This window comes from Roseobacter sp. HKCCD7870 (genome assembly GCF_037830315.1).
In the GTDB taxonomy this organism is placed as follows: Bacteria; Pseudomonadota; Alphaproteobacteria; order Rhodobacterales; family Rhodobacteraceae; genus M30B80.
Genome location: NZ_JBBLYO010000001.1, coordinates 55,955 through 111,915 on the forward strand (window position 1 = coordinate 55,955; position 55,961 = coordinate 111,915).

Below are 55,961 nucleotides of genomic sequence, written 5' to 3' on the forward strand. Positions count from 1 at the left end.
TAGAGCCGTTCAGGACGGAAGCTGCTTGGGCCAATGCGGTTGCTGCGATTGAACGGAATGACCCGCGGACGCGTGGGATTGTCGTACTGGGTCTCGATGCGTCAGAGGCAGAGCTTTCTGCCAGCTTCGCGCTGGCTGCTAAACAGCCGCTGGTGAAGGGATTTGCGGTAGGTCGAACGATCTTCGGTAATGCTGCGCGACGCTGGATGGCGGGCGAGTTGTCCAATGATGAGGCCATCATAGAAATGAAGGATAAGTATGCCCGCCTTTGTGGGATTTGGGACAAAGCCCGCAACTTAGCGAAGGAGGTCGCAACATGACATCCACGATCCGATTGACCGCTGCACAGGCTTTGGTTCGCTATCTTACGGCCCAACTGACGGAAGACGGTGAACCGTTCATCGCTGGTGTCTGGGCGATATTCGGTCATGGCAATGTGGCTGGGCTGGGCGAGGCGCTATATGCCTCCCGCGATGCGATCCCGACGTATCGAGGCCATAATGAGCAGACGATGGCTCATGCTGCGATTGCTTATTCAAAGCAGTTGAGCCGTAGACGAGCGATGGCAGTTACATCGTCTATTGGCCCGGGAGCGACTAATATGGTGACGGCCGCTGCGCTGGCGCATGTGAACCGTTTACCAGTCTTGTTGATCCCAGGCGACGTGTTTGCAAACCGTGGCCCCGATCCGGTATTGCAGCAGGTAGAGGACTTCGGCGATGGGACGATCAATGCCAATGACGTCTTCAAGCCGGTCAGCCGCTATTTTGACCGGATCACTCGCCCCGAACAATTGCTGACGGCCTTGCCGCGGGCTTTTCGTACCATGACTGATCCAGCAGATTGCGGCCCAGTGACTTTGGCCTTCTGTCAGGATGTTCAGGCTGAAGCCTACGATTATCCCGTCAGCTTTTTCGAGCCTGTTACTTGGTATCAACGCCGCGTGCGGCCTGATGCCGAGGAGCTTGCACGCGCAGTGAAAGCGATCAAGGCAGCCAAGAAGCTGGTGATCGTAGCGGGTGGAGGCGTGCATTATTCTGGTGCGACTGAGGCGCTTGCTGCTTTCGCCGAGTCCCACAACATTCCCGTTGCCGAGACCCAGGCAGGCAAGTCTGCTCTGCCCTGGGATCATTCATTGAATTTGGGGCCCATTGGTGTGACAGGGGGCGAGCCTGCGAACGATGTTTGCGCTGAGGCTGACCTGGTTCTTGGGATTGGTACGCGGTTCCAGGATTTCACGACTGGTTCTTGGGGGCTTTTTGCCAATCCTGCGCGCCGTATTATAAGCCTGAACGTGCAGGCCTATGACGCCATGAAGCATGGTGCGATGCCGGTGCTGGCGGATGCCCGTGTTGGGCTTAAGGAATTGGGAGTGGCACTTGGCAATATGCGCTTTGGTTGGGACGTCAAGCCCTTAAAGACCAACTGGTTTGCCAAGGTTGATCCAATCACTGAGGCTCCCGGCGACGGCAATTCGCTACCAACCGACATGCAAGTGATCGGTGCGGTCCAACGTGCCGCGGGTGACAACACAGTCGCTATGTGTGCGGCCGGCACTATGCCGGGCGAGTTGCACAAGCTATGGAAGGCAGGGCGGCCGGGATCGTACCACATGGAATATGGGTTCAGCTGTATGGGTTATGAGATTGCGGGCGCCATGGGCATCAAGATGGCCGATCCTGAGCGCGACGTGATCTGCTTCACTGGCGACGGCACCTACATGATGGCGAATTCTGAGATGGCGACTGCGGCAATGCTCGGGATTTCTTTCACAGTGGTAGTGACTGATAACCGCGGTTACGGCTGTATTAACCGGCTGCAGATGGGCACCGGCGGTGCCGAGTTTAACAATCTCCTGGACCATGCAATCGGGGGTGAAAATTCAAATATAGATTTTGCCAAACACGCCGAAGCAATGGGCGCGACTTCGATTAAGGTTGCATCTGTTTCCGAACTGGAAGTGGCGCTTTCTAAGCGGAGCAGTATTAAGGGTCCTTTTGTAGTCGTCATTGACACCGATCCTTATCCGTCCACAGAGCCTGGTGGGACGTGGTGGGATGTTGGAGTTCCAGAAGTATCAGAACGGGCCCAAGTGAAAGCCGCCTACGCGAGTTATGTTGAGAACAAGAAGTCTCAACGAATGGACTAGGTCGAAAAGGAACAACACCATGACTAACCTTCTGAAAAAACCCTTCGGCAACCGTGGAAAAGTTCACCAGATTACGCCGGAAAGTGCTGGTTGGCGTTACGTTGGCTTCTCGCTTTACCGGCTCAACGCAGGAGATACTGCTGCCGAGGCAACCGATGATCGAGAGGTAATTCTTGTAATGGTTGAAGGTAAAGCCAGGATCCATGGTATGGGACAGGATTGGGGTATACTGGGGGAGCGGATGAACGTTTTTGAGAAAACCCCGCCGCATTGTCTCTATTTACCAAATGGCACTGATTGGGAGGCCAAAGCCGAGACTGACTGCGTGATCGCCGTCTGCTCCGCTCCCGGTAAAGGTGGTCATGAGGCGCGCCGCATTGGCCCGGATGGCATAACTTTGACTGAACGCGGCAAGGGTACCAACACTCGCTATATCAACAATATCGCAATGGAGAACGAAGCCTTCTGTGATAGCTTGTTGGTGACGGAGGTGTTTACGCCTGCAGGGCATTGGTCATCCTATCCCAGCCACCGCCACGATGAAGATGATTTTCCGCGCATCACGTATCTAGAAGAGACATACTATCACCGGCTTAACCCGGCCTCAGGTTTTGGGATCCAGCGCGTTTACACAGATGACGGATGCCTGGATGAAACGATGGCGGTAACCGATGGCGACGTTGTCCTTGTCCCGCGCGGCCACCACCCCTGCGGCGCGCCCTATGGCTTCGAGATGTACTACCTAAATGTTATGGCTGGACCATTGCGGAAATGGCGCTTTGTTCCTGCTCCAGAGGTCGAGTGGATCATGGATCGGGACGCATAATGGCGCTTAGCGCCCCAGGTGTGCACGACTTGCATATTTGTTGCCGTGCATATCTCATGATTATTGGGGTCGAGTGCTTCTATGCCTTGACACATTTTAGTTAGGATGATTGCCTTTCTCGAATGCAACACTTCTTGGCAACCGTACTGATCGCCGCAGCGCTCGCTTCGCCTTTAGGGGCAGAGGTCACCTCGATAGAATGTGCATGGCCTGATGGGGAACTGGCCACGTTTCAGCTTGATTTAGAGAAAGAAACCGTCTCTGACACCAGTTCTCAAGGTGATTGGAGCACAACTATTTTAATTTGGAACAATCGGTTCATAGGATGGGCTGATGTTCAAGGCCCGAGGTATGGGAGCAATACCATTAAAAGTTTTCTTTTAGACCGTCAGTTTTTGTCTTTGCAAACAAGGGTCATGAGCACTGGCTTTCGTGACCTTTCGTCGCTTGATACAACGCTTCAATGCATAAGGTCATAATAAAATACGTTTTAATAGGCGTGTTAGCAGCCACCGCACTGACCTCACCGGTGAGGGCGGAAGCCGTTGTACCGTTAACTGTACAGCAGTTTTTTGAAGTCTGTCAGCCCACTCGAGTAACGGACTTTGTTGACGACAATGATTATATACAGTTTGGTCTTTGCATGGGTGTGATTGTAGGTTTGTCCAGTTTGATGGATTTAAACTGTCAGCTGGATCGCAACGATACTCCCAATCATTTAAAGGCGGACCTATCAGGCGGAAACACTTCACTTACCGCCTACAGACAAACAATGTGGAATTACTCTAACGACAATCCAAGTCTTCGTAGCTTTCCCGTCGGCATGCTAGCCGCGTCGCTTGCTGAGGAGTGGCCGTGTATTGAACCGCTATGAACCCACCATTAAAACCCTGTTAACAAGCGTGCGCTACGTCATCATTTGGCTCTTAACTTTTGTATTTTCGACCGCTTTTGTTCTGGATGATGTGAAAATATCTGATGCAAACGCATGGCAAGTGGCAGCGTTGATCATTTTGCCGACAGCAGCCTGCTTGTGTAGCTGGTTTTTTTACAGTGCGAAAAAATAACTGCGCCTAAAATTAGAATTATTAGTGAGCATACAGTGTTGGCATAAGCTACTCCTTGCCTGGAGTTTTATAACTTGATTTTACTGCTTTAATTGCCGCTAGACCCTTATCCAGGTCAAATTCTGGCAACATTACCATATCTTCCCAAGCGCCGGAGTCGGTCACTGCTTTCAGTAATCCACTGGCCGCTTCAAGGCTTGGTAATTCCATAAGTGCAGCCATATCGTAATCTCCTTGGAGATACATCAAATCAAGGAGCTCTCCTCCCGCCGCTTTTGCGATTGATGCCGCGGCGTCTTTGCGGTTTGCGAAGTTGCTGTTCTCTAAACCTTCGAGCCCCTCTTCGCTGTACATTCCAATATACAAAACTCTCATTTTCATATCTCCTATGTTGCAATTTCAGAATTGCATGAAAATTTAAAAATAACAATAATTACGGATTACGAGCATGTTTTCCTTAGCTAATACCATGTCGGCTTGTACTCACTAATTGAAGTATTGTTTGGGTCTGAAACTGGAAATTTCCCCCGACAATCATGGTTTTTTGACTTTAGTGCCGTGATATATTCAACTGGTTGTGTTGCCACTGGTACGTTGAAAATCGTTATTTTGGCTTGACGTGAACCTGACCCAGTGCGCTGATTGTCGTCGTATCAATGACGTTATGCGTGGATTTTTTTGAGGTAAAAAATTGAGTATTTACTCCGGCATTTGGCCCGTTGCTCCCACACCTTTCAACGAAGATGGGAGCTTAGATCTTCATGGTATGAAGCGTGTTTTAGACTGTTTGATTGATCAAGGCGCCGATGGCATTTGTATTCTTGCCAATTTTTCGGAGCAATTTCTGATCTCTGACGCAGAGCGCGAGGAGTTAGCTCGACTTAGTGTCGAGCACGTCGCTGGACGTGTGCCCGTGATAGTGACGATTAGTCATTATGCAACTCAGATAGCTGTCCAGAGAGCACAGTTTGCGAAGGATCTGGGAGCAGATGTGGTCATGATGATGCCGCCATATCACGGGGCACTACTAAAAGGCACTCCTGAGCAAAGCTTTGAGCAATTTGCGGCTGTAGGCGAAGTGGGTATCGATATTATGGTGCAAGATGCGCCTTTGTCTGGCGTTGAACTCTCTGTCCCGCTCTTGGTTAAAATGGCAAAAGAAATAGAAGCAGTTAAGCTTTTCAAAATTGAATGCCCAAGAGCAGCAAACAAAATTCGAAGTTTGATTGAGCATGGTGGCGACGCAATAGAGGCCCCCTTCGATGGAGAAGAGGGTATTACGTTGTTAGCTGACCTTGATGCTGGTGCGACTGGTTCGATGACGAGTGGTATGATCGTTGACCAAATCAAGCCCGTTATTGTTAAGCATCTAGCCGGAGAAATTAAATCAGCTACAGACTGTTATGAACGCATTGCAATGGCAATAAATCATGAAAATCGCCAATGTGGCTGGCAAGCATGTAAAGTCGCGATGGTAGAAGGTGGTGTCATCAAATCGGATTTTTGTCGTCATCCAATCCCTCAACTTCACTCTAAGATTAAATCTCGATTGATAGATCTATTAAAGCCGTTAGATCCAGTAGTATTGCGATGGGGACGTTGAATATATCCAAGTAGTTTGCCGAGCTGCGAAGGCTTTATGCTTTTAAAATAGAGATGGGCATTACCGTCAGTGCGTGACCTAAAAAACGCCGTATTTTTTATAAGCGTCGACAGGGTCCATCCCGCTCATTAGAGCGGCCCGCATTTCTGTTTCTGTACTTGCTTTCTCTTCTGTTGCTTTGACGACATCTTCAGCAATCATGCGGGGGATAATAACTACTCCGTCAAGATCAGCGATTACGTAATCTCCCGAATTTATTGAGACACCACCGATCTCAATCGGTTCGCCCATAGTTTTTGCCACCCACCTTCCGACGATGTCCTTTGGCGTGTTGAAGCGACAAAAAGTCGGAAACTTATTTTCAAGTATGAAAGATACGTCTCTTGTGGCCCCATCTACGATATATCCCTTAACACCTTTGTTCTTAAGCACCTCAGAAGATAGCTCTCCCATTAATGCAACTTCGTAAGTGTTAGGTTGGCAGATTAGGACCTTTCCAGACGGTGCTTTTGATAGAACAGTCGACCAACTCAGTAGTGTTGAATGAGGATCCTGACCTACTTCGTAATGCCCATCGATTGTGAAAATTTCGCCGGCTAGTTTCTGCCCAGGTATCAGGGCGCTGATACCATGGGGCAAAACACAATTGTCGTGCCCTAGCGCACGCAAAGCATCATAAACTGCGCTTGAGTACAGTCGCTCCAAACGTGTTGTTAAGTCATGCATGCGTCGTTTCCTTTATCACTATATTCCGTTCCCAACACACGCGATAAACCTCAATCATGTCAATATAGCTAACAGGGTAAAAGAGATTGCGCGGTTTGGCGCCCCTAGATTGGGCGATGTACGTTATGTTGCAGCTTTGATCGGCAAGGGGGGGGAGAAATGGATATAATACTACGACCCTGAATGTTGCATTGCTCACGAAGACTGTAACTGCTCATATGCGTTTCCCTGGCTTAGATATCGGCCAGGAGAACGGGTTTACCCGTTTTCGCGGACTTTGTTGCCGCCTCGGCCATTGCGAGGGCCAGAACCCCATCTGACAAGGTGACGGGCAGGGCGGCTCCTTCAGTGATCGCTGAAACAAAGGCAGACCACTCAGCCTTGTAGGCCTGCATGTAGCGCTCAAGGAAGAAATAGGTAGGCTTGGCCCCCGTTACGCCATGGATGCCCGATTTAACGACGGTATTTTCGAGCATATTTTGCGCTTGCAAAAGGCCTTTTGATCCAAGGAGTTCCACACGTTGATCATAGCCATAAACTGCACGGCGTGAGTTTTTGATGACGGCCAATTCGCCACCTTCATAGCGCAAAGTAACAATCGCCGTATCAAAATCACCTGCAACACCAATCTCTGGATCTACGATTGAGGAAGCCGTTGCAGTGATCGAAACAGGTGCAGAGCCCATAACAAAATTTGCCATATCAAAATCATGGATCATCATATCGCGGAAAATCCCGCCAGAAACTTTGATATATGCGACAGGCGGTGGAGCGGGGTCAAAAGAGGTGATCGACAGCAATTCCGCCTTGCCAATCTCGCCTGCCGTAAGCGCTTGTTTGAGCGCGCCAAAATTGGTGTCAAAGCGGCGGTTGAACCCGATCATCACAGGGCGGCCCGTAGCATCGACCACATTTTGGCAGGCGCGCGCGCTCAAGGCTCAGGTCAACGGGCTTTTCGCACAGTACGGCCTTGCCGGCGCGGGTAGCTGCCTCCATTAAATCGGAATGGGTATCGGTCGAGGTTGCAATCAGTACCGCTTCAATCTCGGGATCTGCGATAATCTCATCCGTGCTGCGCGCCACGGCGCCATATTGCGCCGCCAATTTTTCAGCTGCCTCAGGATAGAAATCCGATACAGCGGACAATTCGCTTTGGGGGTGTGAGGTGATGGCCGTGGCATGAACGCCCGCGATGCGGCCTGCGCCGAGAAGTCCAACTTTCAACATTCTCTATACCTTTTCTTCGGGCCAAAACCCGTGGGGATGTGTCTCTTAACTGTTAGCGCCAAATGTGAGTATGCCTGCGCCCGCGTCAAGCGCCGAAGTGACAGATCATCTCATCGGCATCCGCCATGATGGCATTGATGGCAGAGCGTTTCATGTCAGATCCTTTTCCAAGGGGGTGAGCGTCCATGTGTCAGTCGAAAGGCGCATCATACGGTGCAGGGCCCCCTGTCCATAGCGGAGGCCGATGAGTGCTGCGGGTATCGAGGTTGCGGCGCGCAGGGCCTCAACAAGGGAGATGCCGACATCTTCAACCATCACCTGAACCGCGCGCGTTAGGTCTAACTCCGCGCCTGCAAGCGTGCCATCGGCCAAGGTCAAAACCCCGTTCTTTCGGGTGATGCACCGACCGCCGAGGTCAAATTCTGTGATGTCGCTACCTGCCACCGCCATTGCATCGGTGACAAGGAATAGCCCACATGGCCCCTTTTTTGCGTCCCATGCCGCGCGCAAGGATTGTGGATGCACATGCACCCCATCCGCGATCACGCCTGCGCTAACGCTGCCCGTGCCCAAGGTCGCCCCGACTAAGCCAGGCGCACGGCTGTTGAGCTGGCTCATGGCATTGAACAAATGCGTTGTGGCCCGCACCCCCGCCTTAAAATAGCGCAGGCAGGTATCGTAATCTGCATCCGTGTGGCCCAAGGATAAAATGACGCCTGCGCGCGCCAATTGGGCCACTTGGTTTTCTGTGACGTTTTCAGGGGCGATCGTCAGTTTCAAACAGGGCAGGGATGCCGCCGCGTCAAGATAGAGTGCCAGATCCTGCTCGGTCATTGGGCGTATCAGGCCGCCCGCATGCGCCCCTTTGCGCGCCAGTGACAGATGCGGCCCCTCAAGGTGCAAGCCCGCAATCCCATCGACCTGTGCCGCGACAGCATCTTGGGTGGCGGCGATGGCCGCATGGGTGACTTCGGGGGTATCGGTGATGAGGGTCGGCAAGAAGGCAGTGGTGCCCAAGCGGCGATGCGCCTTGGCCATGCGCCGCAAGCCGTCACAGTGAGGGGCAGAATTGAACAAGATCCCATCTCCGCCATTGACCTGCAAATCCACATAGCCCGCAAATAAAATATCGCCGCCCAGATCAATCTCTGTGGCCCCTTGCAGGTGGTGATCCGTGCCAAACGCCCCTGCAAGATCATCGCCGTCAAACTGCGCTGTGGCGGGGCCCGTCAGGGTGGCGCCATCAAAATAGCGGGCGTTGCGGATCAGGTGGTGTCGCGCGCTCATGCAACCCCCTCGCACGCAAAATCCGAGGCAAGGGCGAGGGCACCTATAATGGGTGCGGCCGCAGGCGCGGTGATGCGGGCCTGTAAGGCAGGTGGCAAATAGGGGCGATACTGGCCCCCAAGCCCCCCTGTGAGGCAAAGATCTAGCCCCTCATGCCACCCCAAGGCCGTTAGGCTTTGCGTGATTTCTTGCGCCCCTGCCTGCATCAGGGCGAGGGCGAGAGGGTCATCTTGGGCGGCGGCGCTGCATACCAAGGGCGCAAGTGCCGCGATCTCATCAGGGCGGGCATGGGTGGCAAAGCGCAAAATCCCTGCCGCCCCACCATATTGGGCGAGCAGGGATTGCGAAAAATCAGTGGCGCGCCGCCGCCCGTCCACGGTTTCTAGCGTGGCGCTGAGGGCCGCGCGCCCCAACCAATGGCCCGAGGCCTCATCCCCCAAAACATAACCCCAACCGCCTGCGAATTTTTGCGTGCCGTCCAGTTGAACCCCCCAAAATGACCCTGTGCCACAATGGGCAATCGCGCCATCTTTTGCCCCAAGAGCGCCGCGCAGAGCAGGGGGGCGGTCATCGGTCACTTGGACATAAGAAAAGGGCAGCGCCTTGCGCAGGCGCGCGGCCATCTGTGGCCCAGTCACCCCTGCAACCCCGATATAACAGGGGCAAGCGATAAGATCCGCAACGGGCATCTGCAATTTGGCACAAAGCGCCTCAACCCCGCCAAGGATCGTGTTCAATGCGCCCTCAAAATCACTCGACACATTGGCCGCGCCCATATCTACCAAGCTGTGATTTTCACAGCTGCCATAGGCGATACGGCAATGCGTGCCGCCACCATCAATGGCCAGAACATTCGCGTCAGGGGCATTTTTCATAGCCTCTGCGATAGCATAGGATTTGTCGCTCAAGAAAGCTTATTCCTGTTTCTACGTCAGTTTGATGGGCTAGCTGAAAGAAGTAGCCCGGCCGCAATGGCCCACATGATGCTGCCAATGAAGGCCTCAAGAATGCGCCATGCTTTGGCGGACTGAAACAAGGGCCGCGCAAGCCGTGCGCCAAAGCCAAGGCTGAAGAAAAAGCAAAAAGAGGCCAGAACGGCCCCCGCTGCAAAAATGGGTTTCTGCCCGATAAATTGGGCAGAAACCGCGCCCAAAAGAACCATGGTGTCGAGATAGACATGCGGGTTGAGCCATGTGATGGCCAAACAGGCGGTCAGACTTGCCCAAAGGCGTTTTGGCGGGGCGGCCTTGCTCAGGTCGATTGCGTCCGTGCCTGCAAATGCAGCGCGAAATCGCAACGCGCCATAGGTGAACAGAAAGAGCGCCCCGCCATAGGTCAGGGCAGGCGCAATCCAAGGCACTGCCGCGGTCGCCCGTTCAAAGCCTGCAACCCCAAGGCTGATCAAAATCGCGTCTGACAGCGCACAGGTGAGACAAATCCAAAACACATGACGCCCCAACAGCCCTGTGCGCAGCACAAAGGCATTTTGCGCCCCAATGGCCAAAATCAAGGTCAGGCTGGTGAAAAATCCTGTGATGAAGGCGGTCATAATCTGCGCATGGGTGAATTGGTGTCGGATTGAAATGTTTTCATAATGCGGGACTTTTTCAATTTAGCCTTTTTGGTTTTTCAACGTCTCAAATTTATACTTAGTGTTTGGAGGCACTTATTTTTCTTGAATATGTCCCTTATGTTAATGGGGTGAGTGTAATGAGTATGAAAGGGGTTTGTGATGGCACGCAAGGGTATAGTGACGATTTCTGTGTTGGCTTCAATCGGGTGCTCTCTCGGGGCTGTTCAAGCGCAGGAAGTCGCGCCAGAGATTGAGGCATTGGTCAGTGATCTCGCCACAGAAGGGTATACTGAGTTTACGCTCGAAGACTCGATCTTCACCCCGCCGACTTTGGTCGCAGAGCAAGACGGCATTCTTCTTGAGCTAGAGTTGGATCCTGAAACCTTTGAGGTGACCGAGACGGTTGTCGCCTTGGATGAAGATGGGGATGGCACGGTTTCGCGCGCCGAGCGTAGGAACGGTATCGTTGCAGAAGACTTACCCGCCCAAGCATCTGATCGCGCGCGCGAGGCAGTCGCACAGGCCCGTGCGCGTCAGCAGGAACGCGTGGAAACCCGCGCCGCAAATGGCGGCAATATGGGCAATGCTGCGGCATCTGCCCCCCGCGCTGATGGCCCGTCCAACAGCAATGCGGGCGGCAATAGCGGTGGCAATGGAAATGGCAATGCGGGCGGCAATGGCGGCGGCAACGGAAATGGGAACGGCGGCGGCAATGGCCGCGGCCGCAACTAGGCTTTCGCTACTGATGTGCTGATCGAGAGGGGGGGCGTTGTCACGCCCCCTCGAACCGATACCCCTGATTGGCGCGGGTGACGCGGCCAATCCCGCCATTGGGCAGGTGATAGCCGATGATGGTGATCTCGTCAGCGGCGCATTGATCCATCAGCGCGGCACGGGTTTCTGCTCCTAAGGCCTCATCCTGATCTGATCCCGATGTCCACTCGGGCCGTGCAAAGCCAACATGGTCATTGGTCACGACATCACCAATGATCATCAATTGTTGTGAACCTGACGCAATTTCAAAGGCCATATGGCCCGGGCTATGGCCGGGCGTTAATTTCGCGCGGAGGCCAGAAACGATTTCGGCACCATCACCGATCCTCGTGATCTGGTCGCCCAAACTGTCAAGGCGGCGCGAGGCCCCTGCGGCAAAGGCCGCGCGGGCCTCGCCAATTGAATTGATAGTGTTTGGGTCCATCCAATAGTCATATTCTATTTCGCCCATGATATGCTCGGCATTGAAGAATGTCGCCTCGTCAAAATCATCCAACACGCCCCAAAGATGGTCAGGGTGGCCATGGGTAAAGAGAACATGGGTGATGTCATCTGCCGCAATGCCCGCCGCGTTGAGTGCATCAAGCAATTGCCCCGCGCTGTCTTGAAAAGCAAAACCTGCGCCTGTGTCGATCAGGATTGTTGCACCGCCCTTTCGCAGAAGCGTGACATTGCAGGGCGGCGTCAGCGGCGCGTTTCGATCTACGCCCGCCTCGGCCAAAATGGGGGCAAGGGCCGCGTCATCCATTGGGCCGAAGATGAAATCTGCGGGCAAGGTGAGGCTGCCATCTGAGAGGGTCATCACCTCAAAATCACCCATATTTAGCGTGGTCTGCGCCCATAATTTGCGCGGCAGGGCAAGGCCTGACAGGGTGGCTGCAGCACTTGATAAGATCAAATTGCGTCTGGTGATTTGCATGGTCATTCCTCCCAAATTCCGGGGGAAGGATAGCCAAGCAAAACATATTCGAAAAGTCTAATATTTACGACTCGGCCTCGAATCCAAGGATCAGCTGGCGCAGCCCCACCCATGCCCCAAGCCAGATCGCCGCCGCGACAAGGGGGGCGGTGATGGAGAGGCTGGACATCGCAGATAGACCCTGGCCAATGCTGCACCCCGCGGCCAAGACAGCCCCAAAGCCCATCAAAACCGCCCCAAACAATTGGCGTTTCAATTCCCGCGGGTCTTCGCAGGCCTCCCACCGAAAGCCCCCTTTGATCAAGCTGCCTAAAAAACCGCCCGAGATCACGCCGATGACGGAGCCAATTCCAAATTTCGCGGCAAGCCCTGAGGAGAACATCGCGTAATGGATGGTCTCACCGATAGAGGCAGCAAAGGTTTGTGAGACAACAGTCCAAGCCTGCCATCCGTTTTGTCCCACCCAGTAGGTGCCGAAAAAGCCCCATGTCACCGCGCCCCCAACCGCCATGCCCCAGAATGTGTTGCGCAAGAGCCGCGCCTTTGGGGTTTTGACCAAGGCGATTAAAAACACAGTCAATCCAAGAGCCATTCCTAAAACCGAGGGGGCCACCAAATCGCCTGCAAGAAAGGCAAGGCTTGTTGGAGTGTCATGCGCAGGGGTGGCGTCAAAGAACAAGACCCGCAGCGGGGCCAGAATGCCAGATAGGGCGATCAGGGCTGCAACGCCCATAACCAAAGCAATGACCATCGCGCGCAAATCGCCGCCACCAAAGCGGGCCAAGGCCGTAAAGCCGCAATTGCCCGCCTGCGCCATGCCATAGCCAAAAATCAGTCCGCCGATAATGGCGCCCGCGATTGTATAGCTGTTTTGCAGGTAAACCACGCGGCCCAAATCAAGATAGCCCAAATGATGCAACGCGTGATTGAGGAAAATGGCGATGCCAAGCGCCGCAAGCCACAGATAAACGCGGCCCGTGTTTTCACCGTAATGGACATCTTCAATCATGCCTAAAGTGCAAAGTCCCGCCAAACGTGCGGCGAGGCCCAAGACCAAACCACCTGTTAGGCCGATCAGCACAATGGCCAATGGCTCACCCAATACTTCGAGCACGTCCCCTCCCTTCCGCCGGAACAGGGGTGACCGATTTGCCCGATCTTACCCTTTGGCGCAGAACAACTCGTAAACCAGTTCGATGATCCGCGCTGCGCGGTCATCTGTCAAACGATAATATATTTGCTTGCCATCGCGCCGTGCGGTCACCAACCCCTCAAGGCGCAGGCGCGCAAGCTGCTGAGACACGGCCGCCTGACGTTGCGACAGGAGTGTTTCAATCTCGGTCACGGATTTTTCGCCGCGTGTCAGGGCGCACAAGATCATCAAGCGGCCCTCATGGCTAAAGGCCTTGAGGACATCGCTGGCGGCCTGTGCGTCACAGCGCAGTTTTTCCCAACTGGCCTCGTCCATCGGCGCGGTGAGGTCAGGCAATATTGTTGGCCTGTCTTCGTTAAGCATGGTTCATCCTGCCAAGATCGGGTGGCACGTCCCAAATTGTGACTGGCTTTAGCTTAACCTGCTGCATCAATCAACTGGCCGAGCAAAAACCAAAAGAATTCTTCGCCCGGATAGCCTTCGATACGGCCTGTTTCTGCACCGTCTTTGAGCACAACAAAGGTTGGCGTATAGACCGCCCGCCGCGCAAGGGTCACGCCATCGGGCAAGGGATCATCAATATCGGTCTGGCGCAAAGGGGCTGTTTGCCCCTCTGGGGTGATTGGAAATTCAGGGCCAATCTCGGCATGCCACTGCGCGCAATACACACATCCCTCATCTTCAACCATCAGCAATTCCAAATTTTGCGCCGAGGCCGCAGTGGCCGCGCACAACCCAAGCGTAAAAAACAGCGTTGCAACACGCGCAAAGATTGACTTGCCCAAATTTGTGAATGCAATATGAATATTTGAATATGAAACGGTAGGAGGCGTCATGTTCGATGTAACCTTGGGCGGTGCCTTTGTTGCGGGACTGTTGTCGTTTCTATCGCCATGCATTTTGCCGATGGTGCCCTTCTACCTCAGTTACCTAGCCGGCGTAAGCCTAAATCAGGTTGCCGAGGGCGGTGGCATTACCCGTGAAATCCGTCTGCGTGCGGTTCTTGCGGCGATATTCTTTGCTGCGGGCATCATGACGGTCTTTGTTGGGCTAGGGGCTTCGGCCTCGGTATTTGGGCAATTGCTGCGTGATTGGTTCGACATCCTGCGTTGGATTGCAGCCGCGCTGATTATTGCGATGGGCCTCCATTTCCTTGGTGTGATCCGAATTGGCATCTTGTATCGCCAGTTCCGCGCAGAGGCGGGATCGGTCAGCAATATGTCATATGGCGGGGCTTATGTGATCGGTCTTGCCTTTGCCTTTGGGTGGACACCCTGCGTGGGCCCTGTTTTGGCTGCGATTTTGTTCACCGCTGCAGGCACTGACACCGCCAGTCAAGGGGCCACATTGCTGTTGGCCTATGGTCTGGGCATGACCTTGCCCTTTGTTTTGGCCGCAGGATTTGTGGGGCCGTTTATGCGCATGATGGGGCGGTTCCGCCGTCATCTAGGGCTGGTCGAAAAAATCATGGGCGCGCTTTTGATCATCTTTGGTGTGCTGATTGCGACCAATGCCCTCAATTACATCGGCCAATGGCTGATCGAGAATTTCGAGATTTTCCGCCAATTGGGTTAAGGCGGCAAAAGGGGAGGATGCGATATGAACCTAAGAACCATGATCATTGCCGCAGGTCTTGCGCTGCTACCAATGTCGGCTGTGGCGGTGGAATTGGATGGCGATGGGCTGCACCGCGCCGATTGGATTATGGATACGTTCCGTGATCTGCGCGAGGATTTGGACGAGGCCAATGCGATGGGCAAGCGTCTGGTCGTGATGATCGAACAGCGCGGCTGCATCTACTGCACACAGATGCATGAAGAGGTCTATGTGATCCCCGAAATTGAACAGATGCTCACCGATGATTTCTTTGTGGTGCGCGTCAATATGTATGGCAGCACCGAGATGGTTGATTTTGACGGCACCACGTTGTTGGAGGGCGATATGGTGCGGCGGTGGCGGGTGATGTTTACGCCCACAATCTTCTTCTTCCCCGAGGATGTGCCAGAAGATGCCACCGCGCCTGATGCTGCGGTTGCGATGATCCCCGGCGCTTTTGGGCGTTGGACGACCTTTAACATGCTAAATTGGGTGTTGGAAAAGGGCTATGAGGGCGAGGAGGGCTTTCAGGCCTATCATGCCCGCATGCTGCGTGATCAGCTGCCGCAATAAGCAACCTTTGGCTTTGCAACAGTATTAAGTGCAAGTGATTTCAGTGACTTGCATTGCAACCTATTCAAAAAAGTAAATATGTTCTTGCAATCTAAGGGTGCACTTGTTTACCGTTGTATACAGAGGCGCATGAATCGCCCTAGGGAGGAAAAATGTTTACACGCCATATAATTTTGGCGGCTCTCTTAGGAGTGTCCGCAGGTGCAACACAAGCTGAGGTTGTGTCACCCTCGGCCGTTGTGGCCAATGAATACGGAGAAATTGCCCAGTCATTGACCGGAATTGCGGGGGACCCTGCTCGCGGCCAAGAGGTTATGACCACTCGTGGACTTGGGAACTGCATTGCATGCCATCAGGTAACAGCGTTGCAAGAATATCCATTCCACGGTGAAGTTGGCCCATCTCTGGATGGTGTTGGCGCACGCTGGGATGAGGCCGGGTTGCGAGGGATCGTAGCCAACGCCAAGGCGATGTTCCCTGGTTCAGTGATGCCAAGCTTTTATAAGGTTGATGGCTACACTCGGCCGGGAAATGCTTACACAGGAAAGGCTGCAGAAGGGGCTCTTGACCCTCTATTGACGGCGCAAGATATCGAAGATGTGGTGGCCTATCTTTTGACCCTCACTGAATACTAAATTGAGCGTTTATGGGAGATAAATTCATGTCACTTACGCGCAGAAAGTTTGTTGGTACAACTGTTACCTCCGCTGCCGCTTTGACAATGTTGCCTAGTTTGTCATTAGCAGAAGGAGCTGGTGAAGCTATTTCCGCTTACACTGGCGGTGCAGCTACATCAGATACTGGCCTCACGCTTATAGCGCCTGAGATCGCCGAGAACGGTAATACGGTTCAAATCGAAGTGAGCGCACCTGGCGCTGAGGAGATCGTAATATTTGCCGATGGAAATCCAAACCCGAACGTAGCAACTTTTAAGTTTGGCCCGGCCGCAGGCTCGCAAGCTGCCACAACCCGTATTCGTCTTGCGGGTGAGCAAGACGTCATAGCCATCGCTAAGATGTCTGATGGGACCTTCGCGAAGGCTGTGTCTAACGTAAAGGTTACAATCGGCGGCTGCGGCGGCTGAGAAACGGAGATTAAAATGGCAGAGAATGTAACTGCACGTGTTCGTGCACCTCGTGAGGCCTCGGTAGGCGAGGTTGTATCTGTACGCACGCTTATTAGCCATCCGATGGAAAGCGGCATGCGTCGAAATGGCGATGGTGAAGTGATACCACGCTCAATCATCAATCGATTTGTATGCACCCTAAATGATGAAGTGGTCATCGATATTACTTTGGAACCATCGATATCCACAAATCCTTACCTCCAATTCGAAGCAAAGGTTACTGAGTCTGGAACCTTTAACTTCACTTGGTATGACGACGATGGATCGGTTTATGAAGAGAGTTCTGAGATTTCAGTAAGCTGATTATTGTCAGCACGAGGGAGGAAGCAACGAATGAACACTAAGTCCAAAATCGCGACTATCGCCGTTGCATTAGGGATGGCAACATCATCGAGCATTTTGCATGCTGACGAAGATGCAGATCTCGTAGTGAATGGTGAAATCGAAATGGTGGTGCGAACCGCAGCGCCTGCTCATTTGGAGGGAGCAGTTTCCACCATTTACTCCGGCTGGGTATTCCGTGCTGATGAAACCCAAGCAATGCAAGCGGATGATTTTGACAACCCTGGGATGTTGTTTGTTGAAAACGGCGAACAGCTTTTCAACACGGCTATGGGTGCTGATGGGCAGAGCTGTGCTTCATGTCATCAATCTTCCGATTTGACGAATGTTCGTGCCACATATCCTAAATGGGATGCAGAACACGGTGCAGTCCAAACAGTAGAAATGCAAGTCCGGGAATGCCAAACTGAGCAAATGGGTATGGAAGAGCCTTGGGGCATTAATTCTGGTGATATGCTTGATATCACTGCGTTCATTGCATCCGTTGGACGCGGTCAAATAGTCGACGTGGCAATCGATGGCCCTGCCCATGAAACTTGGGAGTTGGGACGTGAAATATACTACACACGGTACGGGCAGCTCGAATTAAGTTGTGCTAGTTGCCATGAAGAAAATTATGGGAATCGCATTCGTGCAGATCACCTAAGTCAGGGCCAGATTAACGGGTTTCCGACATATCGTTTGAAGAATGCGAGACTTAATGGTGTTCAAAACCGTTTCCGTGGGTGTGTACGTGATACACGCGCAGAAACCTTTGCCATCGGTAGCGATGAATTTGTTGCGCTGGAACTTTATGTTGCCTCGCGCGGCAATGGTCTGACGGTCGAAGGGCCTTCGGTTCGAAACTGATTTGCTGCTTGCCCGCCTTGGGGATCCTGAGGCGGGCATTTTGCATCTAAACATATGCAATTTATAGAATGTGAGTGACAAAATATGATCGCACGCCGCCATTTCCTTCAGGCTGCTTTGGCCACGACCGCGCTTTATGGCGCATCGGGCTTTGGCAATTGGGCCAAACTTGCCGCGCAACAAACCCTGACGCAGGAAGATCTGATTGGCACAGGTGGGGCAGGGAATGTCACCTTGGTGCATATCACTGACATTCACGCCCAAACCCAACCAATCTATTTCCGCGAGCCCGAGTTTAACTTAGGCGTAGGGTCTGCCTTGGGGCAGGTGCCGCATTTGACGGGTGCCGATTTTCGCGCGGCTTATGGCATCTCTCGGGGCAGTCATCTCGATTATGCGCTGACCTATAGTGATTTCGTATCCCTTGCACAAGGTTATGGCCGCATGGGTGGGCTTGATCGTATTGCGACTGTGGTCAACGCCATTCGCTCCGAACGGCCCGATGCCATTGTCTTGGATGGGGGCGACACATGGCAGGGGTCTTTGCCCGCTTTGCGCACCAATGGCCAAGATATGGTGGATCTTTTCAACGCGCTTGGCGTGGATGCCATGACCTCACATTGGGAATTCACGCTGGGCTCTGACCGCGTGCATGAGATTGTCGAGAATTCGCTGCAACCTGCCTTCTTGGGCGCGAATATTTTTGACGCTGAATGGGATGAACCCGTTTTTGACGATTACAAATTGTTCGAGCGCGGCGGCACCATGGTTGCGGTGATTGGGCAAGCTTTCCCTTATATGCCAATCGCCAATCCAGGTTGGATGTTTCCTGAATATAGTTTCGGGCTGCGCCGTGAACGCATCGCCGAAGTGGTCGAGGAGGTGCGCGGCCTTGGTGCTGAGGTGGTCGTTCTACTGTCGCACAATGGCTTTGACACGGACCGCCAATTCGCCCGTGATATACTCGGAATTGATGTGATCCTCACAGGTCACACCCACGATGCGCTGCCTGACGCGGTTCAGGTGGGCAATACATTCCTCATCGCCTCGGGCAGTCACGGCAAATTCGTCAGCCGTGTTGATTTGGACGTGCGCAATGGCGCGCTGCAAGGCTTGACTCATCGGTTGATCCCGATTTTCTCAGATGTGATTGCACCTGATCCTAACATGGCGGCCTTGATTACGCAGACCCGCGCGCCCTTTGAGGCCGAGATGGGCGAGGTGATCGGGACAGCGGGGTCGCTATTGTATCGCCGCGGTAACTTTAACGGCACATGGGATGATGTGATCTGTAACGCCCTGATCAGCCAGCGGGACGCACAGATTGCCCTATCCCCCGGTTTCCGTTGGGGGCCAAGCGTGCTGCCAGGTCAAGAGATCAAGCGCGAGGATATCTATAACGGGACCGCCATGAGCTATCCGCAGGCCTATCGCACTGAGATGACCGGCGAATTCTTAAAAGTCGTGATGGAAGATGTGGCTGATAATATCTTTAACCCTGACCCATATTATCAACAGGGTGGCGATATGGTTCGCGTGGGCGGCATGGGATATCGGATTGATGTCAACGCGCCAGCGGGTAGCCGGATTTCTGAGATGACCCTGCTAGAAACAGGCGACCGCATTGACCCTGCCGCCTCTTATGTCGTGGCGGGTTGGGCCAGCGTGAATGAAGGAACCGAAGGGCCTGCGATTTGGGATGTGGTCGAAGACCATATCCGTGCGCAAGGCACCGTCACAGTTAACCCTAACACCAGCGTGGATGTTGTTGCGGGCTAAGCCTCGCCGCATTGATTATTGAAGGAGCTGACATGGCTAAAGACGATGGTTTCACCCCTTCGCGGCGGCAATTCCTAAAAGGGGCCGCAGTTACAGGTGGCGCTCTTGCCGCAGGCAAGGTTTACGCGCAGGCGGCCCCCGATCCTTTGATCACGGAAATGCAGCCTTGGACACAGTATCTAGGGCCCGGCGTGGATGCCGCGCCCTATGGTATGCCATCCCCGCATGAGGCCCATGTGGTGCGCCGCAACGTGCCATGGCTGACCGCCGATAGCGTGTCATCGGTCAATTTCACGCCGCTGCACGAGCTTGATGGGATCATCACCCCCAATGGTCTGTGCTTTGAGCGCCATCACGGCGGGGTGGCCGAAATCGCCCCCGAAGATCATCGCCTGATGATCAACGGCTTGGTCGATAATCCGCTTGTCTTTACCATGCAGGACATCATGCGCTTCCCGCGTGAGAACCGCGTTTATTTCCTCGAATGCGCGGCCAATTCAGGGATGGAATGGCGTGGCGCGCAGTTGAACGGGTGCCAATTCACCCATGGGATGATCCATAACGTGGTCTATACAGGCGTGCCCTTGCGCCTGCTACTTGAAGAGGCAGGGGTGAAAACAAATGGCACATGGATCTTGCCAGAAGGGGCGGATGCCTCGGGCATGACCCGTTCCATCCCTATGGAAAAGGCGCTTGATGATTGTCTTGTCGCCTTCAAGATGAACGGTGAGGCACTGCGCCCTGAACAGGGTTATCCGCTGCGTCTTGTTGTGCCGGGTTGGGAAGGAAATATGTGGGTGAAATGGTTGCGCCGCATCGAAGTGGGCGATCAACCATGGCATCACCGAGAGGAAACATCAAAATATACCGACCTTCTCGAAAATGGTCAGGCGCGGCGCTTTACATGGGAGATGGATGCAAAATCCGTGATCACCAATCCAAGCCCGCAAGCCCCCATCACCCATGGGCCTGGCCCAACTGTTTTGACAGGGGTGGCTTGGTCGGGCCGCGGCACAATTCCGCGTGTTGATGTGACACTGGATGGTGGTATCAATTGGCACCAAGCGCGCATGTCTGGGCCATCCTTAGACAAGTCGATGCATCGCTTCTATTTCGAATTTGATTGGGATGGGCGGCCCTTGCTGTTGCAAAGCCGCGCCCATGACAGCACGGGCTATGTGCAGCCGACCAAGGAAATGCTGCGCCATGTGCGCGGCGAGAACTCCATCTACCACAATAATGGGATCCAGACTTGGGCGGTAGATGAAAACGGCAATGCGGAAAATGTGGAGGTTGGATAAGATGAATAAGGTAATCAGTCTTTCCGCAGCCCTGTTGATGGGGGGCGCAACCTTTGCGCTTGCTGAGAATGCGGCCCCGTCTCGGGATGGCGGCTATGGTTTGGGTCGCGCCGCTTTGCCCGAAGAAATCGCGGCATGGGATATTGATGTGCGCCCCGATGGCCAAGGTCTGCCAGTAGGCTCTGGCGATGTATGGACGGGTGAAGAACTTTGGGTCGATAATTGTTCAGCGTGTCATGGAGACTTTGGTGAGGCGAGAGGCCGTTGGCCTGTGATAGCGGGAGGTTTTGGAACTCTGGAGGGAGAAGATCCCGTTAAAACGGTGGGCTCGTACTGGCCTTACCTGTCAACTGTTTGGGATTATGTGCATCGTGCAATGCCATACGGTTCCGCTCAAAGCCTAAGTGATGATGATGTCTATGCGATTGTAGCCTACATCATGTATTCCAACGATCTCGTGGATGACGATTTCGAATTATCGAATGAGAATTTCCTCGAGGTGCGTTTGCCCAATGAAGAGAATTTCTTCATGGATGACCGCGCCGAAGTGGAATTACCCGTGTTCAGCGAGGCCGTCTGCATGGAGAACTGCGCCGAGAGTGTCGAGATCACGGCACGCGCGGCGGTTTTGGATGTGACGCCAGAGACTGAAACTGAGGGTGATGCTTCCGCAGCCGAAGTGGTTGAGGTTGCAGACACCGAAGAGGCCGCGCCCGTAGAAACAGGCCCAAGCCCAGAATTGGTTGCAGCGGGAGAGGAAGCCTTTAGAGCATGTCGATCATGTCATCAGGTTGGTGATGGTGCTCGTAATGGTGCGGGACCGATGCTCAATGGTATCTATGGATCCGCTGCTGGCCATGCAGAGGGCTTCCGCTATTCTCCCGCCTTGGTTGAGGCGCGCGACGCTGGTCTTGTTTGGAATGATGAAACATTGACGGCCTTCTTGTTGGATCCGCGTGGTTATTTGTCCGGAACACGCATGGCTTATCGTGGATTGCGTGATCCTGAGGATGCTGAGGCTATAATCGCCTATTTACGTGCTGAAGGAGGGGAGTAAGAAATGGGCAAACAAGGGCTATTTGCCTTTGCTTTGATCTGTTGGGCAATGCAATCCTCCCCCGCATTGTCCGAGGGTGACCCGGTGGCGGGGCAGGCGGCGTTTCGCCCCTGCGCCGCATGTCACATGATTGGTGATGGCGCGATCAATCGCGTGGGCCCGCATCTTAACGGTTTGATGGGCCGCCCTGTTGGGGGGCTTTCGGATTATCGCTATTCTGATACGCTGACCGAGGCGGGCAATGAGGGCGAGCTTTGGACAGAAGACCGCCTCAACCGCTTTCTTGAAGATCCTAAAGGCTACTATCGTGGCACTCGTATGGTGTTTCGTGGAATTAGCGACCCTGACAGCCGTGCAGATTTGGTGGCCTATATCTTAGCGGAGGCGGGTAATTATGACAGTGCCGCCACTCCAACAAGCACAGAGGATGTACCCCCAGAAATCGCAGCGATTTTGGCGATTGAGGGCGATTACGCCTATGGTGAGTATCTGTCATCAGAATGCACCGCCTGTCATGCGGCGCAATCGGGCGGCGATATTCCCTCAATTGTTGGACTTGCGCCGTCAACATTCGTACATTCGCTAATGAGCTACAAAATTGGCCAGCGTGATCATCAAGTAATGACCATGATTGCCAATAGGTTGGGGGATGAAGAGATTGCTGCTTTGGCAGCATATTTTACGGCCGTTGAATAGTAATATTCAGTGTAACAAGTGACCAAAAGGGAGGAATTTGGGATGCCACTTGATAGAAGACAGTTTTTAACCAGTGCAGCTGCGGTCTCTGCTACTTTGGCCGCTCCAATGATTGCTAGAGCACAGACAGCACCTAACGTTGTCGTGATTGGTGGCGGCGCAGGTGGTGCTACAGCTGCTCGCTACATTGCGAATGGCAGCCAGGGCGCCATTAACGTGACATTGGTTGAACCAACTCGCAGTTACTACACCTGCTTTTTCTCGAATTTGTACTTAGGTGGGTTCAGGGAAATTGATAGTCTTGGCCACAGCTATGGCACTTTGGCTGCCGAGTATGGTATTAATGTTGCGCATGATTGGGCAGTAGATGTAGATCGACAGGCGAAAACAGTGACACTTGCCGGTGGCGCATCGCTTAGTTACGATCGTTTAGTGTTGAGCCCTGGCATTGATTTCATTGAAGACAGTGTCCCAGGTTGGTCTTTAGCTTCCCAAAACGCTATGCCTCATGCTTACAAAGCGGGCAGCCAAACTGAGCTATTGAAGGCCCAACTGGCCAACATGCGCGAAGGGGGCGTGTTTGCCATGGTAGCGCCACCCAACCCATACCGCTGCCCTCCAGGGCCATACGAGCGTGTTTCAATGGTCGCTCATATGCTGAAGGAAACAAATCCAACAGCTAAGATCTTGATCGTCGACCCAAAAGACAAGTTTTCAAAGCAGGGTTTGTTCGAAGACGGTTGGCAACGCCACTACAGTGGCATGATCGAACGGATTGGCCCAGATTTTGGGGGAGCAAATGTAGCCGTCGATCCAAGCGCGATGACTGTTTCAATTGATGGCCAAGTGGAACAAGTTGACGTTTGCAACGTGATACCTGCGATGCGTGCGGGCCGTATCGCGGAAATAGCTGGTGTTACTGATGGTAACTGGGCACCTGTCTCAGCATATAATCTAGCATCTAGAATTGATGACAATGTTCATGTTCTGGGCGATGCTGCTGCACAGGGTGATATGCCCAAGTCAGGTTTTTCTGCCAACAGCCAGGCAAAAGTTTGTGCCAATTCTATTGTCGCGGATCTTGCAGGCGGCCGAGCGTTCCCCGCACGTTTTGCGAATACCTGCTGGTCTCTGATTGATACAAATGATGGTATCAAAGTTGGTGCAACCTACGAAGCGACTGATGAAAAAATCGCAAAAATTGACGGGTTCGTTAGCCAAGTGGATGAGGACGCTGCCACCCGCGAGGCTACCTATCGGGAAAGCCTTGGTTGGTATGACGCGATTACTGAAGACATGTTTGGCACTGCCTGACATAACATTACCAGAAGGGCAGGGGCGTAGATCGCTCCTGCCTTTCGTTGTAAAAAGGTCTGCCCTTATGTCGTGCTGCACCGCCCCCCGTCACTTTGTTGGTCTTATGACTGGCCTTGTTGCAGCTCTGGCTGCACAAGAGGCCTGCGCGCAAGAAGCGGTATTTTTCGATTATTACGGCAGTTTCGAAGATGCTACCTTTGCGGTGGAGAACACCATTATCGGGCGCGGCTTGGTCATTGATTATCGCTCATATACGGGCGATATGCTGAACCGTACCGCCGCTGATATCGGCAGCGAAGTGGTGATTTTTGATAAAGCAGATATTTTCTTATTTTGCTCCGCTGCTGTGTCGCGCCGCGTGATGGAGGCCGATCCCGCGAATATCGCGCATTGCCCCTATAATATCTTTGTCACCTCAAAGGATGGTGTCGTGCAAATTGGTCACCGCACCTATCCCGATGGGCCAATGCAAGAGGTCGAGGCATTGTTGGACGCAATCATCCTAGAGGCGCGTGACCAATGAGCGCCTATGATTACGAGGGTTTTTTCGCCGCCAAAATTGATACGCTGCGCAGCGAAGGCAATTACCGCTATTTCGCGGATATTGAACGCAAGCGGGGCGCATTTCCCCATGCCCGAAATCACCATAAGGGCGGCACGCGGGACATTACTGTATGGTGTTCCAATGATTACTTAGGGATGGGGCAACACCCCGATGTGATTGCCGCGATGGAAGACGCGATTGAGCGCACAGGCGCGGGCGCGGGCGGCACGCGCAATATCTCGGGTACAACCCACGGCCATGTCGCGCTTGAGGCGGAATTGGCCGATCTGCACGGCAAAGAGGCCGCGCTGTTATTTACCTCAGGCTATGTGTCAAATTGGGCGGCTCTTGGAACATTGGCTGCGCAGATCCCTGATTGTGTTGTTCTGTCAGATGCAGGCAATCATGCCTCGATGATTGAAGGCATCCGTCATTCGCGCGCGCAAAAGATCATTTGGGCGCATAATGATTTGGCGGATCTCGAGGCGAAACTGGCGTCCTTGCCGCCGGAGCAGCCCAAATTAATTGCGTTTGAATCGGTTTATTCGATGGATGGCGATATTGCCCCCATCGCCGCGATTTGTGATTTGGCAGATCGTTATGGCGCGATGACCTATCTCGATGAGGTGCATGCCGTGGGTCTTTACGGGCCACGCGGCGGCGGGATTGCCGAAGCGCTGGGGTTAATGGATCGTCTGACTGTGATTGAGGGCACGCTTGGCAAGGCTTACGGCGTGATGGGGGGGTATATTGCGGCCAGCGCCGCATTGGTTGATTTCATCCGCAGTTTTGCCAGCGGCTTTATCTTTACCACCGCCTTGCCGCCCGCGGTTGCGGCAGGGGCCTGTGCCGCTGTGCGCCACCTAAAAACAAGCCAGACAGAACGCGTCGCCCATCAGGAACGGGTCGCAGAATTGCGCGCGCGCCTTGATAGGGCGGGTATTCCCCATTTGGCCAATGACAGTCACATCATTCCCGTCATGGTCGGTGATCCTGTGAAATGTCGCTATATCTCAGACAGGCTCTTGGATGAGCATGGCATCTATATCCAGCCAATCAACTATCCCACAGTGCCCAAAGGCACGGAGCGTCTGCGCATCACCCCAAGCCCTGTTCATGATGCAGAAGCGATGGGTCATCTGGTCAAGGCGCTGTCAGAGCTTTGGGCGGAATGCAAATTGGCGCAAACCGCACGCGCCGCGCAATAGTTGACCTAGATCATCGCAGGCGGAGCAGGCCCTGTGGTCTGCTGCGCGTGTGGATAAAACCAATGAGGAGCTTTTATTATTGAAAACCTGCTCATCGCATGGGGCGAAGGCCCTGTTCTGGCGCTTGCAGGGGTTGCGGTGGCCGCCATGTGGGCGGGGGCCATGGCCACTGTTTGGATCATGAAGGCAGGGCAAAGCCGCCCCGCCGTGACCTGATCCCCTTAATCATGCTGCATCTGCGGCCGCACCAAAGCCCGATAGATATCCTCCATCTTCACCTTGCCGATGATCTTGGTGGCATGGTTCGGGTCAGAGACGGCAAAGGTGCCATCAATGCGGCCCTTATGGGCGTTGATCACCGCCTCTAGCGTATCATCGCCCTGCACGACATCACTGCAGCCGCGCTTTGTCTTGGCGGGGCTCATGATGGATTTCACCTTCAAAACGCGGGCGCGGTTGATGTCTTGGATGAATTCCTCAATGTAGCGTGCGGCGGGGCGCAGCAATATCTCCTGCGGGTCGCCTTGCTGCACGATATAGCCATCTTTCAAAACCACCAAGTGATCGGCCAGTTTCAACGCCTCGTCCAAATCATGGGTGATGAAGATGATGGTCTTGTGCAGATCGCGTTGCAATTCCAACAGCAAATCTTGCATCGAGGTGCGGATCAGCGGGTCAAGCGCGGAAAATGCCTCGTCCATCAGCATCACATCGGCGTTTGAGGTCAAGGCGCGGGCCAGACCCACGCGCTGCTGCATCCCGCCTGAAAGCTGGCTTGGATAGCTGTCTTCCATCCCCTCAAGACCCACACGGGCCAACCATTTGCGCGCCTCATCCTCGGCTTGTTTGATATTCTCGCCGCGCGCCTCGGGCGCAAGGATTGTATTGGCCAATACGGTGCGGTGGGGCAAAAGCGCGAATTTCTGGAACACCATCGACATAGACCGCCGCCGCAAATTGCGCAGCGCCTCCTCATCCATGGCCAAAACATCTGTGCCATCGAGAAAGATCTGCCCTGAGGTCGGTTCGATCAATCGGTTGAGGTGGCGGATTAGCGTGGATTTGCCAGAGCCAGACAGGCCCATCACCACGGTAATTTGCCCCTCGCGCATGTCAACGTTGATATTATTCAACGCCAGAACATGCCCCGTTTCCTGCATGAAGGCGGATTTATCGATGCCATCATAAACCTTGTCCTGCACGGCGCGCGGATTGTGGCCATAGATTTTGAATAGGTTTTGCACCGAGATTTTCACGTCACCCAAAGCCATGGTTTCTTAGTCCCTTCTGCGGTGCTTATGATTTGTTCGACTTGTCGATACGTGCCAAGGCGGCCTTGGAGACGCGATCAAGCATAATCGCGATCAACACGATGCCAAAACCTGCCAAGAAGCCAACACCGAGGCGCAGGTTGTTGATGCCATCGAGAACCAATGTTCCCAGACCTGGCGCCGACACGAGCGAGGCAATCACCACCATCGCAAGGCTCATCATGATCGTTTGGTTCACACCCGCCATAATATTGGGCAGGGCCAACGGAATTTGCACGCGATAAAGTTTCTGGCGATCCGTTAAACCAAAGGCCGTGACCGCCTCCATCACATCGCGATCCACAAGGCGAATGCCCAAATTTGTCAGGCGCACCACGGGCACAATCGCATAGAGGATAATCGCAAGCCCATAGAGCTTGGGTTCGGTGATATTGAACAAGAAAATGAGGGGGATCAGATATACAAAGGTCGGCAAGGTTTGCAGCATATCCAAAATCGGGATTATTGCGTTTTGGAACCTGTCTGAGCGCGACATGGCAATTCCAAGCGGCACCCCGAAGGCCACGCACAACACCGTACAAACAAATATGATCGACAGGGTTTGGATGGCGAATTCATAGTAATCGACAAAGAGCAAAAACAAGAAAGACGTCGCCACGATGCTCGCGACCTTGTAGGAATTCGACAAAAGCTTGGCCACCAAGATTAAAAGCGGCACCAAAATCCACCACGGCATTTCCACAAACAGCGTTAAAGCGCCATCTAGCGCCCATGACAGGGGCTGGGTCAGCGGATCAAGAATAGTGCGCAGGGCGGGGCGTATGTAGAGGAAACCGTCTTCTAATGCGGCGGTGAAATCCCGTGTTTTTGGAAAGGCGGCACAGGCCTCGTTCAGTGTATCAAGCGAAGGAAAGGGTAAATCCCATGGGTTTGGCGCTTCGTTGCGCAAAGATGACAATGATAAAAGTGGCCCGCTATCGGTTTTGCAGGCGTCTGTCATGCCAAGCGCGCTGAATATCCAATCATACGCCATAAGTTACCCTCCTTGCAAAATGAGAGAGGCCAGCGCCCTGCGACGCTGACCTTTGTCATTGGTTTTGGATTATTGCAGAAGTGCTGAAACGCGCGTAGCTGCATCCTCTGACATCCAGTCCAGGATCATGTCGCTGTGGTTGGTCAAAACCCAGGCTGCAGCTTCATCAGCAGACGCGCCATTTTCTTCTGCCCATGCTAGCATCGAGCTGACAATGTTATTGGGCATTTCCATATTACGCATAAAATTGGCAACGTCTGGCTCACGTTCGGCCAAATCTGCAGTGACAGCGTTAACAACGGTTGCAGCAGGGAAATCTGATGGCCCCCAAGTGGCAGGGTCTGCGTCCGCGTTTTGATTGATTGCATGTTGAGCCCCGTCAATTGGACCAAGGTCCACCTTGGTCAGATCATATTTCCCCAAAATTGCAGTCGGGCCCCAGTAATAGCCGAACCACGGTTCGCCAGCTTCGTCTGCTGCTGCGATTGATGCAGCGAGGTTTGCGCCGGAGCCGTGATCAAATACTTCGATCCCGTTTCCTTCAAGATCAAATACAACTTTCAACGCATCGTTCACGATGCGGCAGCCCCAACCAACGGGGCAATTGTTAAAGCGCCCACCGACCAATTCGGCATTGGCCAAGACACCTTCGATCGTGGCAAGTTCCGGATTAGCTTCAACAGCCGCGGTGGAAACCCACCAACCTTCTTCTCCACCGTTTGAGAATGTGTTCGAGGCTGTGATGACTTTACCCTCAGCTTCAAGACCAGCATACACAGTGGCTGAGTTTACCCAAACCTCGGGAACAATGTCCGGCTGACCATTTTCGGCCAAAGATGTCACCGCAGGCACGGTGTCTGTTGGCACGATGGTTACTTCGCAGCCATAGCCTTGCTCGAGGACAAAGCCCGTCAGCGCCGCCAAGGCCTCGCCCGAGGCCCAACCCATTGCGCCAACGCTGACCTGACCACAGGCAGATGCGCCGCTTGTGGACAGCATGAGGGCCGCCACGGATGTATAAGCAAACTTCTTCATCTTTAATTACCTCCCAGATGGTGTTTCAAGTTCACAACGAACTTGTAGGTTTTCAGGTTCTTCAACCGACATTTTGCACGCAATTGCGACATTCTCGGTTTTAGTGTCCGACCTCGGCGCAAGATCAGCGCCGAACCCGATTTCTGGCATGGGGTTAGCATGCCGGTCTCGACACGAGGATCAACCATGTGAGGCTGAAATTTTCGTGCAAACTGAATACTTTTGGCAAGAGCGTCTTGGTCTTTTTGCCACCTCCGCGGTGGGCTGTTTGGTAGCCTTCTGATCAATCATTGTCGCTCAAGCCCGCCCCTGCGCCCGTCTCGCGCGATTGCGCCGTGGCGGGCACGGTTGTCGCGAGCGCAAAGCGATCAAGGCTTGCGTAGGCCTCTGGCGTGATTTTGGGGGGATGGGGGGCGCGTAACACAGATGCGCCATAGGGGCTTGGTTTGGCCCAGAGGGTCACGGTGCAATCGCGCGCGTGATCCGCAAATTCGGTGATGTCGCGCGCAGCCAAAGGGACAAGCCCGCCAAAAACAAGCGCGGCTTTGGGTGTTGTAATTTGCACCGCGCGGCCTGCGCGCGCAGCCAGCCCATCCACTAGCGGCAGCAGCATCAGCGGATCGGCCACAGTGGCAAGCGTCACGGGGTTTGGGCCAAAAAGGCTTTGCGGGCTCGTGCCTAGATCACAAATCAGCGCGCCCGTTGCGACAGGGCAAAGCGGCGCGCCAGATTGCCCCCAAACGCCCCCGTCAATCTCGGTGATTTGCGGCAGACCCAAAACCGCCTGCGCGGCACATAACGCAAGGGCAGGGCCCGCGCCGTTGATGCCCCATTGCGCTAAGACCGCCAAACTTGCGCCGAATTCCTCGGCCAAGCCCCAAGAATAGCCCGCGCCGCGCGCGGCCCTAATGCCTAAGCTCGCCCATTCCCCCGCGCTAAGCTGCATCTGCTCCCCCATGCGCGGGTGCGCAGATATGTTCAGGGAAAACTTGCCCCGCAAAGAGGCTGATGCGCAGCCATTTATCCGAGCGCGGATCAAAGTGATTGGCCCCAAAAAAGGCCAGCTTATAGCGCATCATGTCAATGGGCAGGATGTCAGCGCCGATGAGGTTTTCGCGAATCTCGCCATAATCGCGCCCCGCCAACCATTGTAGGCGGCGCAGAATTTGGCGGTGTTCGGGATGGGCCAAAAGAAACGCATAGGCGGGCGTGGCATCAGGGTAGGCGGCCATCGCGTCATAGGCCTGACGGATCAAATAGGCGATGCCAAGCGGGGCTTCACGGGTTGCGCCCTCTTCCTCGAAGCGCGCACCGAGGCGGGGTTCAAGCTTTTCTTCCGAGACATACCAGAACCGCGCTCGTGCTTCTTGGGTTGAGAAATCATAGGACAAGGCCCAGTCGTAACGGCCCTCAATCGCGCGGCGCAGATCGCCAAGCCGCGCTTGCCCCTCAATCGGGGGGGCGGGTGGCTCGTCTGCGCGCAGCGACATTTCCAAATCGTCAATCAGCGCGCCGCAGGGTTCAAGCAGGATCGACAAGAGCATTTCTTGCCCCTCAAGGCTTAGATGCGCTTCCCCCCAGTGCCATATCGCATTCCATGGCAGGTCTTTCGCGCAATGTCCGCGGCCTGTGGTGAGATGATGATGGAGCTTTTCCAAATCCCCCTGCAGATCTGCCAATTTGGCCAGTTGCACAGGGTGATTTGAACGCCATGTCGCGCCCGTGTCGCGCGCAGCCTCGCAGCCCGCGATCAGCGCGCGCAAATCTGCCTCTGACATCCGTCTTTGACCGCGCACCCGTGCAAGCGCCGTTTCGCGTACCCGCACCCATGCGTCCAAAAGGGCAGGGTGACGGACTAAGAACGGGGCCATGCCAAGACCTGTAGAATTTCCCACCCCAAGACTGCGGGCCAATGCGGGCGCGAGCGTTGTGGCCTCTGCCCCGCCTTTGGCGTGGGCCAGATGATTGACAAGGTCGATGGTAAAGCTGCGGGTCAGCCAAACCGACATCATCTCGGCTTGGAACGGCGCGCATAATTCTGGCCGCGTGGCAATATCGGCATTTTCCGCCGACCCGAATTTGGACGAGCCATAAACGGCGGTTGTGCGCATCAAATAGCCCACCTCATCAAGCGCATCGCGTTCTGGCTGTTGGCCCGTGGCCAAGCGGGCCACAACATGATCAAATAACCTGACCGACCGATTGGCGCGGCTGAGGGATAATTCCCGCGGGCTGATGCGCCCTGCCTCTTGCAGGGGTACATTGGCGCTTAGCCGCGTGATATCATCTGCGGTGGGGATACCATCAAAGAGGGTAAAGGTGGCATCCCACGCAGTCGCAATCACCCGATCCGAGCGTTGATCTGCGGGCAGATCATGGGCAAAGGCCACAAGGCTATAACTGCGCTTAAGCCCGTGCAGGCAATAGACGGCATAGCCAACACCGTTTTCGTCAAGATCAAAGATACGCCGCTCAAACCGCCACCCTTCGGTTTCAATGCGGCGCAGCAAGATGCGCAGAAATGACAGCCGCGTGGGGTGGGCTGATCCCATCCGCGCGAGGCGCATGACCGTATCAGGCGCCCGCAACGCAATCGGCGCAAGGCCCATGATATGGGGCGCCGCCCGATCCATCATTGCGCAGCCTTTGTATTGGGGGCAACCTGCACAGCGGGGGTAAAACTTTCGCCAAAAAAGCGCTGCCAATTTCCACCCATGATTGCCGCGACATTGCCCGCGTCAAACCCCGCCGCGCGCAGGCCTGCGGCCAAACGGCCAAAATCATGATTGTCGGCAAAGAAATCAGGCATCGGCGGGAACCCCGCCTGCGCGGCACTGCCTTCGCCATAGTCGATATTTTTCGTCCAACGCCCGACCCGCATCCATTCGACCACGCTGTCGGGTTGATCTTGGCATAGATCCGTTCCAATGCCGATCTGCGAAACACCCATCAAATCGGCGGCCCGCGCAACCATGTCGCAGAAACTTTGCAAGCTGCAGGCAGACCCGCCCTTCAGGTGATGGGGATAGATCGAAAAACCAAGCATCCCCCCCGACTGGCCAAGCGCGCGCAAGAGATCATCGGATTTATTGCGCAAGGCAGGGTGCCAACTGGCTAGATTTGCATGGGTGATTGCAATCGGGCGGGTGGAGTGTTCCATCGCCTCAAAGGTCGAGCGTTCGCCCGAATGGCTCATGTCGATCACCAGACCCACGCGGTTCATCTCGGCCACCACCTCGCGCCCCATGCGGGTGAGGCCTGTATCCTCGGCCTCATAGCAGCCCGTGGCAAGCAGGGATTGGTTGTTATAGGTCAATTGCATGAACCGCAGACCCAAGCGATGCAGCACCTCGACCAACCCAATGTCATCTTCGATACAGGAGGGGTTTTGCGAGCCAAAGAAAATTGCCGTGCGCCCTGAGGCGCGCGCGCGGGCAATATCGCGTGCATCAAAGCCTTGAAAGATCAGGTCTGGATAGGTTTCGAACCAGCGGTTCCATTTTTCGATATTCAGAACCGTTTCACGGAAATTTTCGTGATAGGTGATGGTGGCATGCACCGCATCCACCCCGCCTTCGCGCATCTGGCGAAAGACTTTTTCCGACCAATTGGCATATTGCAGCCCGTCAATCAGCGGGTTCTGCATGGGATGCATCGCACCTGTTTCACTCATTCCAAATCCCCCGTGACCCCAAGGTAAGAGGTTTTGACGGTCGTGTAAAACTCTGCGGCATAGCGGCCTTGTTCGCGTGGCCCGTAGGAGGATGCTCCCCGCCCCCCGAAAGGCACATGGTAATCTGTGCCTGCGGTGGGAAGGTTCACCATCACGCAGCCCGCCCGCATGTGCGCGCGGAAATGGGCGGCGCGGGCAAGGCTTTTGGTCATGATCCCTGCGGTGAGGCCAAATTCGCTGTCATTGGCAACGTCTAGCCCTTCGGCGTAGCTGCCCACCTTAATCACCGATGTGATGGGGGCAAACATTTCTTCGCGATTAATCCGCATGTCATTGCGGGTCTTGGCAAAGACTGCAGGGCGCATGAAATAGCCTGTGGTTTCCGCCTCAGCGCGGGTTCCGCCACAAAGAAGCTCGGCCCCTTCGGATTGACCGAGGGCGATATAATCAAGATTGCTGTTAAGCTGGGCTTCGCTCACCACAGGGCCAATTTGCGTGGCGCCGTCTAGGGCGGGGCCAACCACGAGCTTATTTGTGGCCGCGACCAATTTATCGACAAAAGCATCGTGGATATTCTCATGCACAATCAAACGCGAGGCGGAGGTGCATTTTTGACCCGTGCCCCCGAAAGCCGCATTCACACTATGGGCCACAGCCAGATCAAGGTCGCAATCCTCCATCACCAGCATAGGGTTCTTTGATCCCATTTCCATTTGCAGCTTGGTCATATTGGGAATGGCCGATGCGGCGATGGCGCGGCCCACGGGAACCGAGCCTGTAAAGCTGATGGCATCCACCGCGGCACTTTCTACCAAAGCCTGCCCAATCGTGCCCCCTGCGCCCATAACCAAGTTGAACAGGCCGTTGGGAATGTTTTGGCGAGCGATGATCTCGGTCAGCATCACGGCGCTTGCAGGGGTCAGGTTGGCAGGCTTCCAGATCACGGCATTGCCAAAGGCCAATGCAGGCGCGATTTTCCACGCGGGCGTTGCAATTGGAAAATTCCAGGGGCTGATAATTGCCACAACGCCTACCGGTTCGTGGCGCACATCCACCTCTATGCCGCCGCGCACGCTTTCGGCATGGTCGCCTTGATTGCGCAGCGCCTCTGCTGCGAAATAGGTAAAGAACTGCCCTGCGCGATAGGCCTCACCGCGACCTTCAGCGCGCGGTTTTCCCTCTTCGCGGGAAATCATCTCGCCCAGTTCATCGGCCCGTGCCATCATCTCTGTGCCGATTGCCATCAGCACATTGTGCCGCGCCTCAATGCCCATGGCCCACCATTCGGCCTGCGCGCGCCGCGCCGCGGTCAAGCTTTCGGTCAAGTCCTCACGGCTGGCTTGGGCAAAATGTCTAATTACATCGCTGGTGTCAGATGGGTTGATATTCGCAATCTGCGCCACGCCATCGCGCCACATGCCATTGATGAAATTCTGACCTTGCATAAACCTGTCCCTTGTTACCGCGCGTTCAGCCTAGACAGGGGGCTATACTTCAGGCAATCTCAAATTATTGAAATAAATTTCAAGAATCCTGAATTATGATCAAGTTAGAGATGTTGCGCGTGTTTTTGGCCGTGGCCGACGAGGGGGCCTTGGCGCTTGCGGCGCAGAAATTGGGGCGCACGCCATCGGCCCTGTCGATGGCCCTATCACAGCTTGAGGCCCAAGTGGGCGCGCGCCTCTTTGAAACGGATCGCAAAAATCGCCTCACCCCTTTGGGGCGTTTGGTGTTGGAGGAGGCGCGGCGCGCCACCAATTCCTATACCCGCAGTCTTGATGCCATAGCGCGCCATGCGCGATCTTTGGCGGGAACTGTGCGGGTCATGGCGGTGCCTTCTGCAACCATCACGCTTTTGCCGCGCGCGGTTTTGGCCTTTTCGCAGGCCCGCCCTGATGTGCGCCTTGATATTCGTGACAGCGACACTGCCAGCGTCATTGCGCAAGTGGCGATGGGCGAGGTGGATATTGGGATAATCTCGCAATCCCCGCGTGCCAATGCCGCGCCATCCGTTGAGGCAGAGGTCATTTTGAGCGACCCTTTGGGAATTGTCGCCCGCCATGACGGGCGATTTGCACAGATGACCAAGGGGCGCGGCGTGGGTTGGCAAGATTTGATCCACGAGCCGCTGATTGCCAACCCGCTTTGTGATTTGGTGGATCACCCCAGTGTGACCGAAGGATTGCAAGATTGCCGCATTGAGGCGCGCAATACCACGGCACTTTTGGCCTTTGTGCGGGCGGGTATCGGGATCACGATTTTGCCCCAAACCGCGATGGCCGAGGCCGACCCCGCCTTGCACTTCTTTGCCTCTAATGATCCGCATAGTCGCCGTGAGCTGTGTAAAATAAGGAACCGCGCCGCCCATCTTAGCCCTGTTGCGCAGTCATTTTGGGACTTGCTTGCACCCCTTGCGTCAAGCCCTTAGCTTTTGACGAAACGACCACAGGGAGGGCGGCCATGGCGCAAGTGGCGATCAGCGAGATTGAAACCGTGACCAAAGCCGCGCTTGTGGCCCATGGGGCGGGTGCATGGCAGGCGGGGGAGGTGGCCCGCGCCACCGCCCATTCCGAGGCCTATGGCAATGTGATTTGCGGCCTGCACTATGTCGAAAGCTATTGTGTGCAATTGGCCTCAGGGCGTGTTGATGGGCAGGCCATGCCCGTTGTCAGCCGTCCCAAGGCGGCTGCGATCTTGTCGGATGCGCAGCTTGGTTTTGCCCAACCCGCCTTTGCCGCGGCCAAAGATCAATTCTGCGATCTGGTGGATGAAACAGGCGTGGCCATGCTGGCCGTGGCGCAAAGCCATACCTGCACCTCGCTTGGTTATTTCACCGAGCAAATCGCGCAAAACGGCAAGCTGTGCATCGGCTTCACCAATGCCTCGCCCGTGGTGGCGGCGCCAAATGGCAAGCGGCGCGTCATCGGCACCAACCCCATCGCCATGTCCGTGCCTGATGGGCAGGGGGGGCTGTCGGTGCATTTTGATTTCTCAACCTCAGCCGTGGCTTTGGGTAAAATTACTATGGCGAAATATGCAGGGGAGGAGATCCCCTTGGGTTGGGCCGTGGATGCCGAAGGCCGCCCCACAACCGACCCCGAAGCGGCCTTGCAAGGCGCCTTGTTAAGTGCGGGCGGCTATAAGGGGTGGGGGTTTGGCATTATGGCCGAGGTCTTGGCTGCTGCGATGACGGGATCGGTCAATTCGCTCGATGTGGCGGGGCTGAAATTGCCAGATGGGCCGCCGCATCGTTTGGGGCAATTCTATCTGGCAATGGATGCGGGCACATTTAGCGATCAGTTCGGCGCGCGGATCACGCGACTTTTGGAGGCTGTGGCCGAAGATGAGGGCGCGCGTGTTCCAGGCCAAGGGCGGGTGCGGGAGACATCGGTGGATGTGCCTCAGGCCCTTTGGGATAAGATTACAGGATTGGCGGCGTAACGCGCCGCGAGACAGGAAGAGAACCCATGGATTTAACAGTTTACCTTTCAGGCGAGATTCACACGACTTGGCGCGAAGAGATCATCGCCGCCTGTGCCGAAGCGGGCCTGTCGGTTCGCTTTACTGCGCCTGTGACCGATCACGCCGCCAGTGATGATTGCGGCGGGGCTATTTTGGGGGCTGAGGATCAGAAATTCTGGCATGATCATAAGGGCGCAAAGATCAATGCCATTCGCACCCGCAAGGCAATAGCAGATGCCGATATCGTGGTTGTGCGCTTTGGCGAGAAATACAAGCAATGGAACGCGGCCTTTGACGCGGGATATGCGGCGGCCTTGGGGAAGTCGCTGATTGTGATGCATGGGGCAGATCATCAACATGCGCTCAAAGAGGTTGATGCGGCGGCCCTTGCCGTAACCGAGACGCCCGCGCAGGTTGCAAAAATTCTGGCCTATGTGATTGACGGCACCCTTTAGGGGGTTATCTGCGCTTGGCAGCGCTGCGGGGCTTTCGTATGAATGGGCCAAAGCGGCGCGCGTGCCGTGCATATCCCGTGACGGGGAGTGCGTATTTTCTGGAAGGACAAGATGGATTTCATGACGGCGGAATTCGCCATGGTGGCAGTGATGCTGCTTGTGGCGGGTGCAGTGACGGGCGTTCTTGCGGGGCTGTTTGGCGTGGGCGGTGGCGCATTGATTGTGCCTGTGCTTTACGAGGTCTTCGGCTTCTTGGGCCTCTCAGATGAGGTGCGAATGCCGTTGGCGGTTGGCACCTCACTGGCCATCATTATTCCCACCTCAATCCGCTCTTACATGGGCCACCGCGCCCGTGGGGCCGTGGATGAGGCGCTGTTGAAATCATGGGCGCTGCCCATTCTGGCAGGTGTGCTGATCGGCGCGGGTTTGGCCCGTTTTGCACCGCCATTCGTCTTTCAGATCGTTTTTGTCGTGGTTGCGGGGGCCAATGCGATCAAGATGATCTCTGGTGCAAAGAAATTGGATTTGGGCGCTGATTTGCCCACGGGGGCCGGGCTTTATTCCTATGGGGGTTTGATTGGCCTTTTGTCGGCCCTGATGGGGATTGGTGGGGGTCAGATTTCAAATATGATCATGACATTGCATGGCCGCCCCATTCATCAGGCGGTGGCCACATCGGCAGGGATTGGGGTTTTGATCTCGGTACCCGGCGCGATTGGCTATATGATCGCGGGCCTCGGCCAAGAGGGGTTACCGATGGATGCCATCGGATATGTCTCTTTCGTGGGGATGATCCTGTTTGTGCCAACCACAATTCTGACTGCGAATTTAGGGGTGAAATTGGCGCATAGCCTGTCGCGGCGGCATTTGGAATTGGCGTTTGGCCTCTTTCTTGCGTTGGTCTGTTTGCGCTTTGTCTACGCAATTGTAACCGGTTAATTGGGTGCCACCAAGGGCAGCAGCAACGCAGCATAAAGACGCGTCTATCGGATAGGTCGCAGATTTCATGCCCCTTGGTGGCAGTGAAAACCCTATCATAAACAATGAGTTGCGTATGAATGATTTCACTTGATAGGAAAATCCTATCTTGGTCTTTCTCATTTCATGCATGGCTTGGCCAAAGGGGCGAAAGCGGCGCAAATAGGCCATGAGAGGTCGCAGCGCGCGCATGATTTATCACAAAACCCCCGCAGCATAGAGGGCAATCGCGATCACGCATGGGGCCCTTGGCCATGGAAGATGTGTTTGACTACACTGTTGCACCTATTTTGGGTCGCCGTGCCGTGTTGGGCATGGTCGTGTTGCAATCCGATGAAACGCTAGAGCACGACCTGCGCCGTATCTTGCCGCAAGAGGATGTGGCCCTCTATATCAGCCGCGTTCCCAGTGCGGAAACGGTCAGTGCAGACAGTCTTGCCGCGATGGAGGGGCATCTAAGCGATGCCGCCGCCCTGATGCCGCCCCCGTTGGACTTTGATGTGTTGGGATATGGTTGCACCTCGGCGACATCGGTGATCGGGGCGGGGCGGGTGGCTGAATTGCTGCGCAAAGGATGCCCCGCAACCCATGTGACCGACCCGCTTTCGGCGCTCGTGGCGGCCTGCCGTCATATGGGGATCACGCGCTTGGCGTTTTTGTCGCCCTATGTGCCCGAGGTCTCAAGCCGCCTGCGCGCCGCAGTCGCGGCGCAAGGGGTGAAAAGCCCCGTGTTTGGAACCTTTAACGAGGCGCGCGAACATGCAGTTGCGCTCATCGATGGCCCGTCTGTCACCCGCGCGGCAACGGCGCTGCTGCACCGGGGTGGGGCCGAGGCGGTGTTTTTATCCTGCACGAATTTGCGCACCTTAGATGTCATTGATGCCATCGAGGCCGAGACAGGTGCCGTTGCCCTATCGTCCAACCAAGTGATGGCATGGCATATGTGCCATCAGGCGGGGATTGCGCCCGCCTTGCGCGTGGGGCGCTTAATGGCTGAGCCCCTATTCGACCGAAGTGCCGAATAGGGTGATCGCCCCACCCAGGAGGGCCATCGCAAAAAAGAACAGGCGCTTTGGCCAATTGCCCGCGCCTGCCGCCGCAATCGCGGCTTGCAGCGTGTAATAAAAGGCAAAGGCGCGGGAGGCATAGCCGATGATTGAAAACACATCGCCCACCCATGTAAGGATCAGCGCGACTGCGCCCAAAATAACGTAGCCGTGGCGCGCACCGATGCGGTCGCGGGTCAATTCTGCCAGCAGCCCGCCTGATCCGCCCGTATCGGCCAGGGCGGCGCTGAACTGGGCACTCAGCGCCGCAATCATCAAAAGCGGAGCAAGGATTGGGGCCAAACGGCCCATCATGTCGATAATGGCTGTTTCACTGACGGCTTGCGGGTCGGGCGTAAAGATTAGGCTGAGGGGCAGAAGATAGGCCATGTAGATCAGCGTGGCGATAAGCAGCGCCATATGCATGGCGCGGATCCGTAACGCGGGGTCATACTCCGCCCCCATATACCGCACCGTTTCGAAACCTTGCACGGTCACAATCAGCCCAAACACCAAAAACAGGGCTGCGGGGCCCGTTTCTGTCGCGGGGGTTTGGATCACACCCTGCCCATCGAGCATATCTGTGTAAAGCGCCAACCATAGCGCGCCAAGAAGCCCCGCGATCACCGCCAATTTGATCCCAACCGAGATTTGTTCGACCCGTTCAAGAGCATGAAAGCCGCGAGCAAGCCCCAAGATCACGATGAACCCGAGCGCGGCTGTGGTGATCCATCGCGCGGCATGCGGGTCGGTCACGGGGGTCAGGCGGGCTGCAAAAGCGCCAAACAGATTTAGGTAATAGGCCACCGATACCATATAGGCAAACGCCAAGGCCCATGACGCGGCGCGATCCAGCCAGATCTCTATGGGCCTGCGTGATCCTTCAGCCAATCGCAGGATATTATGAGCAATGGCCCGACTAAACCCCCAAGCCAGCGCACATAAAACGGCCATTGCAAGCGCGGCATAGGCGCCAAATGCGTGGTGCAAAACGGGCCCAAGAACCAAAAACCCGCTGCCGATAATTGAGGCCAACGGGGTGACTGCGGCGCGCCAGAGGGTCGATTTTGCCAAGGGTGGCCAGATCAACAGACCCGCAACAGCCAAAGCAATGATCAATATAAGTACCGTTTGCATGCGCCTAGGGCTAGCAGGCAGGTCTGCTCTGTAAAAGAAAAAAACGCGCGCCCTTTTGGGGCGCGCGCCTGTCTTTTCTTACCTGCCTGTTTTATGCGGCCGCGTCAAAGCGGTCTGCATTCATCACCTTTGTCCACGCAGCGGCGAAATCATGCACGAATTTCGCGGCATTATCGTCTTGTGCGTAAAGTTCGGCATAAGCGCGCAGGATTGAGTTTGAGCCAAAAACCAAATCCACACGGGTGGCTGTCCATTTTGTTTCGCCTGTTTTGCGAGACACGATGTTGTAGAGGTTCGACCCTGCAGGTTCCCACTTATAGGCCATGTCGGTCAGCGCCGCGAAGAAATCGGTCGACAATGTCCCAACACGATCCGTAAACACCCCATGCGCGCTGCCGCCATGGTTGGTGCCAAGCACACGCATACCGCCAATCAATGCGGTCATTTGGGGCGCTGTCAGACCCAAAAGCTGCGCACGATCCAACATCAGCTCCTCTGGTTGCACGGTGTAATCCGCTTTCAACCAGTTGCGGAACGCGTCATGGACGGGCTCTAGCACTTCGAAGCTGTGGATATCGGTTTGCTCTTGGGTGGCGTCACCACGGCCTGGCGTGAAGGGCAGGGTGATCTCGACACCTGCGGCTTTGGCCGCCTGTTCGACACCGACATAACCCGCCAGAACGATCACATCCGCAAGGCTTGCGCCCGTTTCCGCGGCGATGGGTTCCAATGCGGTCAGCACCTTTTGCAGGCGGGCAGGCTCGTTGCCTTCCCAATCCTTTTGTGGGGCCAGACGAATGCGCGCGCCATTGGCACCGCCGCGCATATCAGACCCACGGAAGGTGCGGGCGCTGTCCCATGCGGTCGCGACCATCTCGGAGATGGACAGGCCCGTTGCCGCGATTTTCGCCTTGACCGCATCCACATCATAAGTCGTGGAGCCCGCAGGGATCGGGTCTTGCCAGATCAAATCTTCTGCAGGCACATCTGGCCCAAAATAACGCGCCTTTGGCCCCATATCGCGGTGGGTCAGCTTGAACCATGCGCGGGCGAAGGTTTCCGAGAAATATTCAGGATCGGCATAGAAGTTTTCCGAAATCTTGCGATATTCGGGATCCATCTTCATCGCCATATCCGCATCCGTCATGATCGGGTTGTAGCGGATAGATGGGTCTTCGACATCAACGGGCTTGTCCTCTTCCTTGATGTTTACAGGTTCCCATTGCCATGCCCCTGCGGGGGATTTCTTCAATTCCCAGTCATAGTTCAGCAGCAAATGGAAATAGCCGTTATCCCATTTGGTGGGGTGGGTGGTCCAAGCACCTTCGATGCCCGAGGTGACAGTGTTGCGGCCCACGCCACGGGTGGTGTGGTTGTTCCAGCCAAGGCCCTGCTCATGCACATCGGCACCTTCAGGGTCAGCACCCAAATTGGCCGCATCACCATTGCCATGCGCCTTGCCCACTGTGTGACCGCCTGCGGTCAGGGCCACGGTTTCTTCGTCATTCATCGCCATACGGGCAAAGGTCACGCGCACATCATGCGCGGTGCGCAGCGGATCGGGCTGACCATTCACACCTTCTGGGTTCACATAGATGAGGCCCATTTGAACCGCCGCAAGAGGGTTTTCCAATGTCTCAGACCCGCGATCTTCGGCATAACGCTCAGACCCCAGCCAATCTTTTTCTGCGCCCCAATAGATGTCTTTTTCAGGATGCCAAATATCGGCGCGGCCAAAGGAATAGCCAAAGGTTTTGAGGCCCATGGATTCATAAGAAATGTTGCCTGCGAGGATAAACAAATCCGCCCAAGATACGGAATTTCCGTATTTTTTCTTGATTGGCCACAGCAGGCGGCGGGCTTTGTCGAGGTTGGTGTTGTCGGGCCAAGAGTTCAAAGGCGCGAAACGCTGGTTGCCAGTGCCGCCGCCGCCGCGACCGTCAGCGGTGCGATAGCTGCCCGCCGCGTGCCAGGCCATGCGGATCATCAAGCCACCATAATGGCCCCAATCTGCAGGCCACCAATCTTGGCTGTCGGTCATCAGCGCGTGCATGTCTTTCTTCAGCGCATCAATATCGAGCTTTTCCAATTGCTTGCGGTAATCAAAAGCCTCGCCCATCGGATCGGTCTTGCGATCATGTTGGTGCAAAATGTCGAGGTTCAACGCATTTGGCCACCAATCGGTAACAGTTGTGCCAAGCGCGGTTTGCGCGCCATGCATCACGGGGCATTTGCCAATGTTATTTCCATCCATGAGGGCAGTCTCCTTTTGGGTTGTCTCATGCAGGCCCCATCATCGGGGTGCGGTTCTCGGTGATCAGAGGGCCGTCGCACGGATTCGCATGCAAACGGCGCTTAGCCTTGTTTTAGCATCAGTGAGCGATTAGTTTAATTTTGATTTTCTGATGTAAGCGATCAGGTTTTGTTATGGCTAATATTACCTTGAAACAGTTGCGATATGCGGTCGCGGTGGCCGAGCATGGTCATTTTGGACATGCGGCCGCCGCATCCGCGATCTCGCAGCCCGCTTTGTCCATGCAAATTCAAGCCTTAGAGGATGGTTTGGGTCTGGCCCTGTTCGAACGCGCCGCCCGCCATGTGCGACCCACCCCGTTTGGGGTTGGGTTCTTGGCGCGTGCGCAGCGGATATTGGCCGAGGTTGACGATTTGGGCGATAGCGCGCGTGCGGCGCGCGGTGATGATTTGGGCCGCCTTCGTCTTGGTGTGATCCCCACCATTGCGCCATATCTTTTGCCCCGTGTGGTGGGCTTGATGGGGCAGTATTACCCGCAGGCCAATTTGGCGTTGCGTGAAACGATCACCCCGCGCTTGATCTCGGAATTGTCCGAAGGGCGGTTGGACGCGGCGATTGTGGCCCTGCCCATATCTGAGCCCAGCTTTGAGGAGGTGGAGGTGTTTCAAGAAGATTTCATTCTTGTGCGCCCGCCCGAAGATGCGGGCAAGCCTGTGCCCGATGCCAATTCCCTGCGGGAAATGAAACTGCTTTTGTTGGAGGAGGGGCATTGCTTCCGCGACCAAGCCCTGTCTTTTTGCGCGCTTGGCGCAAATACCCCGCGCGAGGTGATGAATGGCTCATCACTGTCAACGCTTGTGCAGATGGTGGGGGCGGGGATTGGCGTGACGCTTATCCCTGAAATGGCTGTGCCTGTTGAGACGCGCTCTGCGAGCGTGGCCTTGGCGCGGTTTCGCACCCCTGCGCCTGCGCGCAAAATCGGGGTTATTTGGCGGCGCACAAGCCCGCTTTCCAATCAGTTGCGCAAATTGGCCAATGTGGTGCGCGAGGCGGCAGAAACGGGCGCGTCCGAGGCCATGACAGGCGGGCTTATGCCCAAAATCGCGTAACCAAAAAGAAAAAGGCGGGCCAAAGCCCACCTTTTCCAATCCAAACTGGATGAGGCTTATGCCTTAGACCAGCGTGATATTTACAGCGCTTTCGCGGCCATCACGGCCTTTTTCCAGCTCGTAAGTCACTTTCTGGTTGTCGTTGAGGCCTTTGAGGCCAGAACGCTCAACGCCAGAGATGTGAACGAATACGTCTTTGCCGCCTTCATCAGGTGCGATGAAGCCGAAACCTTTGGTTGCATTGAACCATTTCACGGTGCCATTGGCCATTTCCGTGTCTCCTGTCATTATGCTGCCCACACCATGTGGCAGCTTGGCAATCGTCATGCGAGATAGGCTGCACTGTTGCCTTTAAAGAGGGACAGAAGAGCGATATCAGATAACTAGCCCTGCCCGTGTCGCATGAAATGGGCTTCGCGTAAAGATAAATCGTTGGGGGCAAAAGATGCTGTTCAAATTGTTCATATCGGCTGCAACGCTTTTTGGCATCGTAATTTTTGCGGCGGTGGCCTGTCGCGTGATGCCAATGGATGCCATGCGCTATCATATTCGCCCCGCTTTGGCTGTGCCGCCATCAACCCCCAATTTCGCCCTAATGGTGGAGGATGAGGCCTTGGTGTTGCCGCGCAATCTGCCGGATGTGGCGGCAGATGTCGCGCTGAAGGCCGCCAGCGATGGCGCCGTTCTGTTGGCAGGCCGACCAGAGGATGGTTTTGTCACCTATGTCTATCGCAGCCGTTTGATGGGTTTTCCTGACGCGCTCAGCCTAACGCTTGATCCCACCGATGAGGGTGGGACGCGGGTTCAGATCTTCTCGCGGTCGCGCTTTGGTTATAGCGATTTGGGGGTGAATGCGGCACGCGTGGCCGATTGGGTCGCTGCGTTGCAGGCCGCGCGCTGATCAATCAGGCTTGACGCGCCCGCGCCGCTTCGCCAAACCCTGCCTATGTTGCCAGTAGAACCCCTTCGCCAAATTGTCGAGCGCTTCGAGTATCTCGAGGCGCAATTAAACGCAGGCCCCGCCGCTGATGCGATTGCCGCAATCAGTCGCGAATATGCGCAGCTGAAACCTGTGGTCACGCAGATTGACGAATATCAGCAGATCAAATCTGACCTTCAGGGGGCCGAGGCGATGTTGGCCGATCCTGAGATGCGCGCCTTGGCCGAAGAAGAATTGGCACGGCTCAAAATCGCGCTGCTTGAGGTTGAATATGCCTTGCGCATTGCGCTTTTGCCCAAAGATGCGGCCGATGCCCGCCCTGCCATTCTTGAAATTCGTCCAGGAACTGGCGGCGATGAGGCGGCCCTTTTTGCGGGCGATTTGCTGCGGATGTATCAACGCTACGCCGAGGCGCGGGGGTGGCAATTTGAATTGATCGAGCAGCAGCTCTCCGAGCTTGGCGGTGTGCGTGAAGTGACCGCACGGATCGTGGGCGAGGGTGTTTTTGCACGAATGAAATACGAGTCTGGCGTTCATCGCGTGCAGCGGGTGCCAGAAACGGAATCAGGCGGGCGTATCCATACATCCGCCGCGACTGTGGCTGTTCTGCCCGAAGCCGAAGATGTTGATATCGATATCCCCGCAACCGATATCCGTATTGATACAATGCGCGCCTCAGGCGCGGGTGGTCAGCATGTGAACACCACAGACAGCGCCGTGCGCATCACCCATTTGCCCACGGGGATCATTGTCACCTCATCGGAGAAGTCACAACACCGCAACCGCGAGATCGCAATGCAGGTCTTGCGCGCGCGGCTTTATGATCTGGAACGGCAAAGGGCCGATGATGCCCGCGCCGCTTCGCGCAAAAGTCAGGTGGGAACGGGCGATCGTTCCGAGCGTATCCGCACCTATAATTTCCCCCAAGGGCGCATGACAGATCATCGGATCAATCTGACCTTGTATAAGTTGGATCAGGTCTTGTCGGGTGATTTGGAAGAGATCATTGACGCGCTGACCGCCCATGATCAAGCCGCCCTGTTGGCTGAGATGGACGGGTGAGCGCGCGCTATCGGGATCTTTACGCCGCCGCGCGCGCGCGTTTGTCTTTGCGCTTGCCCCAAGATGAGGCTGAGTGCGATGCACGCCTTTTATTGGCGCATGCAGCAGGCCTGTCAGCGGCGGGGTTGTCAGCCTGTCTCAATGATCTGGCCGCTCAAAATCACATCACTGATTTTGAGGCAGTGGTGGAGGCCCGCCTTGCTGGACAATCTGTGGCCCATATCATTGGGAAATCTGCATTCATGGGATTGGATTTCGTGGTTGGGGCGGGGGATTTGGCCCCGCGGCCTGACACGGAAACCTTGGTAGAGGCCGCACTCTCGCATGGCTTTACGCGCTTTCTTGATCTGGGCACAGGCACGGGGGTGATTGCAATCAGCCTGCTTGCCGCGCGGCCAGAGGCGCAAGGGGTTGCAACCGATTTGGACGAGGGTGCCTTGGCCCGCGCGCGACAAAATGCAAAGACCCATGGCGTGGCGGGGCGGTTGCAGTTCTTAACGGGCCCATGGTTTGCGGCGCTGCCAGAGCCCGCGATGTTTGATCTGATCCTATCCAATCCGCCCTATATTGATCAGGCAACTTATGCAGGTCTACCCGAAGAGCTGCGCGTGCATGAGCGCGCTGCTGCGCTGACCGATTGTCATGATGGGCTGAGCGCATATCGCGTGATCGCTGCGCAGGCAGGCGCCTATCTTGCGCGCGATGGGGGGGTCATGGTCGAAATCGGCTATGATCAAGGCGAAACGGTGCCGCAAATCTTTGCTCAAGCAGGGTTTCGGTCTGTGCGCGTCATCCATGACTTGGCAGGCAAGCCGCGTGTTGTGGTGGCGCAAGCGATGCGTTCCTAGGCGAAAAAGCTGATAATTTCGCCGTTTTTGTAACTTTCCGCTTGTAAGCGCCCCTCAGCCATGGCAAGCGGACAGCACGGGAGAGGAATTATTAAGACGTTCCCCCGAAATAACAGCCACGATATTCTGGACAAAGACACAGATTGCACAGGCTGATCGTGGATATTGGCACGGACTTGGCATTAGGCCGCCTGACACCCTGCCGTGGATGGCTTCAACACTGGACTATATAAGAACAATGAGATCATCAAAGAACCGCTCGCGGTCAAAGGGCAATCGCAACCGCTCTGTTGGCAATATCATCAATCGGGTGTTTGACAGCTCTGGCCCAGAGGGCAAGGTGCGCGGCACACCGCAGCAGATCATCGACAAATATCAGCAATTGGCCCGTGATGCGCAGTTGAGCAATGACCGCGTGGCCGCTGAGAATTTCTTGCAGCACTCCGAGCATTATTCCCGCCTCCTAAGCGAGGCGCAGCGCGAGATGGACGCGCGCCGCGAAGAGCAGCAAAGCCATAATGGCGGCCAGAATGGCCATGATCGCCGTGGGTATTCGAACGAGGACGAGGCCGAGACTTCGCAGGATGCAGGCCAAGAGGTCACGCCCAGTGAGACGGATGGTTTGGCGATTGCCGCCGATGGCGATGGGGAAGAGGCCAGCACCTTGGTCGACACGCCCGAAAGCAAACCTAGCGCGAAACGCGCGCCGCGTGGCCCCCGCCGCCCGCGCAAATCTGACGAGGCAGGCAGCGATGCCGCCCCAATGGTTGCAGCCCCAAGCGAGGCCCAAGGCGAATAATCGCGCGTGACCTTGTTGCATGACATTGCCCCCGTGCCATCCTTGGTGCGGGGGTTTTTCTTGCCTTAATCGGCCGCGACAGCGCGGGCGAGGGCGCAAAACCCCTCAAGGCTGACTGTTTCTGCGCGGTCAGTCGGGCGCAGCCCTGCGGCCAAGATGCGATCCTCAATATCTGGGCAAAGCCCCTTCAGCGCGGCGCGCAGCATTTTGCGGCGTTGATTAAAGGCTTTAGCAACCACGCGCTCCAGCACCTTTTGATCAGAGGGAAATTTCGGTGCCTCAAGTGCTGTTAAATGCACCACCGCAGAGCTAACCTTTGGGGGTGGGGTGAAGGCCTCGGGTGGCAGGTTCAGCGCAATCCGCGCCTCACAGCGCCATTGCGCCAAGACGGCCAAGCGGCCATAGGCCTTGCTGCCCTCGCGCGCCACAATACGTTCGGCCACTTCGCGTTGGAACATCAAGGTTAGGCTTGACCATTGTGGTGGCCAGACAGGCGGGATCAGCCAGCGGATGAGCAATTCGGTGCCCACATTATAGGGCAGATTGGCGATAATACGGATCGGCGGTTTCAGATGCGCCGCCCAATCCACGGCCAAAGCATCGTCATTGAGAACGCTCAGGCGCTCAGGATAGGCGGCGGCGATTTCTGCCAACGCAGGAAGGCAACGCGCGTCTTTTTCAATCGCCACCACGCGCCGCGCCCCTTCGGCCAAAAGGCCACGGGTCAAACCACCAGGGCCAGGGCCGATTTCCAGAACATCACATTCGCTTAAATCCCCCGCGATGCGGGCGATTTTTGCGGTCAGGTTCAGATCAAGCAGGAAATTCTGCCCCAAGGATTTCTTGGCGCGCAGATCATGGGTTGCGATTACCTCGCGCAGGGGGGGGAGGGTATCAATCATGCCGCGCGCGCCTGTGCCATTTGATCCGCCATGCGCAACGCGGCGACCAAGCTTGTGGCATCTGCGCAGCCCGTGCCCGCGATGTCAAAGGCCGTGCCATGATCGGGCGAGGTGCGGATAAAGGGCAGGCCAAGCGTCACATTCACCCCCCCTGAGAAATCAAGCGTCTTGATCGGGATCAGCGCCTGATCATGATAGGCGCAGATGGCCACATCATACCGCGCGCGCGCCGCAGGGTGGAACATCGTATCTGCGGAGAGCGGCCCCGCGATCTGATAACCTTCGCCGCGCAACCCCTCCAGACAGGGGATCATCCATGCGATTTCCTCGCGCCCCATGGCGCCATTTTCGCCCGCATGGGGGTTGAGGCCCGCCACGGCAAAACGTGGGGACTGCAGACCGAAATCACGCTGCATTGTGTCCGAGGTCACGCGGATCACATCGCGCAATAGATCGGGGGTAAAAGTCGCAGGAACCGCGCTGAGGGGGATGTGGATGGTGGCAGGCACAACGCGTAATTCTGCGCAGGCCAACATCATCACTACCTTCACCCCGCCCGCCAAGGCCGCGAGATATTCCGTATGGCCTGGATAGGCAAAACCTGCGCCTTGTTGCAGGGCGTGTTTATGGATGGGCAGGGTGCAAATTGCGCGCGCTGCACCCGATTGGGCAAGCTCTACAGCCTCCGCGATTGCGTCAATGACGCCTTGCGCATGGGCTGCTTGGGGGTGGCCTGCCACACGGGCGGGGCCAAAGTCGCGGTGCAGAACTGGCAACCCATCGCCAAAGGCGGCAAAGGCGGCACTTGCCTGAGATATTTTGACAATAGGTGCGCCATGCCCGTTGAAATGATCCGCATCCCCAATGACAAAAAAAGGAACCGCCCCCCGCAATTCATGCCACGCTTTTGCGGCAATCTCGGGGCCAATCCCCGCAGGCTCCCCACAGCTGAGCGCAATGGGGCCGGTCGTGCCCGCACCCATGGGATCAGTCCAAATCACGGATGATGGCGTCCGCCCGCAATTCCTCAAGATAGCCAGAAGCATAAGCCTCAAGGCGCTGCGAGAACAAGGCTTGGCGAATTTCCTCGCGCGCGCCATCTTCAAGCTCGACTGTGCGATTGCACAGCCAAACCATCAGAAGGTCGGCGCCATTGTTGCGGCGCAGGGCGGTCGAGCTTTCATTCGGGTCAAGCTTAGCAAGCTCTGCCGCAATATCTGCGGGCAGTTCGGCGCGCGGGGCGCTGATCCGTTCAAACTGACCTTCTAGGGTGCCATAAAGATCATCGCAGCGGTCATTTTGCGCGGCGATCTCAGCGGCGCGCGCGGTGGCATCTGGCCCTGAAAGCAGAATGGTCGCGTAATCATAACTGCTCGGCGTTGGGAATTGATATCCTGCCTCTTCAAAGCCCAGCATTTGAAAAATCCCAATCCCAGGCCCCAAAGGGACGGGTTCGGTGACATCACCAACATCCAAGGTGATCAACATGGCACTCAGGCCTTGGGGCAGGGATGACAGGGGACGCCAATCCAACGCACCGCCATCCACCGCGGTAGGGGCGGCTGAACGGGCGCGGGCGGCATCGGCAAAAGCCGTCAGATTTCCGTCCACATCTTCGGCAATCGTCAGCAATTCAGCGCGCAGCGTGTCTATATCGTTGCCTTCAATCGGCAGGATCAATTCCGCCAAACGAATTTGCGCCCCGCCCTCGCTGGAGCCAAGCGCAAGTGCGCGGTCAATCTCGGCCTCAGAGACTTGGGCGCGTGCCCCAAACCGACTGCGCAATATCTCGCGCCATAAAAGGCCTGCATTGATAAAATCGCGCAGGGTCTCATAGGCGACCCCCTCGTTCTCAAGCGCATCAATCAACCCTCGGCCGTCCAAATTTGCACGGGCGGCAAATTCGTCAATTCCGATCATCAACTGGTCTTGGGTGATTGTGATCCCCGCTGCTTGGGCGGCGGCCATTTGCAGGCGTTCCTCTACCAAAACATCGCGCGCGCGGGCCTGTAGGTCACCTGGTGCATTCAAGATGCCCAAAAATGTGGCGCGTTGATCCACCTCATATTGGGTGATCACGGTATCATTAACCGCAATTACAGGCGTGAAATCGAGCGATTGCGCGCGCATTTGTGCAGGGGCAAGCGCCAAGGCGCATCCCATGATCACACCAAAACACAGGTTGCGCGCGGCGCGCGCGCCCAAGAATTTACCCAAGATTGGGGAAGATACGTGATGTGAACTCATCTTGTCCTTCTTCGGTCACTCTTGCGAGGGGCGGCGTGAGAGCGCCCGTTTTATATTTGTGCCAAGCTTACAAGAGGCGGGCAAGCGAAGCGAGGGGAAATTCATGCCCCCCGCATGTATTGGGCCGATCCATCACTGTCTTAGCCATCTTCCATATGCAAAATCACCCCAAGCGCCAAAAGCGACCCCGCAAGGGGCGGTGTCCATGCAACGGTAAAGGCGGAAAGCTGACCATTCTCACCCAAAACTTGGGCAAAGCTGCGCAGAAAATAGAGGCCAAAACCCAACAAAATCGCGGCGAGCACCAAAGGCCCCGTGCGGCCAAAACGGGTGTGACGCATCGTAAGGCTTGCACCGATCAAGACCATGCTCATCAGCATCAAGGGGTTTGCCAACTGCATCTGGAACCAGACCCGATGCGACAGGCCCGCAAATCCCGCCTCCTGCAACTGCGTAATGAAATCGGGAAGGGCGTAAATCGAGATATTGCTCGGATCCCCAAAGGAATCGAGAATTTGTTCCCGCGTCAGCGTTGAAGGAACGGCATAGCTTTCAAAACTTTCTGCACTGGCCTCGGGGTTGGTTTGGGTTAAGTCCCAGATCTTGGCGCGGGTAAGATCCCATGATTGCAGTCCAAGGCGCGCTTCATCGGCGTCAATGCGCTGTTCAATGCGGCCAAATGTATCGAAATTATAAAAGGTGACGTCAAATAACTGCGTGCCATCACTATTGGCGCGCAGCGCGTTGATGACGGTTTGCTGATCGCGCGTGCCTTGGCGTAGCCAAAGCCCTTCTTGCGTGATGGCCAATGTGCGTTCCTGTGCGCCACGCACCTGCGCCAACTTACGCTCATGCGCGATCTGTGTGTCGGCCACGATTGGGTTGATCACCAAAAGACCGATGATCCCGATGAGGGCGGCCACGCCAATTGGGGCCATTGTGGCCCGCAAAGCAGAGCGCCCCGATGCCCGCACCACTACCAATTCTGAACTGCGTGCCAGAGACAGGAAAAAGACCAAGGTCGCCAGCATGACAACCAGCGGAAAGAGGGAATAAAGCGCTGACGGCATATTGAGCAGCGCAAGCGTGAGCGCATCGCCCAAATCCCCGCCGTTGAGCGCGATTTTTCGCATCTGTTCGGTCAAATCCACTACCATGTGGATCACCGTAAAGATCGCCAACACGGTGAGGAAGTTTTTGAAATAACGCTGCGCGAGGTAAAGTTGCAGGATCATGCGCCGCCCTCAACCAGATCAGGCTGCCGCATCGGGCGCCAATGCGCGGTTTTATATACGGCCAACAGCACCGCCCCGAACACCACGGCGCAGAGCAGTGGCTGCACATAGGCCAATGGTGCCAAATGCGGCGCGTTGATCACCTGAGCGCTCAAAAGGTTCTTGCTCATCTGCAACGGGATCACCAGCCCTACGGCCAGCATGATCTGCGCCCATAACCCAAGCCGCGAAAAATTGCGCAGCATCAGGCAACTGGCCGCAATCAAAGCCACAAAAAACGTGAACATCGCCTGCGCGAAACGATAATGCAGTTCCCATTTGATACGATCAAGGGGAATGCCCGCGCGGTTGGCAAGATCTTGATCCGCCGCAATCAGCGCAGGCGTGGACATCGCGCGCTCGTTCTCGGGCAGAACTTCGCCCTCTTCGTCACTGCCTGATGCAGTCGGGCTTTGTACCTGTGTGATATCATAGTTCAATCGCTCAAAGCTGAGATTGCTCAGGCGGTTTGTGACCCGATCCAAGGTGATACTGCGCCCTGATACCAAGATCATCCGCGCGTTTTCCGCATCGCGCAAAAGATACCCGCGATCCGCGCGATAGGTCACTTCGCGGGTCTCGCTTCGCCGATCATGGATAAACAGACCCTGCAACTCACCTTCGGGTGAAATATCGCTGATGTAAATCGTGATGCCCGAGATCGGGGATTGGAACACGCCCGCGCGCAGCAACTGAGCGACCAGATCATTGCCCAAAATGTTTGATCTTTCGCGAAATTGTGCTTCGGCCTGTGGGGCCAAACCATTACTGAGGCCCGCAACCAAGAACGCCATAATCGCACCGAAATAGAAAACCGGCCGTAACAGGCGCAGCGGCGAGATGCCGGCGGTCTGCAAAATCACCAATTCACTATCGGTGATCAGGCGGTTGAACACATAAAGGGTCGCCACAAACCCCGCCACAGGCAGCACCATCATGATAATCGGCGGCAGCGCCAATGTGGTCAGTTCTAGGAAGGCCAAAATGGTTTGGCCGTCCGAGATCAATTGATCGAACAAATCAACCCCTTGGTTGATCCAATAGACGGACACCAAAATAAGCGCGAAGAAGCCAAAGAAACTGAGGCACATGAGCAAGATATAACGATCATATCGTGTCAAATTCGCAGCCTTTGTAAATTTGGCCCCATATCTTTGGGGTGCAAGCGGGCCTGATTGCCCACAAGTTCTTTTGGTTTTGGGGGTTTTTGGGGCTTAATGCAAGGCTTCCGCGCGACGGGCACGGGTTCGTGCAATCGTCCATCTGGTCAAGCCGCTGTTTGCGCCCTAGTGTTGCCGTTAAATGACGCATTCAACCAATGTGAGGATTTTCATGACCCGTCCATCCGCGACACAGTTTTGCGAAATTGATCTTGATGCGCTTAAAGGGCTATCGGGAAAGATTGCCTGTTTGGCCACGCCAGAGGGTGGTTTGGATGCAGCGGGGCGGCGGTTGAACCGCCTGAGCAAAGGCGCAGTGGATCGGGCGCTTGGCAGCCCTGCATGGGAGGGATTAAACGCGGGCGATGTGATGGTCTTGGCCTATCCCGCGGGCATGTCAGCAGAGGCCGTGTTGCTCCTCAAAACAGAGCGCCGCGTCACCGCACAAGCGGCACGCCGCGCGGGCGCTAAATTGCGGGTCGCGGCGGGCAAATCAGAGTTGCATGTATGTGCGGGCAATTTCGCACGCAGCGCGGATTTGGCACTTGGGGTGGTCTTGCGGGGCTATGAATTTGGCGATCACAAATCCAAAACCCCGGAAAGCTATGGCAGCGTCACGCTCTATTGCAGCAAACCTGATGAGATTGCCGCGAAGGCCGCGCCGCTTTTGGCGGTGGCGGAAGGGGTGTTTTTCACCCGTGATCTGGTCAACGCCCCTGCCAATGTTCTGACGACCACCAGTTTTGCCGAACAGCTCAGCGATTTGGCCGCGCTCGGCGTCAAGGTTGAGGTTCTTGATGAACCCGCGCTCGAAAAATTGGGAATGCGCGCCCTTTTGGGGGTTGGGCAAGGCTCGGAAAGCCCGTCCAAGGTTGTGGTGATGGAATGGATGGGCGCAGGTGATGCGCAGCCCTTTGCCCTCGTGGGCAAGGGGGTTGTGTTTGACACAGGCGGCATCAGCCTAAAACCCGCCGCAGGCATGGAAGATATGACCATGGATATGGGCGGCGCAGGTGTTGTTGCAGGGGTGATGAAAGGCCTTGCATTACGCAAGGCGCGCGCCAACGTGGTTGGTCTGGTTGGCTTGGTTGAAAACATGCCCGATGGTCGCGCGCAGCGTCCTGGCGATGTTGTGGTCTCAATGAAAGGGGACACAATCGAGGTTATCAATACCGATGCCGAAGGGCGCCTCGTTCTGGCGGATGTGCTGTGGTATGCCCAAGAACGCTTTGCCCCACGCGCGATGATAAATTTGGCCACGCTGACAGGCGCAATTATCATTGGTCTGGGCCATGACAATGCAGGCGTTTTTGCAAATGATGATGCGCTTTGCGCAGCCTTCCTAAAGGCCGCGAAAGCCGAAGATGAAGGCGCATGGCCGATGCCATTGGATGACAGCTATGATGACCTGATCAAAAGCCGCATAGCCGATATTAAAAACACAGGCGGGCGGCCTGCGGGCTCGATCACAGCGGCCAAATTCCTGCAGCGTTTTGTCAAGAAAGGCATGCCTTGGATTCACCTCGATATTGCGGGCGTTGCTTCGATTGCAAAGGACAGCAAATACGCCCCTGCAGGGGCAACAGGTTGGGGCGTTTTGGCACTGGATCGGTTGATCCAAGATATGTTTGACGAAGGCTGATGTCCGAACTGTGGTTCTACCATTTGACCCGCTCGCGGCTTGAGCAAGTTTTGCCCATGCTGATTGAGCGCGCTTTGGCGCAAGGGTGGCGCGTGGCCTTGCGCGCGCCCGATGCGCAAAGCGTGGCGCGGATGGATGACCTTTTGTGGGCCGCGCATCCGCCCGAGCGTTTTCTGCCCCACGGGGTTGAGGGCGGGGCGGATGCCGAGCTTCAACCCATTCTCATTGGCACAGGCGATCTGCGCGCCAATCGCCCCGATTATCTGGTGGCGATCGGCGGGGCCACGATCACACCTGAGGACTGCGCAGGCCTGACCCGCGCTGTTTTGGTTTTTGACGGCCAAGATGAGGCATCCGTCATTCATGCGCGCAACCATTGGCGCAGTTTTGCCGAGGCGGGCCTGCGTCTTCAATATTGGTCGCAGGCCTCAGGTGCGTGGAAAATGGAAAGCGAACATCCACAACCTTCGACAAAAGATTGATGTTTCGATGAAAAACCAAATTGCTTTGACGAATTATTAGGACTCCATCCTCTAGAATCCTCGTCACCTTGGGCCATGATTGCGCGCCCATCAGTCGTTGAGGAGAGCGTCTGGCCCATGGTTGCCTATGAATTTGATCAACATCTGCCCGAATTCAATTTGGTCGGGGACGACCTAAGCCTATTGGCCAATGTGGGCACGCTTATTGTGCCCGAGATTGATGCCGTTCTCTCGGAATTCTACGCCCATGCCTTGAACGATGCCGATTTGGCCAAATATTTCAAAACAGAGGCTTCGGTTGATCATGCGCGCATCGCGCCAAAGGCGCATTGGATCAATCTGTTTTCTGGGCGTTTTGATGTGGATTATTTCGCCTCGGTGCGGCGCGTGGGGGCGATCCATGCCAAGATTGATCTGCCCCTTTTTGCCTATGTTTCCACCTATTTCAAGGCAACGGGACGGTTGCTTGAGGCGCTGACGCACAAGGCGCAAGTGCCGCCAAAACGGTTTCGGGTCGCCCGCAGCGCAATCTTCCGCCTTTCGGCCACGCCCATGCCGCGGGTCAGCGCGACAAAGAGCGGCGCCAAACCGATGGGATCAATAATGACAAAAAGCGCCACAAAAACGGGGATGAGGGTTGCGAATTCCATGCCCTATCCCTGACCTTTGAGGGGGCAAAGGTCAAATGAAATCGGGGGAGGGGGCTATTCTTGCAACGCCGCGTCAAGCCGCGCCTGTGCTGCGACCCAAAGCGCCTCAGCGCGCGCTAAACCTTCTTCGACTTCAGTGAACTTCGCCTGCCATTGCGCCAATTCAGATGCTGTGGCTGCCTCATAGAGCGCAGGATCAGCCAGTTTTACCGAGAGTTTCTCATGAATCTCCATAATCTTTTCGACCCGCGCTTCGGCACGGCGCAATTCGGCGCGTATCTCTTTGATTTCATCATGGCTTGGGCGGGGCGCAGTTGGAGCGGGCTTGTCTTTGCTGGGTTTGTCTGGCCGCGCCCCCAAGAGGGTGGCGCGATAACTGTCCAAATCGCCCTCATAGGGGGCAACCCGCCCGTTTGCGACCAGCAACAACCGATCGGCCACTAGCCCCAAAAGGTGCATATCATGGCTGACCAAGATCACCGCCCCCGAATAGGCCGAAAGCGCCTCGACCAAGGCCTCGCGGCTTTCGATATCCAGGTGGTTGGTCGGCTCGTCCAAGATGAGCATATGCGGCGCGTCCAAAGTCGCGAGCAACAAGGATAAGCGCGCCTTTTGCCCGCCCGATAATTGGCCAACTTTGGTTTCGGCCTGCGCCGCCGCCAGACCAAACCCCGCAAGTCGTGCGCGGTGGCGCGTTGGCGCCTCCTCGGGGCGCGCGCGTCGCAGGTGGTCAAGCGGGGTTTCGTCCAAATTCAATTCGTCAACCTGATGCTGCGCGAAATACCCGACCCGCAACTTGGAGGAGGCGGT

The 55,961-nt window shown here is 55.6% G+C and carries 59 protein-coding genes and 2 pseudogenes (2 of these 61 running past the window's edge); 33 read left to right on the plus strand and 28 right to left on the minus strand.

What is annotated here, in order from left to right:
* The 5 genes from AAC637_RS00305 to AAC637_RS00325 all read left to right on the plus strand — a co-directional run.
* Window positions 1–320: the 3' portion of a bifunctional 5-dehydro-2-deoxygluconokinase/5-dehydro-2-deoxyphosphogluconate aldolase gene (locus AAC637_RS00305; RefSeq protein ID WP_340301813.1), read on the plus strand. Its footprint begins 1,594 nt before the window's first position; 320 of the gene's 1,914 nt are visible here — the last part of the coding sequence; the start codon falls outside the window, past its left edge; it ends in the stop codon at window positions 318–320.
* Complete coding sequence (iolD, locus tag AAC637_RS00310) at window positions 317–2,149, plus strand: 3D-(3,5/4)-trihydroxycyclohexane-1,2-dione acylhydrolase (decyclizing) (RefSeq protein WP_340301814.1); 1,833 nt, start codon at window positions 317–319, stop codon at window positions 2,147–2,149. The genes AAC637_RS00305 and iolD overlap by 4 nt, the downstream gene beginning before the upstream one ends.
* 19 nt (window positions 2,150–2,168) lie before the next feature.
* Window positions 2,169–2,975, plus strand: a complete 807-nt coding sequence (gene iolB / locus AAC637_RS00315; protein WP_340301815.1) for a 5-deoxy-glucuronate isomerase — start codon at window positions 2,169–2,171, stop codon at window positions 2,973–2,975.
* A gap of 463 nt (window positions 2,976–3,438) precedes the next feature.
* Window positions 3,439–3,849, plus strand: a complete 411-nt coding sequence (locus AAC637_RS00320; protein WP_340301816.1) for a hypothetical protein — start codon at window positions 3,439–3,441, stop codon at window positions 3,847–3,849.
* Window positions 3,836–4,042 carry a hypothetical protein gene (locus AAC637_RS00325; protein WP_340301817.1) on the plus strand — a complete coding sequence of 69 codons (207 nt, stop codon included), beginning with the start codon at window positions 3,836–3,838 and terminating at the stop codon, window positions 4,040–4,042. The genes AAC637_RS00320 and AAC637_RS00325 overlap by 14 nt, the downstream gene beginning before the upstream one ends.
* A 48-nt stretch (window positions 4,043–4,090) precedes the next feature.
* Here AAC637_RS00325 and AAC637_RS00330 read toward each other — a convergent pair whose 3' ends face one another.
* Complete coding sequence (locus AAC637_RS00330) at window positions 4,091–4,423, minus strand: GYD domain-containing protein (RefSeq protein ID WP_340301818.1); 333 nt, start codon at window positions 4,421–4,423, stop codon at window positions 4,091–4,093.
* Between the two features lie 310 nt (window positions 4,424–4,733).
* Here AAC637_RS00330 and AAC637_RS00335 point away from each other — a divergent pair, with 310 nt between their 5' ends.
* A complete protein-coding gene (locus tag AAC637_RS00335; RefSeq protein WP_340301819.1) occupies window positions 4,734–5,645 on the plus strand; it encodes a dihydrodipicolinate synthase family protein in 912 nt (303 codons plus the stop codon).
* A gap of 78 nt (window positions 5,646–5,723) precedes the next feature.
* On the opposite strand, the gene AAC637_RS00340 is transcribed toward AAC637_RS00335, so the two are convergent.
* The 6 genes from AAC637_RS00340 to AAC637_RS00365 form a co-directional block, all read right to left on the minus strand.
* Window positions 5,724–6,371, minus strand: a complete 648-nt coding sequence (locus AAC637_RS00340; protein ID WP_340260314.1) for an RraA family protein — start codon at window positions 6,369–6,371, stop codon at window positions 5,724–5,726.
* Between the two features lie 233 nt (window positions 6,372–6,604).
* Window positions 6,605–7,282: a Gfo/Idh/MocA family oxidoreductase gene (locus AAC637_RS00345; RefSeq protein WP_340301820.1), complete on the minus strand. Its 678-nt coding sequence runs from the start codon at window positions 7,280–7,282 to the stop codon at window positions 6,605–6,607.
* On the minus strand, window positions 7,230–7,598 hold the full coding sequence (locus tag AAC637_RS00350) for a Gfo/Idh/MocA family oxidoreductase (protein ID WP_340301821.1): 369 nt from the start codon (window positions 7,596–7,598) through the stop codon (window positions 7,230–7,232). The genes AAC637_RS00345 and AAC637_RS00350 overlap by 53 nt, the downstream gene beginning before the upstream one ends.
* Before the next feature lie 150 nt (window positions 7,599–7,748).
* The gene (nagA, locus tag AAC637_RS00355; RefSeq protein ID WP_340301822.1) at window positions 7,749–8,885 is read right to left on the minus strand and encodes an N-acetylglucosamine-6-phosphate deacetylase; all 1,137 of its coding nucleotides are present in this window, start codon (window positions 8,883–8,885) and stop codon (window positions 7,749–7,751) included.
* Window positions 8,882–9,793, minus strand: a complete 912-nt coding sequence (locus tag AAC637_RS00360) for a BadF/BadG/BcrA/BcrD ATPase family protein (RefSeq protein WP_340301823.1) — start codon at window positions 9,791–9,793, stop codon at window positions 8,882–8,884. Before AAC637_RS00360 ends, nagA begins: the two co-directional genes overlap by 4 nt.
* Before the next feature lie 23 nt (window positions 9,794–9,816).
* Window positions 9,817–10,434, minus strand: coding sequence for a LysE/ArgO family amino acid transporter (locus tag AAC637_RS00365; protein WP_340301824.1), 618 nt, complete (start codon window positions 10,432–10,434; stop codon window positions 9,817–9,819).
* Between the two features lie 183 nt (window positions 10,435–10,617).
* On the opposite strand from AAC637_RS00365, the gene AAC637_RS00370 reads away from it, so the two are divergent.
* Window positions 10,618–11,190: a hypothetical protein gene (locus tag AAC637_RS00370; protein WP_340301825.1), complete on the plus strand. Its 573-nt coding sequence runs from the start codon at window positions 10,618–10,620 to the stop codon at window positions 11,188–11,190.
* A gap of 40 nt (window positions 11,191–11,230) precedes the next feature.
* Here AAC637_RS00370 and AAC637_RS00375 read toward each other — a convergent pair whose 3' ends face one another.
* The 4 genes from AAC637_RS00375 to AAC637_RS00390 form a co-directional block, all read right to left on the minus strand.
* Window positions 11,231–12,151 (minus strand): MBL fold metallo-hydrolase, encoded by a 921-nt coding sequence (locus AAC637_RS00375; protein WP_340301826.1) that lies wholly within the window; start codon window positions 12,149–12,151, stop codon window positions 11,231–11,233.
* 64 nt (window positions 12,152–12,215) lie between these two features.
* Window positions 12,216–13,265, minus strand: a complete 1,050-nt coding sequence (locus tag AAC637_RS00380) for a YeeE/YedE family protein (protein ID WP_340301827.1) — start codon at window positions 13,263–13,265, stop codon at window positions 12,216–12,218.
* Window positions 13,266–13,310: 45 nt separating this feature from the next.
* Window positions 13,311–13,619 carry an ArsR/SmtB family transcription factor gene (locus AAC637_RS00385; RefSeq protein WP_340303108.1) on the minus strand — a complete coding sequence of 103 codons (309 nt, stop codon included), beginning with the start codon at window positions 13,617–13,619 and terminating at the stop codon, window positions 13,311–13,313.
* 101 nt (window positions 13,620–13,720) lie between these two features.
* Complete coding sequence (locus tag AAC637_RS00390) at window positions 13,721–14,089, minus strand: hypothetical protein (RefSeq protein WP_340301828.1); 369 nt, start codon at window positions 14,087–14,089, stop codon at window positions 13,721–13,723.
* Window positions 14,090–14,138: 49 nt separating this feature from the next.
* On the opposite strand from AAC637_RS00390, the gene AAC637_RS00395 reads away from it, so the two are divergent.
* The 13 genes from AAC637_RS00395 (at window position 14,139) to hemA (ending at window position 25,692) form a co-directional block, all read left to right on the plus strand.
* Entirely contained in the window at window positions 14,139–14,879 is a 741-nt protein-coding gene (locus AAC637_RS00395; protein ID WP_340301829.1) for a cytochrome c biogenesis CcdA family protein, read from the plus strand.
* 24 nt (window positions 14,880–14,903) lie between these two features.
* Window positions 14,904–15,473: a SoxW family protein gene (locus AAC637_RS00400; RefSeq protein ID WP_340301830.1), complete on the plus strand. Its 570-nt coding sequence runs from the start codon at window positions 14,904–14,906 to the stop codon at window positions 15,471–15,473.
* Between the two features lie 152 nt (window positions 15,474–15,625).
* Window positions 15,626–16,108 carry a sulfur oxidation c-type cytochrome SoxX gene (soxX, locus tag AAC637_RS00405; protein WP_340301831.1) on the plus strand — a complete coding sequence of 161 codons (483 nt, stop codon included), beginning with the start codon at window positions 15,626–15,628 and terminating at the stop codon, window positions 16,106–16,108.
* Window positions 16,109–16,134: 26 nt separating this feature from the next.
* A complete protein-coding gene (gene soxY / locus AAC637_RS00410; RefSeq protein WP_340301832.1) occupies window positions 16,135–16,557 on the plus strand; it encodes a thiosulfate oxidation carrier protein SoxY in 423 nt (140 codons plus the stop codon).
* 15 nt (window positions 16,558–16,572) lie between these two features.
* Window positions 16,573–16,902 carry a thiosulfate oxidation carrier complex protein SoxZ gene (gene soxZ / locus AAC637_RS00415; protein WP_340301833.1) on the plus strand — a complete coding sequence of 110 codons (330 nt, stop codon included), beginning with the start codon at window positions 16,573–16,575 and terminating at the stop codon, window positions 16,900–16,902.
* A 30-nt stretch (window positions 16,903–16,932) separates the two neighbouring features.
* On the plus strand, window positions 16,933–17,790 hold the full coding sequence (gene soxA / locus AAC637_RS00420) for a sulfur oxidation c-type cytochrome SoxA (RefSeq protein WP_445322694.1): 858 nt from the start codon (window positions 16,933–16,935) through the stop codon (window positions 17,788–17,790).
* An 84-nt stretch (window positions 17,791–17,874) separates the two neighbouring features.
* Window positions 17,875–19,569, plus strand: coding sequence for a thiosulfohydrolase SoxB (gene soxB / locus AAC637_RS00425; RefSeq protein ID WP_340301834.1), 1,695 nt, complete (start codon window positions 17,875–17,877; stop codon window positions 19,567–19,569).
* A gap of 32 nt (window positions 19,570–19,601) precedes the next feature.
* A complete protein-coding gene (gene soxC / locus AAC637_RS00430; RefSeq protein WP_340242413.1) occupies window positions 19,602–20,870 on the plus strand; it encodes a sulfite dehydrogenase in 1,269 nt (422 codons plus the stop codon).
* A 1-nt stretch (window position 20,871) separates the two neighbouring features.
* Window positions 20,872–21,927 carry a c-type cytochrome gene (locus tag AAC637_RS00435; RefSeq protein ID WP_340301835.1) on the plus strand — a complete coding sequence of 352 codons (1,056 nt, stop codon included), beginning with the start codon at window positions 20,872–20,874 and terminating at the stop codon, window positions 21,925–21,927.
* A 3-nt stretch (window positions 21,928–21,930) separates the two neighbouring features.
* Window positions 21,931–22,623 (plus strand): c-type cytochrome, encoded by a 693-nt coding sequence (locus AAC637_RS00440; RefSeq protein ID WP_340301836.1) that lies wholly within the window; start codon window positions 21,931–21,933, stop codon window positions 22,621–22,623.
* A gap of 42 nt (window positions 22,624–22,665) precedes the next feature.
* Window positions 22,666–23,937, plus strand: a complete 1,272-nt coding sequence (locus AAC637_RS00445; RefSeq protein ID WP_340301837.1) for an NAD(P)/FAD-dependent oxidoreductase — start codon at window positions 22,666–22,668, stop codon at window positions 23,935–23,937.
* 106 nt (window positions 23,938–24,043) lie between these two features.
* Window positions 24,044–24,463 (plus strand): DUF302 domain-containing protein, encoded by a 420-nt coding sequence (locus tag AAC637_RS00450; protein WP_340301838.1) that lies wholly within the window; start codon window positions 24,044–24,046, stop codon window positions 24,461–24,463.
* Window positions 24,460–25,692, plus strand: a complete 1,233-nt coding sequence (gene hemA / locus AAC637_RS00455; RefSeq protein ID WP_340301839.1) for a 5-aminolevulinate synthase — start codon at window positions 24,460–24,462, stop codon at window positions 25,690–25,692. The genes AAC637_RS00450 and hemA overlap by 4 nt, the downstream gene beginning before the upstream one ends.
* 221 nt (window positions 25,693–25,913) lie before the next feature.
* On the opposite strand, the gene AAC637_RS00460 is transcribed toward hemA, so the two are convergent.
* From AAC637_RS00460 to AAC637_RS00490, 7 genes are all read right to left on the minus strand, one after another.
* A complete protein-coding gene (locus AAC637_RS00460) occupies window positions 25,914–26,963 on the minus strand; it encodes a quaternary amine ABC transporter ATP-binding protein (RefSeq protein WP_340301840.1) in 1,050 nt (349 codons plus the stop codon).
* Window positions 26,964–26,988: 25 nt separating this feature from the next.
* Entirely contained in the window at window positions 26,989–27,996 is a 1,008-nt protein-coding gene (locus tag AAC637_RS00465) for an ABC transporter permease (protein WP_340260332.1), read from the minus strand.
* Window positions 27,997–28,065: 69 nt separating this feature from the next.
* On the minus strand, window positions 28,066–29,031 hold the full coding sequence (locus tag AAC637_RS00470; RefSeq protein ID WP_340301841.1) for a glycine betaine ABC transporter substrate-binding protein: 966 nt from the start codon (window positions 29,029–29,031) through the stop codon (window positions 28,066–28,068).
* A 283-nt stretch (window positions 29,032–29,314) separates the two neighbouring features.
* The gene (locus AAC637_RS00475; protein WP_340301842.1) at window positions 29,315–29,989 is read right to left on the minus strand and encodes a DUF3726 domain-containing protein; all 675 of its coding nucleotides are present in this window, start codon (window positions 29,987–29,989) and stop codon (window positions 29,315–29,317) included.
* Window positions 29,967–31,667, minus strand: coding sequence for a hypothetical protein (locus tag AAC637_RS00480; RefSeq protein WP_340301843.1), 1,701 nt, complete (start codon window positions 31,665–31,667; stop codon window positions 29,967–29,969). Before AAC637_RS00480 ends, AAC637_RS00475 begins: the two co-directional genes overlap by 23 nt.
* A complete protein-coding gene (locus AAC637_RS00485; protein ID WP_340301844.1) occupies window positions 31,664–32,704 on the minus strand; it encodes a membrane dipeptidase in 1,041 nt (346 codons plus the stop codon). Before AAC637_RS00485 ends, AAC637_RS00480 begins: the two co-directional genes overlap by 4 nt.
* On the minus strand, window positions 32,701–34,149 hold the full coding sequence (locus AAC637_RS00490) for an aldehyde dehydrogenase family protein (protein ID WP_340301845.1): 1,449 nt from the start codon (window positions 34,147–34,149) through the stop codon (window positions 32,701–32,703). The genes AAC637_RS00485 and AAC637_RS00490 overlap by 4 nt, the downstream gene beginning before the upstream one ends.
* A gap of 95 nt (window positions 34,150–34,244) precedes the next feature.
* Here AAC637_RS00490 and AAC637_RS00495 point away from each other — a divergent pair, with 95 nt between their 5' ends.
* The 5 genes from AAC637_RS00495 (at window position 34,245) to AAC637_RS00515 (ending at window position 38,624) form a co-directional block, all read left to right on the plus strand.
* Window positions 34,245–35,132 carry a LysR family transcriptional regulator gene (locus tag AAC637_RS00495; protein WP_340301846.1) on the plus strand — a complete coding sequence of 296 codons (888 nt, stop codon included), beginning with the start codon at window positions 34,245–34,247 and terminating at the stop codon, window positions 35,130–35,132.
* 32 nt (window positions 35,133–35,164) lie between these two features.
* Window positions 35,165–36,145 (plus strand): Ldh family oxidoreductase, encoded by a 981-nt coding sequence (locus tag AAC637_RS00500; protein ID WP_340301847.1) that lies wholly within the window; start codon window positions 35,165–35,167, stop codon window positions 36,143–36,145.
* 26 nt (window positions 36,146–36,171) lie between these two features.
* Window positions 36,172–36,621: a YtoQ family protein gene (locus tag AAC637_RS00505; RefSeq protein ID WP_340301848.1), complete on the plus strand. Its 450-nt coding sequence runs from the start codon at window positions 36,172–36,174 to the stop codon at window positions 36,619–36,621.
* Between the two features lie 111 nt (window positions 36,622–36,732).
* On the plus strand, window positions 36,733–37,560 hold the full coding sequence (locus AAC637_RS00510; protein WP_340301849.1) for a sulfite exporter TauE/SafE family protein: 828 nt from the start codon (window positions 36,733–36,735) through the stop codon (window positions 37,558–37,560).
* Between the two features lie 293 nt (window positions 37,561–37,853).
* Window positions 37,854–38,624, plus strand: a complete 771-nt coding sequence (locus tag AAC637_RS00515) for a maleate cis-trans isomerase family protein (RefSeq protein ID WP_340301850.1) — start codon at window positions 37,854–37,856, stop codon at window positions 38,622–38,624.
* Here the strand turns inward: AAC637_RS00515 and AAC637_RS00520 are convergent.
* The gene (locus AAC637_RS00520; protein ID WP_340301851.1) at window positions 38,601–39,782 is read right to left on the minus strand and encodes a hypothetical protein; all 1,182 of its coding nucleotides are present in this window, start codon (window positions 39,780–39,782) and stop codon (window positions 38,601–38,603) included. The genes AAC637_RS00515 and AAC637_RS00520 overlap by 24 nt on opposite strands.
* Before the next feature lie 91 nt (window positions 39,783–39,873).
* A complete protein-coding gene (gene katG / locus AAC637_RS00525; RefSeq protein WP_340301852.1) occupies window positions 39,874–42,036 on the minus strand; it encodes a catalase/peroxidase HPI in 2,163 nt (720 codons plus the stop codon).
* Between the two features lie 173 nt (window positions 42,037–42,209).
* On the opposite strand from katG, the gene AAC637_RS00530 reads away from it, so the two are divergent.
* A complete protein-coding gene (locus tag AAC637_RS00530) occupies window positions 42,210–43,145 on the plus strand; it encodes a hydrogen peroxide-inducible genes activator (protein WP_340301853.1) in 936 nt (311 codons plus the stop codon).
* A gap of 63 nt (window positions 43,146–43,208) precedes the next feature.
* On the opposite strand, the gene AAC637_RS00535 is transcribed toward AAC637_RS00530, so the two are convergent.
* Complete coding sequence (locus AAC637_RS00535) at window positions 43,209–43,415, minus strand: cold-shock protein (protein ID WP_317655813.1); 207 nt, start codon at window positions 43,413–43,415, stop codon at window positions 43,209–43,211.
* A 175-nt stretch (window positions 43,416–43,590) separates the two neighbouring features.
* Between AAC637_RS00535 and AAC637_RS00540 the strand changes: the two genes are divergently transcribed.
* The 4 genes from AAC637_RS00540 to AAC637_RS00555 all read left to right on the plus strand — a co-directional run bounded on the left by AAC637_RS00540 (window position 43,591) and on the right by AAC637_RS00555 (window position 46,794).
* Window positions 43,591–44,046, plus strand: coding sequence for a DUF1499 domain-containing protein (locus AAC637_RS00540; protein ID WP_340301854.1), 456 nt, complete (start codon window positions 43,591–43,593; stop codon window positions 44,044–44,046).
* 45 nt (window positions 44,047–44,091) lie between these two features.
* Window positions 44,092–45,147, plus strand: a complete 1,056-nt coding sequence (gene prfA, locus AAC637_RS00545; RefSeq protein WP_340301855.1) for a peptide chain release factor 1 — start codon at window positions 44,092–44,094, stop codon at window positions 45,145–45,147.
* Window positions 45,144–45,995: a peptide chain release factor N(5)-glutamine methyltransferase gene (gene prmC, locus AAC637_RS00550; RefSeq protein WP_340301856.1), complete on the plus strand. Its 852-nt coding sequence runs from the start codon at window positions 45,144–45,146 to the stop codon at window positions 45,993–45,995. Before prfA ends, prmC begins: the two co-directional genes overlap by 4 nt.
* 238 nt (window positions 45,996–46,233) lie before the next feature.
* Entirely contained in the window at window positions 46,234–46,794 is a 561-nt protein-coding gene (locus AAC637_RS00555) for a DUF4167 domain-containing protein (protein ID WP_340301857.1), read from the plus strand.
* A 65-nt stretch (window positions 46,795–46,859) separates the two neighbouring features.
* On the opposite strand, the gene rsmA is transcribed toward AAC637_RS00555, so the two are convergent.
* The 5 genes from rsmA to lptF all read right to left on the minus strand — a co-directional run bounded on the left by rsmA (window position 46,860) and on the right by lptF (window position 52,338).
* Complete coding sequence (rsmA, locus tag AAC637_RS00560; RefSeq protein ID WP_340301858.1) at window positions 46,860–47,696, minus strand: 16S rRNA (adenine(1518)-N(6)/adenine(1519)-N(6))-dimethyltransferase RsmA; 837 nt, start codon at window positions 47,694–47,696, stop codon at window positions 46,860–46,862.
* Complete coding sequence (pdxA, locus tag AAC637_RS00565; protein ID WP_340301859.1) at window positions 47,693–48,679, minus strand: 4-hydroxythreonine-4-phosphate dehydrogenase PdxA; 987 nt, start codon at window positions 48,677–48,679, stop codon at window positions 47,693–47,695. Before pdxA ends, rsmA begins: the two co-directional genes overlap by 4 nt.
* Window positions 48,680–48,683: 4 nt before the next feature.
* Window positions 48,684–49,943 (minus strand): peptidylprolyl isomerase, encoded by a 1,260-nt coding sequence (locus AAC637_RS00570; RefSeq protein ID WP_340301860.1) that lies wholly within the window; start codon window positions 49,941–49,943, stop codon window positions 48,684–48,686.
* 140 nt (window positions 49,944–50,083) lie between these two features.
* Entirely contained in the window at window positions 50,084–51,178 is a 1,095-nt protein-coding gene (gene lptG / locus AAC637_RS00575) for an LPS export ABC transporter permease LptG (RefSeq protein ID WP_340301861.1), read from the minus strand.
* Window positions 51,175–52,338, minus strand: coding sequence for an LPS export ABC transporter permease LptF (gene lptF / locus AAC637_RS00580; RefSeq protein WP_340301862.1), 1,164 nt, complete (start codon window positions 52,336–52,338; stop codon window positions 51,175–51,177). The genes lptG and lptF overlap by 4 nt, the downstream gene beginning before the upstream one ends.
* Window positions 52,339–52,549: 211 nt before the next feature.
* On the opposite strand from lptF, the gene AAC637_RS00585 reads away from it, so the two are divergent.
* From AAC637_RS00585 to AAC637_RS00595, 3 genes and pseudogenes are all read left to right on the plus strand, one after another.
* Window positions 52,550–54,019: a leucyl aminopeptidase gene (locus AAC637_RS00585; protein WP_340301863.1), complete on the plus strand. Its 1,470-nt coding sequence runs from the start codon at window positions 52,550–52,552 to the stop codon at window positions 54,017–54,019.
* Window positions 54,019–54,501 (plus strand): DNA polymerase III subunit chi, encoded by a 483-nt coding sequence (locus AAC637_RS00590; protein WP_340301864.1) that lies wholly within the window; start codon window positions 54,019–54,021, stop codon window positions 54,499–54,501. The genes AAC637_RS00585 and AAC637_RS00590 overlap by 1 nt, the downstream gene beginning before the upstream one ends.
* Before the next feature lie 117 nt (window positions 54,502–54,618).
* Window positions 54,619–54,981 (plus strand): annotated as a pseudogene (locus tag AAC637_RS00595) (protoglobin domain-containing protein); the annotation flags it as partial.
* 35 nt (window positions 54,982–55,016) lie between these two features.
* Here the strand turns inward: AAC637_RS00595 and AAC637_RS00600 are convergent.
* Both AAC637_RS00600 and AAC637_RS00605 read right to left on the minus strand, forming a co-directional pair.
* Window positions 55,017–55,151, minus strand: a pseudogene (locus tag AAC637_RS00600) (MarC family protein); the annotation flags it as partial.
* A 54-nt stretch (window positions 55,152–55,205) separates the two neighbouring features.
* Window positions 55,206–55,961: the end of an ABC-F family ATP-binding cassette domain-containing protein gene (locus AAC637_RS00605; protein WP_340303110.1), read on the minus strand. 1,095 nt of this gene lie beyond the right edge of the window; the window shows 756 of its 1,851 coding nt (coding positions 1,096–1,851); its start codon lies beyond the right edge, outside the window — the gene reads right to left on this strand; it ends in the stop codon at window positions 55,206–55,208.

Coding starts and splice junctions, on each gene's coding strand:
- iolD (WP_340301814.1), top strand. CDS start 317: ATGACATCCACGATCCGATTGACCGCTGCACAGGCTTTGGTTCGCTAT.
- iolB (WP_340301815.1), top strand. CDS start 2,169: ATGACTAACCTTCTGAAAAAACCCTTCGGCAACCGTGGAAAAGTTCAC.
- AAC637_RS00320 (WP_340301816.1), top strand. CDS start 3,439: ATGCATAAGGTCATAATAAAATACGTTTTAATAGGCGTGTTAGCAGCC.
- AAC637_RS00330 (WP_340301818.1), bottom strand. CDS start 4,423: ATGAAAATGAGAGTTTTGTATATTGGAATGTACAGCGAAGAGGGGCTC.
- AAC637_RS00340 (WP_340260314.1), bottom strand. CDS start 6,371: ATGCATGACTTAACAACACGTTTGGAGCGACTGTACTCAAGCGCAGTT.
- AAC637_RS00350 (WP_340301821.1), bottom strand. CDS start 7,598: ATGTTGAAAGTTGGACTTCTCGGCGCAGGCCGCATCGCGGGCGTTCAT.
- nagA (WP_340301822.1), bottom strand. CDS start 8,885: ATGAGCGCGCGACACCACCTGATCCGCAACGCCCGCTATTTTGATGGC.
- AAC637_RS00365 (WP_340301824.1), bottom strand. CDS start 10,434: ATGACCGCCTTCATCACAGGATTTTTCACCAGCCTGACCTTGATTTTG.
- AAC637_RS00370 (WP_340301825.1), top strand. CDS start 10,618: ATGGCACGCAAGGGTATAGTGACGATTTCTGTGTTGGCTTCAATCGGG.
- AAC637_RS00375 (WP_340301826.1), bottom strand. CDS start 12,151: ATGCAAATCACCAGACGCAATTTGATCTTATCAAGTGCTGCAGCCACC.
- AAC637_RS00385 (WP_340303108.1), bottom strand. CDS start 13,619: ATGGACGAGGCCAGTTGGGAAAAACTGCGCTGTGACGCACAGGCCGCC.
- AAC637_RS00395 (WP_340301829.1), top strand. CDS start 14,139: ATGTTCGATGTAACCTTGGGCGGTGCCTTTGTTGCGGGACTGTTGTCG.
- AAC637_RS00400 (WP_340301830.1), top strand. CDS start 14,904: ATGAACCTAAGAACCATGATCATTGCCGCAGGTCTTGCGCTGCTACCA.
- soxX (WP_340301831.1), top strand. CDS start 15,626: ATGTTTACACGCCATATAATTTTGGCGGCTCTCTTAGGAGTGTCCGCA.
- soxY (WP_340301832.1), top strand. CDS start 16,135: ATGTCACTTACGCGCAGAAAGTTTGTTGGTACAACTGTTACCTCCGCT.
- soxZ (WP_340301833.1), top strand. CDS start 16,573: ATGGCAGAGAATGTAACTGCACGTGTTCGTGCACCTCGTGAGGCCTCG.
- soxA (WP_445322694.1), top strand. CDS start 16,933: ATGAACACTAAGTCCAAAATCGCGACTATCGCCGTTGCATTAGGGATG.
- soxB (WP_340301834.1), top strand. CDS start 17,875: ATGATCGCACGCCGCCATTTCCTTCAGGCTGCTTTGGCCACGACCGCG.
- soxC (WP_340242413.1), top strand. CDS start 19,602: ATGGCTAAAGACGATGGTTTCACCCCTTCGCGGCGGCAATTCCTAAAA.
- AAC637_RS00435 (WP_340301835.1), top strand. CDS start 20,872: ATGAATAAGGTAATCAGTCTTTCCGCAGCCCTGTTGATGGGGGGCGCA.
- AAC637_RS00440 (WP_340301836.1), top strand. CDS start 21,931: ATGGGCAAACAAGGGCTATTTGCCTTTGCTTTGATCTGTTGGGCAATG.
- AAC637_RS00445 (WP_340301837.1), top strand. CDS start 22,666: ATGCCACTTGATAGAAGACAGTTTTTAACCAGTGCAGCTGCGGTCTCT.
- AAC637_RS00450 (WP_340301838.1), top strand. CDS start 24,044: ATGACTGGCCTTGTTGCAGCTCTGGCTGCACAAGAGGCCTGCGCGCAA.
- hemA (WP_340301839.1), top strand. CDS start 24,460: ATGAGCGCCTATGATTACGAGGGTTTTTTCGCCGCCAAAATTGATACG.
- AAC637_RS00460 (WP_340301840.1), bottom strand. CDS start 26,963: ATGGCTTTGGGTGACGTGAAAATCTCGGTGCAAAACCTATTCAAAATC.
- AAC637_RS00465 (WP_340260332.1), bottom strand. CDS start 27,996: ATGGCGTATGATTGGATATTCAGCGCGCTTGGCATGACAGACGCCTGC.
- AAC637_RS00470 (WP_340301841.1), bottom strand. CDS start 29,031: ATGAAGAAGTTTGCTTATACATCCGTGGCGGCCCTCATGCTGTCCACA.
- AAC637_RS00475 (WP_340301842.1), bottom strand. CDS start 29,989: ATGGGGGAGCAGATGCAGCTTAGCGCGGGGGAATGGGCGAGCTTAGGC.
- AAC637_RS00480 (WP_340301843.1), bottom strand. CDS start 31,667: ATGATGGATCGGGCGGCGCCCCATATCATGGGCCTTGCGCCGATTGCG.
- AAC637_RS00485 (WP_340301844.1), bottom strand. CDS start 32,704: ATGAGTGAAACAGGTGCGATGCATCCCATGCAGAACCCGCTGATTGAC.
- AAC637_RS00490 (WP_340301845.1), bottom strand. CDS start 34,149: ATGCAAGGTCAGAATTTCATCAATGGCATGTGGCGCGATGGCGTGGCG.
- AAC637_RS00495 (WP_340301846.1), top strand. CDS start 34,245: ATGATCAAGTTAGAGATGTTGCGCGTGTTTTTGGCCGTGGCCGACGAG.
- AAC637_RS00500 (WP_340301847.1), top strand. CDS start 35,165: ATGGCGCAAGTGGCGATCAGCGAGATTGAAACCGTGACCAAAGCCGCG.
- AAC637_RS00505 (WP_340301848.1), top strand. CDS start 36,172: ATGGATTTAACAGTTTACCTTTCAGGCGAGATTCACACGACTTGGCGC.
- AAC637_RS00510 (WP_340301849.1), top strand. CDS start 36,733: ATGGATTTCATGACGGCGGAATTCGCCATGGTGGCAGTGATGCTGCTT.
- AAC637_RS00515 (WP_340301850.1), top strand. CDS start 37,854: ATGGAAGATGTGTTTGACTACACTGTTGCACCTATTTTGGGTCGCCGT.
- AAC637_RS00520 (WP_340301851.1), bottom strand. CDS start 39,782: ATGCAAACGGTACTTATATTGATCATTGCTTTGGCTGTTGCGGGTCTG.
- katG (WP_340301852.1), bottom strand. CDS start 42,036: ATGGATGGAAATAACATTGGCAAATGCCCCGTGATGCATGGCGCGCAA.
- AAC637_RS00530 (WP_340301853.1), top strand. CDS start 42,210: ATGGCTAATATTACCTTGAAACAGTTGCGATATGCGGTCGCGGTGGCC.
- AAC637_RS00535 (WP_317655813.1), bottom strand. CDS start 43,415: ATGGCCAATGGCACCGTGAAATGGTTCAATGCAACCAAAGGTTTCGGC.
- AAC637_RS00540 (WP_340301854.1), top strand. CDS start 43,591: ATGCTGTTCAAATTGTTCATATCGGCTGCAACGCTTTTTGGCATCGTA.
- prfA (WP_340301855.1), top strand. CDS start 44,092: ATGTTGCCAGTAGAACCCCTTCGCCAAATTGTCGAGCGCTTCGAGTAT.
- AAC637_RS00555 (WP_340301857.1), top strand. CDS start 46,234: ATGAGATCATCAAAGAACCGCTCGCGGTCAAAGGGCAATCGCAACCGC.
- rsmA (WP_340301858.1), bottom strand. CDS start 47,696: ATGATTGATACCCTCCCCCCCCTGCGCGAGGTAATCGCAACCCATGAT.
- pdxA (WP_340301859.1), bottom strand. CDS start 48,679: ATGGGTGCGGGCACGACCGGCCCCATTGCGCTCAGCTGTGGGGAGCCT.
- AAC637_RS00570 (WP_340301860.1), bottom strand. CDS start 49,943: ATGAGTTCACATCACGTATCTTCCCCAATCTTGGGTAAATTCTTGGGC.
- lptG (WP_340301861.1), bottom strand. CDS start 51,178: ATGATCCTGCAACTTTACCTCGCGCAGCGTTATTTCAAAAACTTCCTC.
- AAC637_RS00585 (WP_340301863.1), top strand. CDS start 52,550: ATGACCCGTCCATCCGCGACACAGTTTTGCGAAATTGATCTTGATGCG.
- AAC637_RS00590 (WP_340301864.1), top strand. CDS start 54,019: ATGTCCGAACTGTGGTTCTACCATTTGACCCGCTCGCGGCTTGAGCAA.